Source organism: Mycobacterium sp. FW102-FHT13B02 (genome assembly GCF_058790275.1).
In genome coordinates this window covers 1-53,540 of the sequence record NZ_JBYTCM010000030.1, presented here as the reverse complement: position 1 = coordinate 53,540, position 53,540 = coordinate 1, and the positions used below count along the sequence as shown (strand labels likewise).

Sequence of the window (53,540 nt, the reverse complement as noted above, 5' to 3'; positions counted from 1 at the left end):
AACACGGCACAATAACCACGACCACGTGGCCTACTTTTCACCGTCGCTTCTGGCCTACTTTTCGACCGTCGTCAACAGATGTCGTCGGCGAGGCTGGTCAGCAGGCCAGTGTCCTGCATGAGCGTTCGGCCTTTGATGGCTTCGGGCGTCGTGGCGTCATCGATTGTGACGCTCATGGTTCCGGGGAAACTCTGGTCTGGCGAGTGATTTGCAGTTGTCGCATCTGGATTGGCGGTCGGTGATGCCAATTGTTCGGCCGATTTCTGGCTGGAGGTGGCATTGTCAGTTGCTGCATCGTGCTGGTGGCTGCAGCCGGCGAGACTCACGGCAAGGGTCAGGATGCAGACGCTTCTGAGCATGTCCGTCAACATAATGTGGATCTCGCCCGCACGCCGGGGGATCGAGCATGGGCGCGGACCTGCATTTTCGCGTCACGCTGACGACTGGCGCTGCACCCGATTTGGTTGACTGCTGACTTGTGAGGGGCTGTCGGGAATTGGGGGTATGGGCCTTGGGAAATTGGCGTTGCAGCAAACCGCCGCCGACAACTTGGTGCTGACCTGAACGATGCGCGTTCCGCGCTTGATCCTCTCGGTAGGGGCGGCGACATACCCGGTGGCACCAAGCCTTCAGACCCGTACGTGACCTCAGTCGCCCCGTCAGCCGAGCCGATGTGAGCCCGAACACCAGGTAGGGCAAGAAGTGTCTCTCAGCCCCGATAACGGCGTTTAATGACAGGGCCGCTTGGCGCGAGCGAGCCAGCAAGGGGGGTGCAATGGCCGGTCCCGACTCTGACGAGGAAGACCTCGATGGATTGCCACCGCCGCCCATCGCCCCGGGGCAGGTGCACGCCCCGTTGAACCCCGACCGAAGCCCGCCGTACCGAGCGGGAGCGGTGGCGATGGTGCTGGTCTTTGCGCTGGTGCTGGTGCTGACGTGGTCCCAGTTCCGAGGCTATTTCGACACCAAAGCCACGCTGTATGTGGTGTACAACCGGTCCGGGTTGTCGATGGATGCCGGTTCCAAGGCCACCTACAACGGGGTGCCGATCGGCCGGCTGCAGGCCGCTGAGGCCCAGCTCGGGAATGACGGCCAGCCACAAGCCAAACTTGTCCTCAGCGTTGATCCGCAGTACCTGGACCTGCTGCCCAGCAATGTGGACGTCAAGCTGCTGGCCACCACGGCCTTCGGCAACAAGTACATCTCGTTCACCTCGCCGGCGAATCCGTCGCCGCAGCGCCTCAGAAGTGGTGACGTGATCAACGCCAGCGGCGTCACCACTGAGTTCAATACGCTGTTCGAGACCATCACCGCGATCTCCGCCCAGGTGGATCCGATCAAACTCAATCAGACGTTGACCGCGGCGGCAGAGGCTCTCGACGGGCTGGGCGACAAGTTCGGGCAGTCCTTGGTCAACGGCAACGAGATCCTGGGTGACGTCAACGCTCGGATGCCCTCACTGCGGCATGACATCAAAGCCTTCGCCGACCTGTCCCAGGTGTACGCCGACGCATCCCCTGATCTGTGGGACGGCCTGGCGAACGCGGTCACCACGGCCCGTACCTTCAACGATCAGCGCAACAACCTGGACCAGGCGTTGGTGGCGGCAGTCGGGTTCGGCAACACCGGTGGCGACATCTTCGAGCGAGGTGGTCCGTACCTGACCCGGGGCGCCCAGGACCTGCTGCCGACCGCACAGCTGCTCGACAAGTACAGCCCCGAACTGGACTGCACGATAAGGGAATACGCCACCGCCGACCCCAAGGCCGCGCGCGGCCTCGGGGGTAACGGCTACTCGCTGGCGACGCACACCGTATTGGTCGGCGCCGCCAATCCCTACGTGTATCCGGACAACCTCCCCAGGATCAATGCCTCCGGTGGCCCGAACGGGCGACCCGGCTGCTGGACGGTGACCAGCGATATCTGGCCCGTTCCGTACACCGTGATCGATTCCGGTGCCTCCATCGCGCCGTACAACCACTTCGGCCTGGGGTCGCCATTTGCATCCGAATACGTCTGGGGCCGTCAAGACGGGGAGAACACCATCAACCCATGACTGGCGAAGGGCGCAAATGCCCTGGCGGCCAGGCAGCATCAACCGCAGATTCAATGAATCCTTTGCGAACAACCAGCGCCAGTCCACAGGTTGCAGCAGGGATTGCAGCCGTTGAAGCTGGTGTCTAGGGACAGAAAGGGATTCATGACGGCGCCACGAACACGGACGGGATCCGACAATACGCGGCGTCGTGTCAATGCCGGCGCTGCAGGTTATTTGTGGGGCGCGGTGTTTCGAGTGCTGCGGGTTTTTGCGCGAAAGCGGCGTCGACCCCCGACAGTGCGCACGGGACACAATCTGGTGGCTTGTCTGGGCGCCAGCGCGACCGAGGCCGGAGGCAGCTACGACTGGATCGCCAACCTGGCCCAACGCCCCCGCAACAGCCATCTGAGCTTCTATCGGTTCGCCGAGGGCGGTGATCTCGCCTATAACGGCCTGCAGCGCGTCCCCGAAATTGTCGGCTGCCGACCCGACTACGTGGTGATCCTGCTGGGGAACAATGACGTGCTGGCTTTACTGTCCACGAAGGTGGCTCGGTTCGACCGGCTGGCCAAACAGCTTCCACGGTCGCCCTCGCCGCAGTGGTACCGCGACGTCATGGATGAAATTGTGGATCGCCTCAAAGCTGGCACCGAGGCGCGGATCGGATTGTGTTCGCTGATCCCGATGGGCGAAGACCCCGAGTCGGCCAACGCTTTTCAGTCCGACCTCAACCGATACGTGAAGGACTACAGTGGCGTCCTCAGCAATATTGCACACGCGCATGGGGTCAGCTACCTGCCCGTCTGCGAGCGCATCACCGAGCTCATCTGCGCCAGCCCAGGGCGCGCTTTGAGCAGTTTCACCTTCTTGCCGTTCTACCGGGACGCGCTGCGTCAGTTCGTCTTACGTAAAACCAACGACGAGATCGGTCATCTGAACGGTTGGCGATTCCACCGTGATGGCATCCACCTCAATAGCCGCAGCGGACGGCTGGTCGCCGATCTCGTACAGGGGTTTCTCGACACCGCGCCGCGGCCCGCACCGGGCGCGCCGCCATTCCTCCCGAGGGGTAAGCAGATTTGAGTGGGCGGAAACAAATCGTCACCGCACACGTTGAGGTGCACGGTGGGCTGAGAAATTTCGAATACCGCTTGTACGCCACAATTTCCGTCCTGGGGCCAGTTCCTTGGGCGGATTCGAAATGTGATGGCAGTTCGCGTCAACTGGTGAGCAACGCATCTAGATCCGGTGCGCTGGCACCGACAGCGGCGCGCAACGCCTCCGCGAGCGAGTTGAGTTCTTCTGGCGCGGCGCGGGTATGAGCGGCGAACCACAGCTCGCCGCGCGGGCCGTTCAAGGTCTTGCGCCAGTACCACAGCGCGAAGCGTTCTGGCATGAAGAGATACAGCGCACGCAGGTTGCGGGGAACCTCGGCATTACCCGCGGTCAGCAGAGCGCGGAAGGACTGCCGGGTAGCACGCACCATCTTCGTGAGAAGCGCGCGGTCAGCAGCCAGCCGGCTCGGTCGGACGTCGACAAGGCGCAAGGCCAGCTGAATCGGTACAACGAACGCAGCATGAGCGGTCAGCCACCCCTCGGGATCGGTGCTGATAGTTGTCGCGAACCCCGCAGAGTCGAACATCTGGGCAATGTTGCGTATCCGGGCTGATCGTCGACCATCCGAGTCGGCCACCATCGTCTTTTGCGCGCGGATCGGCACAAACCGCACCGCCGCATCGTTGAGCACCCCAGCGGCAGCCGGAAATCCGAACATCGTCGATTTTCCCGCCGCCGTGAGGGTCTGGGTCAGGCCGGCGGCGTTGCCGAAGAACATCACGGCCGCCTCCATACCGGCCAATTGCCGAGCGGCGCTGACCATCTGATCGCGGCGCACCGCGACAATCACAAGGTCGCACGCCACACCATCAGGTGTCGCGACGGCGTCCACCTTCTGGGTGGTACACCTACCGGTTGCGGCGTCCTGCAGGACCAGACCGCCGGAATGCAACTCTGCGAGTCGGCGTCCCCGCGCGCATACCGTCACCGTGTGACCTGCTGCGAGCAGGCTTGCGGCATAGACACTGCCGATGACACCTGCCCCGACCACCAAAACCCGCATCCCGGCACCTTCTAGGTCGAACACTGCGCCACAGCTGTCAAGACGCTGCTGCCACTCATCAGATCATCCCCGCTTGCGGGCCGGATCCGGTCGTAATGGGCGAGCACTCGGCGGTTCATCGCTGCGCGTGCGCTGATTTGTCCGGGGCCAGAGTCACCGGTGCTTGGGCGCGGTCCGTGCGTGACACCAGGCGAGCCGTCAGCGGGACTATTCATGAGATATCGAGGGCATCAGCGCGCAATAAACTCGCTCGCCTCAACCGGGGGTGACGACGGACACGCCAGTCGGGTGCATGTGAGCCCGAACACCATGCGGGCGAACAAGTTTCGGCAAGCCCCCGATACAGCGTTTAATGACGGGGCGCGTGGCGCCAGCGAATCAGCAAGGAGGTGCGATGGCGAATCCCAATTCGACGGAAGACGTCGATGGGTTGCCACCACCGCCGATTGCCGAGGGGCAGGTCCACGCCCCGTTGAATCCCGACCGGAGTCCGCCGTACCGGGCGGCAGCGGTGGGGTTGGTGCTGTTCGTGGTGCTGGTGCTGGTGCTGACGTGGTTCCAGTTCCGAGGCTATTTCGACACCAAGGCTCAGCTGTATGTGATGTACGACCGGTCCGGATTGTCGATGGATGCCGGTTCCAAGGTCACCTATAACGGCGTGCCGATCGGCCGGTTGAAGGCCGCTGAGGCCCAGACCGGCGATGATGGTCGCACGCAAGCCAAGCTGGTCCTCAACGTCGACCCGCAGTACCTGGGCCTGCTGCCCAAGAACGTCGACGTGAAGCTGTTGGCCACCACGGCCTTTGGCAACAAGTACATCTCGTTCACCTCACCGGCGAACCCGTCGCCCCGGCGCCTCAAAAGTGGTGACGTGATCAACGCCAGCGGCGTCACCACCGAGTTCAACACGTTGTTCGAGACCATCACGGCGATCTCCGAGCAGGTCGACCCCATCAAGCTGAACCAGACGCTGACGGCGGCCGCGCAGGCCCTCGACGGTCTGGGGGAGAAGTTCGGTCAGTCGTTGGTCAACGGCAACACCATTCTTGCGGACCTGAATCAGCGGATGCCGACCTTCCGGCACGACACGAAGGCGCTGGCCGACCTGACCGAGGTCTACGCGAAGGCGTCGCCGGATCTGTGGGACGGGCTCAAGAATGCCGTGACCACCGAGCGCACCCTGAATGATCAGCGCGGCAACATCGATCAGGCGCTGATGTCGGCGGTCGGGTTCGGTAACACCGGTGGTGACATTCTGGAGCGCGGCGGCCCGTACCTGGTCCGCGGTGCGCAGGACCTGCTGCCGACCTCGGCACTGCTGGACAAGTACGCCCCCGAGCTTGACTGTTTGTTCCGCGGGTTCGCCGCGGGTGCGCCGGCCGCGGCCAAGGGCCTGGGCGGCAACGGCTACTCGCTGGCGATGAACATGGAATTGGTCGGCGCGGCCAACCAGTACGTCTACCCGGACAACCTCCCGCGGATCAACGCCTCCGGTGGTCCGATGGGCCGCCCGGGTTGCTGGACGGTCACCAAGGACGCCTGGCCGATGCCGTACATGGTGATGGACACTGGCGCGTCGATCGCGCCGTACAACCACTTCGGTCTCGGTTCGCCGTTCGCGTCCGAATACGTCTGGGGTCGTCAAGACGGGGAGAACACGATCAACCCATGACCCACGTGTCGTCCGACTGACCATGAGAGCGACGCGTAACCGATGACTCCGGCGGCCGCGACCTAGTCGGTGCGGCGCGACAGAGGCGCACGATCCAGCTGATCCACCACTGCTCGAACCACGTTCGCGCGGACGTTTGACGAAGTGGCTGGAGGTTATCCCTCGCTTATGCATCAGTCGACGACCATGCGCGGAGTTCGCAAAGGCGACCACTCGTGGATAAAGCCGGAGCTAGTCCGAGCGAGGCGGGCATACGCGGGGCTGATCCTCGTAGTGTCTGCGCTCGTGGTGCTGTTCCTGGAGCACGATCGGCACCACGGCATCTGGCAGACCAATGGGCGGTTGTCCTGGTCGCTGACCATCCTCGCCGCCGTCGCGTTGCTGGCGCGTGGCATCTTTCTGGGCCGGCCGGTGACTGTTCCGCACGCGCTAGCGGCCTCCGCCGTCCTGGCGGCCGGGCTGGTCGTACATGCGTTGTCATATGGAGTCCTCGGTGACGTGCTTGTGGCCTCGGCCGGGTGGGTGTTGATGTGGCCTCTGGGCGCAGGCCCCCGACCCGATGCGCTGCCACGGGTGTCGTCTCTGGTCGAAGTGACGCAGGGCGACGCCCTAGCACCATTCACGATGCATTCCCTTAAGCACAAGTTCTTCAACGCCGACGGATCGGCGATGCTGGCGTACCGCGTACGCATGGGGTTCGCGGTGGTCAGCGGCGATCCGATCGGTGACCCAAGTGTGTTCGGGCGGTTGATCGCGGACTTCATCGCGATGTGCGATGAGCATGGTTGGCGAATCCTGGTGCTCGGCTGTAGCGAACGGCGGGTGGCGGCCTGGACCGAGATCGCAGGCGTCCGTCCTCGGTTGCGTGCGATTCCCATCGGCCGTGACGTGGTGATCGACGTGGCGGGCTTTGATATGACCGGTCGCCGGTTCCGCAATCTCCGGCAGGCCGTGCGGCGTACACACAATGCCGCCGTGCGCACCGAGGTAGTTGCCGAGAGCGATCTCGACGACGCCACATTGGCTGAACTGCTCGAAGTCATGGAGTCCTCGCACGCAGGTGTGCGCACCGAGCGCGGGTTCTCGATGATCCTCGACGGAACCCTGGAAGGACGTCAGCCCGGCATCTTCCTGGCGATCGGTCGCGACCGCTCGGGACGGGTGCAGGCGTTCCACCGTTATGCCGTCGCCGGCGGCTATAGCGACGTGTCGCTGGACGTGCCGTGGCGGCGACGAGGCGCTGTGAATGGCATCGACGAGCGACTCACCGTCGACATGATCGACTGGGCCAGAAAGCGTGGAGCCGAGCGCGTCTCGCTCGCGTTCGCCGCTTTTCCGGAGATCTTCGACGACCGCAACCGTGGCGTTGTGCAGCGGTTCCTCGCTGCCCTCATCCACGCGGGCGACGCGCTGATTCGCCTCGAGTCGCTCTATCGCTATCTGCGCAAGTATCACGCACTGGGCGAGCAGCGGTATGTGCTCCTCGCGTTGAGACACCTGGCGCCCGCGCTGGCGATCCTCCTCACCCTCGAGTTTTGGCCCCACCGCCGGCGGCTGCCACAGTGCCAGCACTCAGCAGAACCCGCATCTGACGACTCGCCGGATGGCCGCCAGTCATGAGGCCGCTGAATCGTCTCTGCCAGGGCGCAGAAACCGTCGGTATCCTCGCTAGCAATGTCGAGGACCATCTCCGCTCTGCTCAGCGTGCGCGTCACTGCCGTCTACGCGACTGCGCTGTTCGTCATCGCGACCGTGTTGCTCGCACTTGGTCGGCGTGCCCAGGACATGGTGGTAAGTCAGCTCAGCACCAATCTCCATAACTTGGCACAGGGTCGGCTCGGGACGCTGTTTGCGAGCGCCTTCGTCACCGCCGAGGGTGAGACCTACCTGATCCTTCCCGGACTGGTGTGTCTACTCGCTCTGGCCGAACTGATGTGGCGCAGTCGCCGGCTCGTGCAGGCGTTTGTGCTTGGACATCTGGGTGCCACTTTGGTTGTCGCCGCGGGGCTGGCCGTCGCAGTTGAATGCCAATGGCTGCCGGTCTCCACCACCGAGGCCAGCGACGTGGGCCTGAGCTACGGAGCCGTCTCCGTCCTCGGCATGCTCACCGCGGCGATGCCGACGCGTTGGCGACCGGCCTGGGTCGGTGGCTGGTCCACCATTGCCGTGGTTGTCGTCGTGGTCTCGCACGGCGACTTCACCGCGGTGGGCCATGCGGTCTCGCTGTTGCTCGGCATGCTGCTGTCGCTGCGTCTGCAAGCCGATGTCCGCTGGACTCCGCACCGGAGGGCGATGCTGGCCGTTGGCGTCGCCTTTGGTCTGCTCATGCTCGTCGGCGTCTTTTTTCCCGCTACACCGATCGCCCTGCCGGCCGCCGCTGCCGTCGCGTTGGCGGGGTGGTCGGCCGGCCGGTGGTGGGACGTCGCACGCCCAACCCGATCGGATGGTGGGCGCGGCTGACTGCTCGCGGGGTCAGCCAGATAGCCCGACGGCGGCGGCAACAACGCTCCGGACGCAGGAGTCGCTCAGTCGATGACGTTCGGCGCCTGATGTTCGGGTAGGACGGCGATGTCTTCGTTCTCGGACACCAGGCAGGCGCGGCAGAAGTCGATGCCGAACGGCGTGAGGTGGATCGAGCGGCGGACGACCTTGTGCGCACGCACTGAGTGCATCGCGGCCAGCACGTCCGGTTGCGCCTCGACTACCTGGTATTCGAGCGGGTCGCGAAGTTGCTCCTGCGAGAACCAGATCAGTCCCAACCGGAACAGATTGTTGAGGTAGGCGGGGACCTGATCCAGGTACCGCACCCCAGCCCGCGGGCCGATCATGTTGAGGCCCGGAGCCACCAGCCTCGAGGACACCACGCCGATGGGGCCACCCGTACGGATGTCGACAGCCGGCTGGGGTCCGCCGCGCAGGAGCAACAGCAGGATGCGGGCCTCATCGGGCGCCATCTCCTCGAGGATGCGGGCGTAGGCCGGGTGACCGCGCTCGGTGTTCCACACGTCGCGCGAGCGGTTCAGCAGCGCCTGCCCCTGGGCGCGCAACGACTGCTCCATCTTGCGCTGACGCTCTTCCTCCGCCTCCTGCCGATACGAGACTTCGTGCGTCGTCACAGTTTCGGTGAGCGAGGCACTGACCTCGACGACGGCCTGTGAGACCGAGACACCGTTGGAGACGGCCTTGGCCACCTCTCCGAAAACTGTGCCGGCCTGGGCGACGCCGGATATCAGCTCGCGTGCGGCGTCGGCCGCTGACGCCGGGTCAGCGGCAATCTCGAGTGCGCGGCGACCTGTTTTGAGCCCGGCAACCAGAGTCCACTCCGCCGTACGTACCCAGGCTGTGGCGGCCAGGCGAACCAGACCGGGCAGTGCTTCGCCGATGTCGGCGCCCGTGGGCAGCAGCGACGACGACGGTTCCGGTGGGGGAGAAAACGTGGCGCTGAACGGTCCCCACTGGGCTTGGCGCCGTCCGGAATGCCGATTTCGGTCGTCACTCATGCGACACCAAGTCCCAAGAAGATCCCGTAGTGCAGGAAGCCACCTGCGGCGCCCATGATCGCGCCGTGAGCGTAGAGCATCCACTCATCTTCCCTGATGGCTGAACGCAGCATCTCGACGAAGTCCGATGGCGGAAGTTCTTTGGTGCGTTGCGCGATCAATGCGCGGATCTTTCCTGACTGGGCCCGCGAGAACTCTTCGTCCCTGAACGGAGTCAGCGTCCGGTCGACTGCTTCGGCGGCAAAGCCGGCCTTGATCGAGTCGTAGGCCTGGGCTCCGAGTGCTACTCGCGCGGCGCGCCTGATCGGCCCGGCGGCCCGGTCGATGGCCGGGCCCAGGGCGGTGGCCATCATCTGGCGGGTGCGGTCGCCGCTCGGGCCGTCGATCAGGAAGTCGCCGATGCGTTCCAGCGTGATGACGTCGTCGGCGATGATTCCGGCGTACACCTCGGCGGCCTGCTCTTGCCGCTGCAGGAACAAGCCCTGGAACTTGATGCCGAAATAGCGGGTCGGTTCGGTCGGTTCGAAGATGAGCCACATGCCGAGTGCGTTGGTTATCCAGCCGACGATCACGCCGAGCGCCGGCAGCGTCCACCACGTATGGAACCAGTGGTCGATGAACGCGACCGGGACGCCCAGCAAGAAGCCGAAGATGAAGCCGAAGTTCACCATCAGGTTGAGTTCGCGCTGGCCGATGTCCTTGAAGACGCGGATGACGAGGTCGGGGTTCTTCCGGAAGTGCTCGATCACCATGATCTTGGGGTCGAGTAGCTGGTCGATGTGGATGCCGATCTCGGTGGTGATCGACTGCACGACCTCCGGTAACTGCGACTGGACCCGCGCGACGATCGCGCGTTTGCCGACGGCGGGGACGTTGCGCCAGAACTGTGGGTCGTTGGTGGCCATCACTTCGTCGACGAGCTGGGGAATCTCGCCCCGGAAAAGCCTGACGATGTGCTCGGCGATCTTTTCGGGCTCGAGCTGCTGATAGAACTCCGCGGGCGTACCGAGCTTGGCAATGGCCTTGTCGGACGCGATCGAGCCCATCTTGGCGGCGCGCGCCGGCACGATGCCCTGCCAGCCCACTCCGCCCTGCAGTACGCCGGGGATCTCCTGCAGTTTGTGCGGCGCCAGCCGTGCCAGCTCTGCCATCCCCGGGATTTTGTACCCGTGAAAGTTGACCGGGTAGAACAGCATGATCAGGCCGGTCCAGTTGATGAGCCAGCCGATTACTGCGGTGAACAACGGGATGCTCAGGAATGCGAACCACTCCATTGGGGTGCGGATCTGGCTCAACGTCCAGTCACGATTGACCAGCCAACTCCAGAATTCGCTGAGCGTCGTCCTCACCGCCTTTCGTCGAGCAACGGTGATTCGCCGGCGAAGATGGCCGGTCACCTGTGCGAGTGCACATTAGCGGTTGAAGCGATGCCAGACCGCGACTTGAGCCGTGCTGCACGAGGCGGGGGACTCTGATCAGAACACCAGGCATTGCGCAGAGTCCGTCATGAGGCAGTCAGGACGGTTTCGTTCGGCGCTACCGACGTAGGTTCGGGCGCAGGTGCGCCGATCACGGTGCCGACGGCCGTCCCGTCTGCGGTGGTGATGGTGAGGGTGGTGCCGGGCACCAGGTTGTCGCCGGCGCTGGTGTTCCCGGCGAACCAATCGCCCAGCCACTGCGCGGACAATTGCCTGAGCGCCAGTGAATTCTGGGTTAGTGGGAAACCGGCGACCAGGCGTACGAGGAATTCACTGACCGCGCTGCCACCGCCCATCGAATCGGTGTGCACGCCACCGGACAGCACGACACCGCCGAAATGGTCAGGCCGAGCCTGGGACAACGCCATGTCGACATTGCTGATGAAGTTCCACAGATTGGGTGGTGACCCGATTTCCCGGACCGGGATGTAGCGGCCGCTTTGTTGCTGGTAGGCGTTGAGTTTGTCCAGCGCACCCGACAGTTGGTCGCCGGTGGTGACGGCGTCCAACAACAACACACCGGCCAGGTCGCCTGCCGCGCCGTAGCTCACCAAGTAGCCCGCGGCGCCGGATACGAGTGCGCCGCCGGCGGAATGGCCCGCCAGCGCAAACTGCTCCGGCAGCAGAGCAGCTCCGGTGGGTAGGCCGTACTGCCTGTCATAGCCGGCTGCCATTGCACTGGCGGTCAGCGCCGTGCGGTCGCCAACGAACAATCTGGCGATCGCCTGCTGCATACCTACGCCGTTGACCCACAGCCCGCCGTCGGCGAACGGGTTGGATGTCAGCGTCGGAACTACGACGACGCTGTGGGTGTCCTCGGCCAGCGTTGCCGCGGTGTCGCTGTACATCGGGCCGATCGCGAAGAAACCGTGCTGCAGCAGGATCATCCGCTCGGGTGGGTCACCGGCTGGGAAGTACCAATCCGCTGGTACGACGACGCCTGCCGCGATCTCCAGTGTGGAACTGCGCACCGTGACCGAGCTCCCGGCGGGCACAGTAGGGGGACCTGTGAGCAGTCGTTCCAGTTGGGTGAACGCGCCGAAAATGAGCCCGGTGACGACACCGAGCAACGTCGGTGCGGGGGCCGGGGCGCTCGCCGCTACTGCGTGGGCCTGCGCGGTTGTCATGGAGCTGGAGGTCACCGGGACCGCGGCGAGTGTCGACTCCGGCCGCGCCACCGGCACGACAACTTTGGCGGTGCGCGGCAGCTGAGCGTGCGCAGTATCGGATTTCGCGATATTCGCGGACGTGGAGGCCGGCGCGTTCTCGGCGGGGGGCTCAACGGACCGCATCTCGGCGGGCGTTATTTCAACAGGAGATGGCGGCTTGGATGTGTCCGGCAACTTGGCGGCGCGCGAGACCGTCAGCCTGCTGGACCGGGATGCCTCGGCCGGTGATGGGGTCGCTTCAGAAGCGGCGGGAGCTGTTGATCGTTCATCCCGGTCCGTCGGGCCTGCGTGCTTCGATCGTGACTTCGTGGCAGCGGGGACAGACGAGTTGTGAGAGTGCAGTTCGCGCCTGTCGTCCGCGCGGGCGGGGACATCCCGCTCGGGCTGCGCGCGAGTACTGAGCGTGGAGGGTCGCGTACTGATCGCTGAGTGTTCGGACTCGTGTGGACCGGTCGTGCCCGACGGCTCCGAGTCAGCGAACGCCGGCCCCGGCGCGAAGACAATAAGGGCGATACCCGCGGTCAGCACCGTCCCAGGCAATCTCAGAAGTCGCATCATCGCCTACCGGTGGTGAGTGTGGCTGAACGCAGGACACGAACGGTAGTGCCGTCTTTCACGCTGTCTAACACACTCGGCACCTTCCCGAACCACGAATGAACTCAAGAGTGGATTCGGAGCCACGACCCGAGTGGATGGGTCACCCCACGGACGTGGGTGCTAGAGGCGTGCGCGCATCCAGTCAACGAGGACCGCACTGTCGTCGTCGGACAGTTCGGTGCCGAAGGTGTCGGCCAACAAGGCGGGCACATCGCCGATCTCGACCACACGTGTGGAGCACGATCCGTCGGGATGCGTTGTGGTCCAGGTGGTGCCGTCAAGGACATGCTGGACGTCGGCGACGAATCGCTGGACGAACGGACGGGTGGTGAACGGCGATCTCGGCGAGGTCGACACGTAATGGTTGCCTACTGCGAAGTCGACGGGGTACTGCGGATCGAGCGTGAAGACGTGCCTGTCGAGCCATGTGATTTCGCCACCCACGCTCGACCGTTGCCACAACGTCCACACATCCGGGTGCAGTACCTCGGTGTCGGCGCCGAGCGGTGCACGGGACAGTCGCAACTGCCACCCGTCTTGGTCGACCTCGTTACCGGCGGTGAGCTCGATCGGTTCGAGTGGACCGCGGCCGAATCCGACATCGCACAGCCAGCGCTGATCGTCGTCGAATTCGACGACGATCAATGAGTGGGTCCGCGGCCGCATGGAGTCCGCGCCCAGGGTGACGCGCCCGGCGAGCGCGGTGAACCGGAACCCCAGTCGCTCCAGTGCCGCCGCGAACACCGTCACGTGCTCGTAGCAGTAGCCACCGCGCCTGTGCCGAATCAGCTTGTTCTGCAAGGTATCCAGATCGAGGACGATCGGCCGGCCGAGCATGATCTCGAGATTCTCGAAGGGAATCGACGTGGTGTGGGCGCGGTGCAGGGATGCCAGAGTCTGGGCCGTCGCGACACGCTCGCCATCGAACCCGATGCGCGTCAGGTAGGCGTCAAGATCGAGTTCATCGCCATGCCAAGTGGTCACAGCCCCACGATAGCCAGAGACCTACTGAGCTCAGCCAGAGTGCGCATCCAAGCCAAGGCGGTTGTCGTTCGTTAACAAGGCGTTGAGCGATACCTGTTCGATCCGCTCGTCGACCTCACACTGATCTGCGAATGCCAATGGCCAGTTATCACACGCCTTTCGGTGATGGCGGGTAATAACTGGCCATTGCGCGGGGTCAAGCCGGAGCGTCGAGCAGCTCAGCGAGGTGGCGATCGATCTGGGCCATATAAGTGGGCGCAAGACCGAACAGCCCGAGGTGCCCGCCGATGTCTTCGATCACCCGCAGTTCGCTGCCGGCGATCAGCTCCTGCTCGGGCTTGCAGTCTCGTACCGGGAACAGCTGATCCTCGTCGATCGGCATGACGAACGTCTTGGCGGTGATCCGCCCGAGCGCGGCAGCCAGATCGCCACCGGTGTGGCGCGCCACGTCGCCGCGCTGCCATGCCCATGACTGCGTCAGCAGGTTGTTGGGATCCATTGCGGTGAAGTAGGGCTCCAGGAATCCGGCGAGAAACGCTTCCCTGGAATCGAATTCGAGTGCGCGCCAGATCTCCTGCTTCCAGAATTCGGTGGAGAACCCCACCACCGACCAGATGTGGGCCTGACGGGTCAACCCGTTCACGACGTCGGTATGGGAGGTGTACTCGCCGCCCGACCAGGCCGGATCGGATTGAAGCGCCTCCCGCATGATCTCGGCCAACAAGAAGTCACCCGGTGTGTTCTGCGCGGTCCCGGCGATCGCGGCGGCGCGCAGCACTTTTTTGGGAAAGCGCACCGCCCATTCATAGGTCTGCTGCGCGCCCATCGAACCGCCGACGACCAGCGCCAGCCGGTCGATCCCGAAGTGCTGCCGTAACAACCGTTCCTGGGCGACGACGTTGTCGCCGATGCGGACTGGTGGAAACTTCGACATGGCGATATCGGCGTTCACGCCGGAGGCGTTGTGCGGCGACGTGGACAACCCCGACCCGATCTGGTTCACGCAGATGATGAAGTATTTCTCGGGATTGAGGGCGTGGTCGGGCCCGATGTAGGTGTCGCGCCAGATTTGGTGGGTGCCGGAGTACCAGGTGGTGATCAGGATGACGTTGTCCTTGGCGCCGTTCAAGGTTCCGAACGTCGCCACGGCCAGCTGACAGTCGGGGATGGCGCCGCCGTCTTCGAGTTCGAGTTCGCCGATGCTGATCAGTTCGTAGTCGCCGTGAAATTCGTGGCTGTAGAACGGGTTCTCGATCATGCGAGAGCCTGCACTTTCTTGCTCTCGAACTGGAAGCCGCGGAAGCCGTCCTCGGCGATCTCGTCGCAGATCGCGCGGTACGGACCCACGAAGTCCAGGCTGGGCATGAAGATCCGGGGTTTGCCGGGGACGTTGGCGCCGGTGTACCACGTGGCTGCCTGCGGGAACAGGGTCTGCTCGGCAAGTTCCTGATTGTGCTGAACCCATGCGTTTTCGGCTTCGACCGTGGGCTCGATGGTTGCGGCCTCGATCTCGTCCATATGGCTGATGATGCGTGAGATGTACTCGACATGCTGTTCGATCGACACCGGCATGTTCGACAACACCGACGGGCTCTGCGGCCCGGTGATGGTGAACAGATTTGGGTAGTCCGCGCTCATCAACCCCAGATATGTACGCGGGCCCGCGGCCCACTTGTCGCGGAGCAGGTCACCGGACCGGCCGCGGATATCGATGCGGTTCAGCGCACCCGTCATCGCGTCGAAGCCGGTCGCGAAGACGATGGCATCGAACTCGTACTCGGTGCCGTCAGCGAGCGCCAAACCCTTCGGGGTCAGGCGTGCGATTGCATTTGACTTCACATCGACCAGGTGGACATGCGGCAGGTTGAAAGTTTCGTAGTAGCCGCTGTCGAGGGGATTGCGTTTGCAGCCATAGGCATATCCCTTGGGGACGAGCAGTTCGGCCGTCTCGGGATCGTTGACCCGCTCGCGGATCTTTCGATCGAGGAAGTCGCGGATCTTGGCGTTCGCTTCCTCGGTATAGAACTGGTCTTCGAACCCACCCAGCCAGATTCCGAAACCGCCTGCATCCCAACGGGGTTGCAGCTCTGCGTCGACTTCCTCTTGCGTGCAGTCCTCGGCATTGCGGTCCAGGAAGTCCAATTCGAAGCCGAAGTTGGAATTGCGGACCCGTTCCCAGATGCCTTCGTAGTCATCCTTACGTGCCTCGCGTACTTCAGCGGGTACCGCTTGATTCTTGGCCGGCACGATATAGCTGGCGGTGCGCTGGAACACCGTGAGGTCGGTGGCCTCCTGGGCGATCAGCGGTGTCGACTGGATCCCGCTCGCCCCGTTGCCGATGACGGCGACCCGCTTGCCGGTGAAGTCGACTTTCTCGTGCGGCCACTTGCCGGTGTCGTACGTCTCGCCCTCGAACACATCCATGCCGGGGAAGCTCGGATCGTTCCATGCCGACAAGCAGCCGGTCCCCGCGATGACGAACCGCGCGGTAACCGATTCACCACCGGCGGTCGTCACCGTCCAGGTCTCGGTGTTCTCGTCGTACGTCGCAGTGGTGATGCGGGTGTCGAACTGGATGTCGCGCAGTAGGTCGAACCGGTCCGCTACGTGTTCGAGATAGCTCAGAATCTCGTGTTGCTCCGGATAGCGCTCACTCCATTCCCATTCCATCCACAGGTCTTTGTCGAAGGAGTAGCAGTAGATGTAACTCTCCGAGTCGCAGCGCGCGCCGGGGTATCGGTTCCAGTACCAGGTTCCGCCGACGCCGGCACCGGCCTCGAACACCCGGGCCGACAGGCCCATCTGGTCGCGCAGTCGGTGCAGCATGTACATGCCGGAGAACCCGGCGCCGATGACGACGGCGTCGTAGTCGGTTGCAGCGTTCATGTTTGGTTCCTCTCTCGGTGTTCACCGGACCGTGGCTGAGCCGGTCCGTACCCCTGGGCGGCCACGATGGCAGCGCGGTGGCAGATGGAGCTTGAACATCCGAGCCGAGGGCTGGAACAGATGTGCGCGATCAGCCGGCAATGGAATGCGTGTGCTCAGGAGTTGGACGATCCTGCTCGATCTGAATGTGAGCTGGGACACGCAGCGCATACTCGACGTAGCGTCCGGTGCCAGTTTGTTTCGAGAGAGGAGTCCGATGCCTGCAGGTCTGATCGTTCCGGATCAGCTCCCGACGTGGGTGCCCGGACAGTTGACCGTGCACAATCCCGACGGTTGGCAGGGGCTGTCGGTGCGCGGTTACCGATACCGCAGCTCGGACGTCGAAGTGCCGCCGATACGCGATTTCATGGTGGTGGCTTACCACCGGGGCACCACCGGGATGCGGCGCCGTGTCGATGGGGAATGGATCAACGAGACCTTGCGGCCGGGCGATGTGTCGCTTTTGACCCGTGCGGCGGCCTCCCATTGGCTGTGGTCCAGCGATATCGAAGTCGTGCACGTCTACCTCACGCGCGACGAACTGGCCACCACCTGCCGGCAGATGTACGACCAAGACATCGACGACGTGCAACTGCGCGACGAGGTTCGCGCCGATGACCCAGCCGTGTTCCGCACCGTTATCGCCATCGCCACCGAAGCCGCCCGCGGTGGCACCGGCAGTCGGCTCCTGGTCGAGTCACTGTCGACTCAGCTTTGCGTGCATATCCTGCGCAGCCATGCCGATGTGGTGTTTCGTCATACCGGCGGCGCCGACGGTCTGAGCTTCGCGCAGCAGCGCACAGTGTACGACTATGTCGAAGCTCATCTCGGCGAACCCATCACCCTCGATGGTCTCGCCGCAGCGGTGTCGCTGAGCCGGTTCCATTTTGCCCGCCGATTCCGTCAGTCCACCGGAACCAGCCCGCACGACTTCGTCCTGCGCCAGCGCGTCGAACGTGCCAAGATGCTGGTCACTCGAACGAGCGCACCGCTGCTGGACATCGCCACCCGCTGTGGATTCTCCGATCAGAGCCACATGACGCGCGTGTTCAACAGGTACGTCGGCATGACTCCGGGTCAGTACCGTAACCACCGATAGCCCGATCGGTGAGATCGGCTGAACCTTGCCGAAGCCGAAATCGACTCCGGCAGCAGCGAAATCGGCCCAATCGGCCACCGCCTCCCGCCGGCATCGGAGTCAAGCGCGGCACGCGTGTTCCCTGCTGGCCCAAAGGATTCGGGAAACGACGAGGCGTGGCGGGCGAGAGTCGCGGGGACTGCCGCATAGCGTTCAGTCGTGACAGACCATGCCGGGGTGCCCACGTGCGAAGGCCACGTGGACACCCCGGCAGTGGGTGAGAACGCCTGGGCTCGTTCGGGCGCGGGCCAAAAGACCAGGCACGTGTGCGGTGCTTGGAGCGTGACCCGGGGACGTTCGTGCGGTGTCAGTTGTTGTGCACGATGATGCCGCGGATGTTCTTGCCATCGCGGAGGTCTTGGTAGCCCTGGTTGACTTCCTCCAGGGTGTAGCGGCGGGTGATGAGTTCGTCGAGTTTGAGTTGCCCCGCATCGTAGAGACGCAGCAGTCGGACGATGTCGTATTGCGGATTGGCCGAGCCGAAAAGACTTCCCTTGATCGTCTTTTCGTACAGCGTCATCTCGAGACCCGAGATGTGCACTGTGAGTTTGGCGGGGTCTGCCATCCCGGTGATCACCACGACGCCGCCCTTGCCGACCGCGGCGAAGGCGGCGCTGACCACATCCTCGTCGACGGTGCCGACGGTGATCAGTGCCTGATCGGCACCCTGGCCCCACGTGAGTTCGGTGATCTTGGCCGCAGCCTCCTCGGCTGAGCTGAATGCATGCGTCGCACCGAGTTTGGCCGCCATGTCGCGTTTGAACGCGACAGGGTCCACGACGACCACGTACTTTGCCCCGGCGTGCACCGCACCCTGCACCGCGTTGATGCCGATCCCGCCGATGCCGTAGATGACCACAGTATCGCCGGCGCGCACGCCGCCCGAGTAGTTTGCGGTGCCCCAACCTGTGGGCACCCCGCAGCCGACGAGCACCGCGGTCTCGAGCGGCAGCCATTCGTCGATCTTGACCACTGAGTGCTGCGAGATGGTGGCCCGCTCGGCGAACGTGCCCAGCATGCACATCGCGCCGAAATCTGTTCCGCCGGAATGAAAGCGGAAGGTGCCGTCGGGAAGGCACCCGTCCAAGATGGTGGCGCCCATGTCACACAGATTCTGTCGACCGGTCGCGCAGTACCGGCATGTCCCACAGTTGGGGATGAAACTGCACACCACGTGGTCACCCGGCTTGACCTTGGTGACGCCCGGCCCCACCTCTTCGACGATTCCAGAGCCTTCGTGGCCGCCCACAATCGGATACCGCGGCGGCAGATCTCCGTCGGTCAGATGCAGATCCGAATGACACAGTCCCGCCGCCGTGTACTTGATCAGCACCTCGCCGGGGCCGGGGCCGTCCAGCTCCAATTCCATGATCTCGAACGGCTTGCCCGCTTCCAGTAGCACCGCTGCCCTGGTCTTCATGATCTGCCCTCCATGCTGGTTGGTTCGATAGGTATGGACGATGGTTGCCGCCGCCGGGGCACCATGGCTTGGACTCGTGGGCGAACCTCTTGGACGATCGTGCGGTGCTGCTCCCAGGCCCGCATGAGCCACCCGGCCGAGCACGCCTGTTCAAACTGCTGAGCCGAATGTTCAAGATTCCCCGGCTAATTCACTGTGAGAGTCGCCACACGACTCGGTGGGCCAGGTCCGCCAGGGTCGGTCGGTCTGCGCAATGCACCGGCATGGACCCCGTGCAGCGGGGATGAGGAAAGGTCGATTCGACGTGAGTTATGTGCAGCGGTCAGGCGCGCCGCGCTCGGTCCTGATGAAGTTGGCGGCACTGTCTGCCGCTGTCGCGTTGGCGGCCATTGGGGGTGTGGCGTGGTCGCCGGTCACGCGTGCTGACGATCGGCTGTACGAGCAGTTCTACACGCCGCCGGAGCCGCTGCCGGCGGGTAAGCCAGGGGATCTGATCCGGACCGAGGATTCTCCGCTGAGGCTGGAGCCCTCAGGTCAGTTGGGCGCCTACGTCGGCACGGGTACCCGAATCATGTACCGCAGCACCGACGCCCAGGGCAGTCCGGTGGCGGTGACGGGAACTTACATCGAACCCACGGTGCCCTGGCCGGGTAAGGGACCGCGCCCCCTGTTGGCGTATGCGACGGGTCCCTATGGGGTGGGGGAGCAGTGTGCGCCATCGCGATTGTTGAATCAGGGGATTCATTTCTCGCAGGGCTTCGACCTCATGTTCAACATGGAGGAGGGTTTCTGGGCAACCTTGCTTGCGCGCGGCTTTGCGTTGGTCATCACCGACGGAGTCGGCATGGGTGTGCACGGTCCGCAGTCGCCGCAGTGGCTGAACCGGGTTGCGGCCGGCACGGCGCTGCTCGACGCCGCTCGTGCTGCCAAAAAGCTCCCTGGCACGTCGCTGGATCCGCTTGGACCAGTCGCATTTTGGGGATATGCGTCGGGTGGCCAGGCGTCGTTGTCGGCGGCAGAGCAGGCAGCCACGTACGCGCCGGAACTGAAGATCGCCGGGACACTCGCCGACGCACCCGTCACTGACATCGCCGAAACGATCTCCGGGATCGACGGGAACTTCTTCGCCGTGCTGGCGGGTTATCTGTTGCGCGGAATCATCGCCGCGTACCCACAAACCGAGCAATCGATTCGAGACGTGTTGACGCCGCGCGGTTTACAGATGCTCGACTGGTCCGGGCGCACCTGCCTATTGCAGGGCGGGGTCGACTATGCCTTCCGGCATCTTGACTTCTGGTTCAACACCGACTTGAACACGCTGGTTTCCAACGATCCGTTCAAAAGTCTGCTGGCGGCGCAGCGGGTGGGCAACGTCAAACCCACCGGGCCAATCTATATCGCACACAACAGGTTTGATCCGCTGGTTCCCTACCACGTGGCCCATCAAACTGCGGCTGACTGGTGCGCAAAAGGCGCCGACGTGCAGTTCTGGACCAACGAACAACCGCCGCTGTTCAACAAACTCGACATCAACAACCTACTGCCGCTCTACGTCGACGGCGAGCGCAACATGACCTGGCTGGCAGACCGGTTCAATGACGTCCCCACTACACCCAACTGCGCGGAAGTGCAGGGGGAATCTGTGCGGGCATGAGCGCATTCAAGGACTCAGGCGGGTCGTGCGGGTAGTCAGACATCTATCTGAGGTGGTGCCGATGACCTCTGGCGTCGACACCTCGGCACCGTGCTGCGCGGGTTCCGGCCCGCAGCGGAAGCCGGTCATCGGGCCGGTTTGTCCCGGTAAATCGCCAGGCTAGGGCGCGGTCCCGGCGGTGGCGTCGTACTGATCGCGGTGCGCGAGCACCTCGTCCATGTGGTCCTGGGCCCAGGAGCGGATTCCGCGGGTCATCTCGTAGAGCGATAGTCCGAGGGGAGTCAGTTCGTAGGCAACGGTGACGGGCACGGTGGCGATGACATCTCGGGTGACCAGGCCGTCACGTTCGAGAGAGCGCAACGTTTGGGTGAGCATCTTCTGGCTCACCCCGGCCAGCAGGCGCGACAGCTCCGAATAGCGCAGCGCACGTGGACTATTCGGCGCACTGTTCGGGGCTGTGGCGTCTCCGCCCAGGGCGCAGAGAATCAGCACCACCCATTTGTTGGAGATCCGCTCGAGTAATTGTCGGCTGGGGCACACCGCCAGGAATGCGTTGTACGCCGTCTTGGCTTCCGCGCGCTCGACGGCCTTACTTCTTGCCATGGTCACCTCTTACCGTAAGGGGGGTTACGCACTTTGAAGTGCCTACTCCCGATTGGGAAGCATTCTTCCAATAATCACGTAATCAGATGAGGAGATACCACCCTTCACCAAGGAGAGACACCATGAACGACGTATCCCCGACGCCGCTTCCCGGTGGCACGTGGAATTTGGGTGATTGCGCCGTAACCCGCTTCGGTTACGGCGCAATGCAACTCGCCGGGCCAGGGGTTATGGGACCACCGGCAGACCGTGACGGCGCACTGGCAGTCCTGCGTGCGGCCGTAGACGCGGGGATCACGCATTTCGACACCAGCGACGCATACGGTCCCCGTGTCACCAATGAGTTGATCCGCCAAGCACTGCATCCGTATCCGTCTTCGCTGTTCATCGCCACCAAGGTGGGGGCGGTGCGGGACGCTCACGGCGGCTGGCCCCCGGCGCGCCGACCCCAGGACCTACGCCGGCAGGTCCAGGAAAACCTGGATGCACTAGGCGTCGACGTCCTCGATCTGGTGAACATGCGCATGGGCGATGCCACCGGCATTCAGCCGGATTCGATCGTCGAACCGTTCGAGGCGCTTGCGGAGTTACAACGGGAGGGATTGATTCGCCATCTTGGTGTCAGCAACGTCACCGATGAGCAGCTTGCGGACGCGCGGTCGATCGCGCCGGTGGTGTGTGTGCAGAACATGTACAACGTGGCCCATCGCCATGACGACGCCCTGGTTGACCGCCTCGCTGGCGACGGCATCGCCTACGTGCCATTCTTTCCGCTCGGCGGCTTCAGCCCACTCCAGTCACGGGCGCTGACGACTGTGGCCACCCGACGGGGGTCGACGCCGCTGTCGGTCGCCTTGGCCTGGCTACTGCAGCGGTCGCCGAACATCTTGCTCATTGCTGGTACGTCGTCGGTTGCTCATCTGCGCGAAAACATTGCCGGTGCAACATTGTTACTCACTGAAGAGGACCTGCGGGAGTTGAACGGCATCGGCGGTGAGATCGTGGCCGCGAGAGGGTAACTCGTCGTGTCCCCATGCCATGGGATGTGTCAGCCGTCGATCCCGAACAGCGATTCGCCCCATCCCGACTGTTGGGGTGATCGAAAGTCGTTTGACCGGCGTTCGGATCGGCGGCCTGACGCTACTCGCCGTCGGAGTAGTCGGCCGTGATCCAGCGGTCAGGACGCACGGTGAACAGCACGGTGGCCATATCGCGCATCCCTTCGACGAACGCTCGTCCATCCTCTTCGCCGAGATAGCGAATGGCGATGGCTTCGCGCACCTCCAGTGGTGCCGGGCTGGTCGCCTCCACGACGGTCCCCTCGACGATCACGTACTGGTAGGGCGGGTCTTCGCGCTGGACAACCAGTGTCACTGCACCGGCTCGCTCGATCAGCCGGGCCTTGCGTGAGGCCGCGCCCGTGTTGATCCGGATGAGCCCGTCGGGGGTGTAGTCGTACCAAATCGGCACACTCGCCGGTGGCCTGCCCTGATCGGCCGAGACGGATAAGACTCCAACGTGCTTGTCCGCGAGGAAATTCTGCCGCTGCTCTACCGTGAAGGGCTTCATGCTGTCAGCCAACACGACAAGTCGTGGGCGTATTCCGTGGCTTTCCCGCCTAGCTCACGGACGCTGAATGCTCTGGCGCCGACGTTGCGCGCAGCGTGCGCTCATCACCGTGTTGAGGCGGCGAAACCAGCTCCACGCGAGGCTGTTTCAGCTTTCGGAGCCGAGGCCGCCCTCGACTGGGAGGGAGCTTGGGTCGTGCCCGCGGCCGCCTCGCGACGCAGGCGACGCTCATCTCGGGCGATGCGCCGGTTGAGAATCCGTCGGTCGCGATTGGTGACCGTGTGATTGAGCCGGGTCAGCAGGTCCAACTGGAGCCAGCTCAGCCCGTCCAGATCCCCATCGGCGTCATGACTGGCCAGGACGATGGAGCCACGCAGCAACGGCACGGTTCGGGCGGTGAAAGTCGTTGTTGCCAGCAGGAGTTCGGTTGCGGTTCGGTTGACCCGGCGCTGGCATCGGCGTGACATGGGCGCGAACCAGAAGTCGAACTGGCGGTCAGCGCTGGTCAGGCATTGAAGTCGCTGATTCTGAATCAGTTGAGTGATGTCGGCCGGTGTGTAGGCACGGGTTTCATAGACGGTGCCGCTGGTGCTGAAGTGCAAGACAGTGTTCATAGCGATAACCCATTCGGCTCTTTCTTCGTATGGACTTGCTGTCGACAGTCGCACCCGTACTGGGGTGCTGTTATCAACGGTACCCATGTGACAATTGAGACAAACATTGATAACGCTCTGTCTGCGAAAGATATGCCCAACCGTCGCCTGGCCCGAACACTTCCGGGACTACTTCAGAGCCCGGTACGGCCCGACTATCTCCGTCTACCGCAACATCGCCGCCCACCCCGACCGCACCGCCAACCCTCGAAGACGAGCTCGTCGTCCCGGCCCGAAAATCGACCGCGGCAACGGTCCTGCCGTGCTGGATTGCGAGTACCTGTGCGTCACCACGTGAAAGCGGTGACGCACAGGCCTCAGACTGACGTCAGCTCGGATTCACTTTGGACCGGCTTCGGCCAGGGCTGCGGAATCGGGCGCTGACGCACGCGCTGCGGCCACCAGAACCAGCGTCCGAGCAGGCTGGCGATCGATGGCGTCATCAGCGACCGCACCACCAGCGTGTCGAACAGCAGACCCAGACCGATGGTCGTACCGACCTGACCGATGATGATCAGCTTGCTCACCGACATCGACATCATGGTGAAGGCAAACACCAGGCCCGCCGAGGTGACCACGGAACCGGTGCCCACCATGGCGCGGATGATGCACGTGTTCAGCCCCGCGTGGATTTCCTCCTTGATGCGGGAGACCAGCAGCAGGTTGTAGTCCGCGCCCACGGCCAGCAGCACGATGACCGACATCGGTAACACCATCCAGTGCAACGGAATCCCCACGATGTGCTGCCAGAGCAGTACCGAGAGACCGAAGGCCGATGCCAGGCTGAGGACCACGGTGCCGACGATCACCGCCGATGCGACGACCGCGCGGGTGAGGACCAACATGATGATGAAGATCAGGATCAGCGCCGCGGCCGCGACGATCATCAGGTCGTAGTCGGCGCCGATCTGCATGTCGTTGTACATGGCTGCGCTGCCACCGAGGTAGATCGACGAGCCCTCGAGGGGCGTGCCCTTGATCGCGTCGGCCGCCGCGACCTTGAGCGGTTCGATGCGCGAGGTGCCCTCCTGTGTGAGCGGGTTACCTTGGTGAATGATGGTGAACCGCACCGCATGTCCGTCGGGCGACATGAACAGCTTGAGACCCCGCTGGAAATCTGCGGTCTCAAAGGCTTCCGGCGGCAGGTAGAACGAATCATCGTTCTTGGCCGCGTCGAACGCCTCGCTCATCGCGGTGCCGGTCTTCTGCATCGCGATGGTCTGATCCTGCTGCGCCTTCTGCATCTGGTACTGGTTCAGCAGCACCTGCTTCTGATGCTTCATCGACGCGATCTGCTTGGGCATGGTCGCGACCATCTTGGGCATCAGGTCGGCCATGCGCTGCATGTCGGGAACAATGGCCTGGAAGTCATCGGACATCAAGCTGATGCCGTCGATGCTCTCGAAGACCGACCGCATGGACCAGCACACCGGGATGTCGAAGCAGTGCGGTTCCCAGTAGAAGTAGTTGCGCATGGGCCGGAAGAAATCATCGAAGTCCGACAGGTGATCTCGGGTGTCACCCATGTCCTCCGAGGTGGTCTTCATCTTGTCGGCCATCCGCTGCGACACCGCTGCCAGATCTTTCTGGACGCTCATCATCTCGGTCATGGCGTCGATGCTGTTCTGCAGATCGTCGGCCTGAGAGAGCAGATTGTTCAGATTGGTCTGCGTGTAGTCGTTGTTCATGAGCTGCGTGGAGCCGCTCTGTCCGACGGTGTACGGGATCGTCGAGTGCTTGATCGGGTCACCGTCGGGTCGGGTGATGGTCTGCACCTGGGCAATTCCGTGCACGTTCTTCAGCGCCTTGGCGATCTTGTCGATCACCAGGAAGTCGGCCGGGTTCCGCAGATCGCGATCGGACTCGACCATCATCAGGTCCGGGTTCATCTTGGCCTGCGAAAAGTGCCGGAACGCAGCGTCATAGCCGACGTTGGCGGGGATGTCCTTGGGCAGGTAGATCCGGTCGTCGTAGATGGTGTGATAGCCCGGCAGTGCGATCAGGCCGACCAGTGCCGCCACCACGGCGCCGACCAGGATGGCGCCGGGCCAGCGCACCGTCGCGGTGCCGACCCGATGCCAGCCGGCGGTTCTCGTGTTCTTTCGGGGCTCGAGGACGCGTCGGAAGCGGGTTGCGACCGCGATGACTGCGGGCCCCAGGGTCAGCGCCATCGCGACTACCATCACCATGCCGATGGCCAGCGGGAAGCCCATGGTCTGGAAGTACGGCAACCGGGTGAAGTGCAGGCACAAGGTGGCGCCGGCAATGGTCAGGCCCGAGGCCAGCACCACGTGCGCGGTGCCGTGAAACATGGTGTAGTAGGCCGATTCTCGGTCTTCTCCGGCCCGCCGCGCTTCCTGATAACGCCCGATCAGGAAGATGACGTAATCCGTCGCGGCGGCGATCGCCAGCGTCACCAGCAGATTGGTCGCGAAGGTGGTCAGTCCAAAAACGTTGTGGTAGCCCAGGAATGCCACCAGACCGCGCGCCCCGGAGAGCTCGAGCACCACCATCACCAGCACGAGCAAGGTCGCGATGACGGATCGGTAGACCAAGAGCAGCATGACCGCGATGACGCCGAAGGTGACCAGTTCGATCATCTCCATGCTCTTGTCACCGACGACGTTCTGATCGGTGCTGGTCGCCGCGGGACCGGTCACATAGGCTTTCACCCCGGGCGGAGCAGGGCTTTCGGTGGCGATGTGGCGCACCGCGGCCACCGACTCGTTGGCCAGCGTCTCACCTTGGTCACCGGCGATGTAGACCTGAACATAGGCGGCCTTGCCGTCGCGGCTCTGCGCACCCTTTGCGGTCAGGGTGTCGCCCCAGAAGTCCTGGACGTGCTGCACGTGGGTGGTATCAGCTCGCAGGTCACGGACCATCTTGTCGTAGAACGCGTGCGCGTCGGCTCCCAGCGGATTGTCGCCCTCGAGCACGATCATCACCGAACTGCTGGTGCTGTATTCGTCGAACACCTTGCCGACGCGTTTGGTGGCGATCATCGAAGGTGCGTCGTTCGGGCTCATGGACACCGCGCGCAGCTTGCCGACTTCCTCGAGCTGCGGGACGACGGTGTTCAGCGCGGCGATGACCCCGATCCACGCCAGGATGATCAGCACCGCGAACCGGCGGAGGAACCGCGGTATCCCCTTGTGCCCCTTGTTCTCTACCACCGGAATGGCGTCGGTCTGGGCCTCGTCGGCCGGCGCGCTCATGCGGCCTTCACAAAGCAGAAGGTTTCGGCGTTCATACCGGTGGCGGTCCTCTCTTCTTTGACCACGTCATCGACACTGACCCGGCAGCTGATGCTGTTGCCGTCGCTCTGGGCCAGAATGTTGGGCTGCACCGAGGGCAGGGTGGTCGACAGCGTCAACGTCCACGGCAATGACACCCCCGCGGCGCGCTGTGGCTTGCCTTCGAGGTCCATGTAGTTGACGACTGCGGTGTTACCCGTGCCGAAAATCTCGTATTTGACGAATTTGGGGTTGAAGTCCTCCGCGTTGTCCGAGCTCTTCTCGGTGATCACCACGGGATTCGAGCCAAAGACCTGGCGGACGTTCGACACGATCACCACACCGGCGGCGACCGCGACGATCACCAGTAGCGGTAGCCATGCCCGCCGAAACACTCTTGTCATCGCTGCCTTCTTCAGAAGTTGCCGACCGCGCGGTCGTCGGGCATGCGGAGACACACACCACCGTTGGTGGGCCCCCGGGTACATCTAGATAGGTAACCTAACGGAAAAAGTGGATAGAGTCCATCCATTTATATGTCGTCTTCGTTACAACCCGAGGCATGCCCACGGCATTCCTGCCGAGTCGGCGCAAAAGCGAACGGCGCCGGAAAATCCCTGGTCAGCAGAGAAACGCAGGCACACATCACTCAGCTGTTGGAGGCGAAGTCCCAGACCTGCATATTGCCGGCGGGGTAGTTCATGCACACGTCCGTGGCCTTGGCGACCACACCCTTGTTGTTGAAGAACACCTTGGCCCAGTTGCCCCAGTGGGTTGCCACCTGCTCGTAGTAGACGTTGGTGGCGGTGTCTTCGGAGTACTGCCGCCGGGCGGCCGGATCCAGGGCGAAGAACCAATGGATGCGGTCCTGCGCCATCTGCTGGATGTCGGCGGGACGGTTGTTCCGGTCGATCATGTAGCGCTGGTAGTACACCGGGCTGGTATCACGTACGGCCTGCAGGTACTGCTCGGCATCGCAGGTAGTGGTGATGATCCGGTGCGGGATCGGGTAGTCGTCTGTCGCATCGGCGGCGGCAGTACTTGCCGGCGCCAGGGCTGCCGCCGCAAGGCCGAAAGCCACGGCCAGCGTTCGAAGCGTCATGCGCGGCCTCCTGTCGGCGACTGATGGGCGGCGTCTTCCAGTACCGACCGCTTGTCGGGGCAGTAGAAATCTATTGCGGCGCCGAGGAACTGCCAGTTCTGCTGGGTGGCGTTCTGTCGCGCCAGGTTGGTCGCGACGAACTTTGCCGACTGATACGCGTCGTGGTCGACGTTGTTGCTCAACCGCTGGCAGGTGATCTTGCCCAGCCAGGCGTTGTAGTCCTTCGGGCCATAGATCCCGTAGGCGTGCAACTGATTCGCGAAGTCGGTGTCGGGATCGGCGTGCGCGGGCCCCGAATTGAACACTGCCGCAACGATTCCGATACCGGCGGCGGCCACCGCAAGTACGGCCCGGTGATGTCGCGTCATGCAGCGCGCCCTTCTGTCGCGGATCGCCGCAATCGTCGGCCGATCGCAGTTGTCCGCTATGAAACTATTGAGGTAAGTGGATGGCGTCAATCCACTTACCTCAATAGTGTCTCGGATTACACTGCGTGGGTGATGACCCGCCCGACCACAGATCGACCGTTGCGCAAGGATGCTGTGCGCAATCGTCAGCGAGTGATCGACGCGGCCCGCGATCTGTTCGCGACACGAGGCCTGAGCGCGACGCTCAATGAGGTGGCGCACCACGGTGGGATCGGCGTAGGCACCGTGTATCGCAGGTTCCCCACGAAAGACGAGTTGTTCGAGGCCATCTTCGAGGACGCGATCGACGAGATCGCCGCGGTGGCCGACACGGCATCGGAGTTCGACGATTCCTGGCAGGGATTCGCCTGGTTCGTGGAGCAGATGTGCCAGCAGACGGCCACCGATCGAGGCCTCCGAGAAATCCTGTACAGCCAGAACGGTTGCGGCAATCGGGTGGACGCGGCACGTACCCGCCTGGTCCCGAAGATCGCGAAACTTGTTGAGCGCGCCCAAAAAGATGGCTATCTGCGACCCGGCATCTCCGACAGTGACATGCCGATCCTGGGTCTCTTGGCAGGCACCGTCAGCGAATTCGCCGGGCATGTCGACGCCGACCTCTGGCGCCGGTACGTGGCGATCTTCCTCGACGGGCTGCGCAATCGCGAGGGGCAGGACGCCCTGCCGGTCGAGGCCCTCGATGAGGACCAGGCCGCGATCGCCATGACCACGTCGTCGCCGACGTCCTGAGTCCACACGTAGTGGCGGCGTGCGGCGGCAATGCGACGATTGAGCCATGACCGCGACGCTCGTCACGACCAATCTGGCCGGCGGATTTGCCCACCGCACGCTCTTCGAACGGCTCGACGTGACGGTGGCGCCCGGTGATGTGATCGGCGTGGTCGGGTCCAACGGTGCCGGTAAGAGCACGCTGCTGCGAATCCTGGCGGGAGAACTCGCACCGCTCGAGGGATCGGTCAGCCTCGCGCCGGCCGACGCATTCGTCGGGTGGTTGCCACAGGAGCACGAGCGGGTGCCGGGGGAGACCGTCGCCGCGTACGTCGCGCGCCGCACGGGCTGCGCCGCCGCGACGCAGGCGATGGACGCCGCGGCGGAGGCCCTGGCAGATCCGAATGCGGACGCCGACTGCTACGCCGCTGCGTTGGATCATTGGCTCGCGACAGGTGCGGCGGACCTCGACGAACGGCTGCCGGCAGTGCTGGCCGACCTGGGGCTCGACTCCGATGCGGTGCGGCCGGAATCGACTTTGATGACGGCGTTGTCGGGTGGCCAGGCAGCGCGAGTGGGGCTGGCGGCGCTGATGCTGTCCCGTTTCGACATCGTCCTGCTCGATGAGCCGACCAACGATCTGGACCTGGACGGGCTGGCTCGGCTGGAAGAGATCGTCGGTAACCTCAGGGGTGGTGTCGTGCTGGTCAGCCACGATCGAGAGTTCCTGGCTCGCACGGTAACCCGCGTGCTCGAACTCGATCTGGCGCAGAACAGGACCACCGTCTACGGCGGCGGCTACGAGAGTTATCTGGACGAGCGTGAGGTCGCGCGTCGACACCGGCGCGAACAGTACGACGAGTTCGCCGAGAAGAAGGCCGATCTGGTGGCGCGCGCACGTACACAACGGGAGTGGTCGAGCCAGGGTGTGCGCAACGCGATGCGCAAGGCCCCCGACAACGACAAGAATCGGCGTAGCGCACAAACCGAGTCCAGCGAGAAACAGGCGCAGAAGGTCCGGCAGATGGAGAGCCGGATCGCTCGCCTCGAGGAAGTCGAGGAGCCGCGCAAGGAATGGACGCTCCAGTTCACCATCGGGTCCGCGCCACGGTCGAGTTCGGTCGTCGCGACGCTGGATAACGCCGTTGTGCGGCAAGGGGATTTCGTTCTCGGGCCGGTGTCGCTGCAGGTTGACGCCGGCGAGCGCATCGGTATCACCGGACCAAATGGGGCCGGCAAGTCGACCCTGTTGCGGCTGCTGCTCGGCCGGCAGCAGCCCGATGAGGGCCGGGCGAGTCTGGGCACCAATGTCGCCATCGGTGAAATCGACCAGGCGCGTGCTGATTTCACCGGTACCGCCCGACTCGTCGATCGCTTCGAACAACACGTGCCGTCGTGGACCACCGCGGATGTGCGCACGCTGCTCGCGAAGTTTGGGCTACGGGCCGACCATGTGGAACGTACGGTCGAGGAGCTGTCGCCCGGTGAGCGCACCCGCGCGGGCCTCGCGCTGCTGCAGGCCCGCGGCACGAACGTATTGGTTCTCGATGAGCCGACCAACCATCTGGACCTCGCGGCCATCGAGCAGCTCGAAGAAGCGCTCAAGACCTACGATGGAGCACTCTTGCTGGTGACCCATGACCGCCGGATGCTGCAGAACGTTCGGTTGGATCGCGCGTGGCTGGTCGAGGGCGGGCGCGTGACAGAGCTGTAGCCGGCGTACTTGCATGGCCGCGGCCGTGAGGCACCGGCCTCGACTGCGAGGGCTGGCGACCGGTCTAATGGGACTATGACAGAACGCGACCGTGACGAGTCCGGGCGGCCTCGCAACGATCGACCCCGCGACGCGCTTGGCCGCCCCCTTCCGGCGGGCAGCGAGGGCATTCCCCGGGTCCCAGACGACCTCGAGCTGTCGCCGGCCGAATCCCTCGCCTATGCCCACGAACTGCTGGACCAGGGCCTCGCGTTCAACGCGCACGAGGTTCTCGAGGCGGCGTGGAAGAATGGACCCGACGACGAGAGGCCGCTGTGGCAAGGGCTGGCCCAGCTCGCAGTCGGCATCACTCACGTCCAGCGTGGGAACCGCAACGGTGCGATCGCTCTGCTGCAGCGCGGGTCCAGTCGCCTGGGTGAGGTGGACCATCCAGCGCCTTACTTCGTAGACATCGACGGCCTTGGCCGCTGGGCCGGGGCGCTGGTATCCGACCTTGCCGCGCGCGGCGAGATCTCACCGACCCGACTCTGCCCGCCGCTGACGACACGCTAGTTGGTGTAACAGCACTACCGGGGAACGTATGAGGCCGTCATTGGCCGGTGCACTGGGGGAGGTTTGTCCCGTTGCCCGCCACGACGCTTCCCCATGCGCCGGCGAGCACCGGTCCGTGCTCGCTGTCGCGGCGGTGGCGGACGTGAATGGACTCACCACGTGTGCACGAGTCGACCCGGTAGATCGCCCGACGGACGTCAGCGAGCGCTTTACCAGTCTCGGTGGGGTCGAGTAGAATCAGCGTTTCCGGGGGCGAGGCCAAAAATTGCGGACCACGCCGCAGAAACCATACCGATGCGGTAAGACCGCCGATCGTGCCCGGGCAGTGATCCGGGCAGTCATGCCCAAGCCAGTGCAGCGCGGATGCGAGCGTAAACACTGGTGTAGGAAGATGAATGGGGTCGAGTGCCGTCAGTATGTTCATGGTGATTCCCCGGGATAACGGTGGTCACCGGAGCGTCCGGCGCGAGCAAGTGCTCAACGAAGGCAGCAGCGGACGGCTGGCCTCAGCCCGGACTGGCTGATTTCTCAACGTTGTTGACGCTACACTCGCAGCCCTCGATTCGCAGTGAAAGGTGCCGACGGCAGAGCCATCCCCCCCCCGGGTCACACCACGCCCTCGCCGGGCAGGTCCTTCTTGTGGGCATCGTGCGGCAACGGCGTCGTCGTCGCGCCAGGGTTGCAGATGCGCATCGCGAAGCTGCGTCGACGAGGGCGCGTACGGGCGTAGCGTGACTTCGCTTGTGCCGTGGGCGGATCGGCACCGAGAATCGGAGGCACGACATGGCGGACGTCGACGAAGGCGGTTCCTTCGAGCACGATGGTGCCGAGGAGAGGCACCATGACCCGATCGCTCAGCTCGATTCCGGCGAGGCGGGCCCCGTGGCTGAGGCCGAAGTTCTCGCAGCCGAAATGAGTTCCGAGGAGCAACCCTTGGGCTCACGCGGAAGGCGGTTCGATCGCCGGTCCCCGTTCTGGATCGGGTTGACCGCGTCGGCGGGGGTCGCGGTGACCTACGGAGCCGTTCGGGTTTTCGAGTCGGTGTCGCCGATTTTGGTGCTGATCGGCGTCGCGTTCTTTCTCGCGCTCGGGTTGGAACCCGCGACGTTGTGGCTGGTCAATCGGAAGCTACCGCGCTGGTTCGCTACGACCCTGGTGTTCCTGCTCTTCGTGCTGGCGATGGTGTTCTTCGTGGCAGCGGCGATTCCACCTTTGATGGAGCAAGCGGGCGAGCTCGTCCACCAAGCGCCGCAATATCTTCAGCGGCTGCAAGATCATTCGTCGGTTATCGGTCAGCTCAACGATCGCTTCCATTTACAACAACGGATCACCGATGCGGTGAGTGGTTCGGGAGGATCAATCGTCAACGACGTTTTCAGGGCTGGAAGCGCGGTCGTCGGTGTGGTGGCCGACTCCCTGATTGTCATCGTCTTAACGGTGTATTTCTTGATCGACCTGCCCCGTATCCGCACCACCCTGTACCGACTGGTACCCAATACTCGCCGCCCGCGTGCGATCTTGATCGGCGACGAAGTGTTCGCCAAGGTCGGCGCGTATGTGCTTGGCAACGTCGCGATCTCGGTCATCGCGGGGTCCGCCACATTCATCTGGCTGTCAGCGTTCGACGTCCCATATCCCTTGCTGCTGGGAATCTTCGTGGCACTTCTGGATCTTGTGCCGGTCGTCGGCTCGACGATCGCCGGCGTTGCCGTCGCCGCGGTGGCGCTGACCGTCTCGCTGCAGGTCTGTGTCGCCACGATCGTGTTCTTCGTCGTGTTTCGGCTCGCCGAGGACTATCTCCTGGTGCCCAGAATAATCGGCCGGGCGGTGAAGGTACCCGCCCTGACCACCGTCGTCGCCGTCCTCATCGGCGGCACGCTGCTGGGTATCGTGGGGGCACTCGTGGCCATTCCGATCGCCGCGGCTATGCAGCTACTCACCCAGGAAGTGCTCTACCCCCGCCTCGACGAGGTCTGATCCCCATCGCCTCGATACGGAGCCAAGCATCAATGGCCGTCCTTTTCCGGACAGTTCGGGACCAGCCCCACCCGCGCGTAGCCGTGTTGGAGACGAACACGGCGTGACGACGTAGCGGGGCCATTGATCATGACCTGCGGATTCTGCTCGGTCGGCGCCCGAGCTTGAAACGATCAATTTTGCTGCCGCGCAACGCTATTAGGTACTAGTGAGCTTACTGAGTGGGGAATTCGTGGTCGTCGGTGTCGGCGGTGAGGAGAGCCAGGATGTGGTGGGCGGCGCTCAGCCGGTCGGTGCGCGCGTGGTCTGCCTGGGTATCGAGTTCCCGGCTGGCTTGTTGGGGTGTATGGCCGCGGCCGATGAGGATGCCGATGGCTTGATTGATGGTCGAGGCGGCACGCAGCTGTCCTGCGGTGATCGACTTGGTCGTGATGGCGAGGTGCTGATCGAGGATGAAGTCCGCTAGCGGGCGTGCGCTGAGCCAAGCCAGGTCCGCGGCGAGGTCGACAAAGGTTCCTGGCGTGCCCGCGTACAGAATGATCGCCACCGACGAGGGGCTCCGGCTGTCACCGAGACCGGGCAGCCGCAGCTGGAGCGAGGTGCGGACATCGGCCGGGTCGACACCGTCGAGGAGGACGGTGGACGTGAACAGTGGATCGTTGCCGCTCACGACGACGCTCAGGCCGAGGTAGCTGGGCACGCCCGCTATGGTGTCGGCCGCCAACTGATGCAGCGTTGCCGCGATGTCGGTGTCGGTTTCATCCAGCGCTGCGGTGAGCAGACGCAGATCGGCGGCCAGGGCCGCGGTGATGTTCACGAGGGTGGTGCTCCGCCGGGCGCTCCCGAGCGCTGATCGAGCCTGCCAAAGGCCGGACAGGGGCGAATTGCCCTGCACGGTGCGGACTTCGGGACGCTGGCCAGGACCCGTCCCGGGGATGTTGTCCGCGGTTCCTACCGTACCCGCCGTGGCGAGTCCATGGTGTCTTCGGTTCAGGTCAGGTTGTGTCGGGCGCGGGCCCGGCGCACCGTTTCGTCAACGAGATGTTGGGCGACGTCAGCCAACTTGCGGTGTTCGCGTTGGCTGATCGCCCGCAGCTGAGCGAACGCGTCCTCGGCGCTGCGCCCGGTGCGTCCGCGCAGTATGCCGATCGCTTGATCGATCACCGGTCGCGTCGACAGCGCGGTCTGCAATTGGGTAGCCAGCGTCATCGCCTGAGCGAGGATCTGAGCGTTGCGCACCGCCACCGCAGCGGGTTTGGCGAACAACTCGCCGAGTTCGGCGGCATGCTGATCGAACACATCTTTGTCATGGGCGTACACATTGATCGCCCCTACCACCTGGCCGGGCAGCAGCAGCGGCAATGAGAGTGCACTGTGTACGCCCAATCGGCCCACCCGGGGACCGAACCGTGGCCACATCTTCTCTCCGCCCAAGGACCCGGATCGCACCGTGCGTCGCTGCAATGCCGCGGTGATGCACGGCCCTTCATTGAGGGTTACGTATTGGATGTTGTCGATTTCGGCGACAAACGGTGCACTGGCCGCCAATGCCTCGACCATGTTGTCGGGCCGGTCGACGTGCAACAACGTCACCCCGGCACCCTCGGCTCCCGGGATCGCGCGCACCGCGAACCTGGCCACCTCGGCCAATAGCCCGTGCAGTCCCAAACTGTCGGAAACCAGGCCGGCTAAGGCGCCGATCCCGGCTTGGAGGTCTCCGGCATCGGAGATGACTTGCTCGGCGGTCAACGGTCTTTGCGGCGTGCGGTCGACGTTCTCGGTGAATTCGGTCATCGTCGCTACCGCGCCTACAATCCCGCCAACCGTTCGTCGATCCGAGAGTATGGCGATCTTATCCCGCAGCGCAGCCGCGCCTGGGGTCTAGCATCATCCTACCGGGCGAACGCTGCGCAAGGCTCGCAACGTCGGTGCCCATTTCCACCGGGTGGATCGGGAAACCACCTCTGGCCCGGCGCAAGACGGACAAACGGGTGTAACGTCAAAGGTGGCTGAGCATTCAGCTGGGTACGGGATGAGTTCGGCTGTCCGCTGCAGAACTCCAGGAGCATTTGCCCCCAAATAGCCCGACACATTCGTGATCGTCCCGATGGCGGGATCACCATGACCACATCACCGGCTACGGCAGCCCTCTGGCTTGCCGCACCGAGCCAACCGCTCTGCGGCCCCGGCGATTACCGGGCTGCCATTGTCCCGGCTACCCGGCGGGTATCGGTGCGCCCACACTCCCGGACGGCGGCACTCTGTGAGTCCGCTAGCCGGCTGACGGCCGCGGTAGCGCGCCGGCCGGCACTTACCCCACCAATCTGCATCCTCGACACCGAAAGTTGTTGTACGCCATGATCATCCTCGGACTTGCCCTCCTTCTGGCCGGCTTCCTGTTCAACATTTCTCTGCTTTGGACCGCCGGGATCATCGTCGTGGCCATCGGCCTGGTGCTGATGGTCGCCGGACAGACAGGGCACGCTGTCGGCGGCCGGCGCCACTACTACTGAGCGGCCAGCGCGCAACCCCGGCACCTGCGCACGGGCCGGAACCACGAAGACACCGGTCGCCGCCACCATCAGCATCCATACCGATATCGACGAATAACCCAAACGTCCAAAACAATTGAAGGAGCCGACAATGGCTACCAACACCATCATCGAGATCGTCTTCGCCGCGGTCGTGGTCATCGCAGTACTCATCACGTTGGGGATGGTGTTGCGCCACAAACGCACCGAACACCTCCGCGTGCAGGCCGGCGAGATCCGCGACGACGCCGTCGAACAAGCCCATCAGGTGGGCCGACGCGAAGCTCTCGCCGACGAGACAGCGGCCAGAGCCCGCGCCGCGGCCGCCGAAGCCGACGCCCAGTCCGCGCACGCGCGGGGACTGGCACATCAGGCCGAGGAGCGTCGCACCGCCGCAGCGACCGCCCGGGGTGAGGTGAACGAACAGTTCCAGCGCGCCGACACCCTCGATCCCGACACCAATCGGGAGGATTCCGCAGCCGCCCACCGCGTGCCGCCGACCCGCCGATCAGGCTGACGATCGCGGGCCGGGCCTGGGCGCCTGGCTCGACCCCCAGCAGTCTGCCGAAGCATTCACGAAAGTTTGTTTCCCGCCGAGGGATTGAACCCGGTACCGACTCAACTCTAAGGAGCCGAATGTGGCTACCGATGCGATCGTCGCGGTCAGTTTCTTCGCGGGGGCGGCACTTGTGATCATCGTCGCTGTCGGGCTGGTGTTGGTGAACAAGAGCTTCCGATTGCTGATCAAGGGCCGGGAGCGCCGGCAGCTCGTAGCCAGCAGATTGCGCGGCGACGCCAAGGACCAGCTACTTCAAGCCAGGCGGCACCAAGCGCTGGGTGACGAGACCGCCGCGAAGGCCAGGGCCACCCGGGCTGAAGCTGATGTCAAGGCGGCGCAGGCCACCGGTCTGGAACAGCAAGCCTCCGACCACTGCATCGACGCGGCGACGTCCTGTGAGGAGCTAAGCAAGAAATGTGACCTCGCGGGAACTCTCGAACCGGACACGAAGACAACGCGAACAGTGACGTTCCCACAGCGAAACCGCTGACCCCCTGATCGTTCTTCTGGCCCATATTCCTTTTCAATGATCGGATATCACTGTTTCCCACGGCAATTCGTCACTTTCGGATTCCGGCACAGATATGGGCTGCTGCGGCCGGCGCCCTGTTACCGCAGCGCCCTCATGGGCCAGGAAAGTCCTGAGTTCGGCGATGGTCGACATCAACGGCGCCGGGAATACGACAGTGGTGTTTTTGTCGACGCCGAGTTCGACCAAGGTCTGCAAGTTCCGCAATTGCAGAGCCAACGGATGAGCCATCATGGTGTCCGACGCGGCGCCGAGTGCCGCGGCGGCCAACGATTCTCCCTCGGCCGCGATGATTTTTGCGCGCTTCTCGCGCTCCGCCTCAGCCTGTCGCGCCATCGCTCGCTTCATGCTGTCGGGCAGCTGAATGTCTTTGAGTTCGACGAGTGTGACCTGCACACCCCAGTCTATGGTGGTGACATCCAGGATGGCCCGGATGTCGAGATTGATTTTGTCCGTCTCGGACAACGTTTCGTCCAGGGTGTGCTGACCGACCACCTTTCGCAGCGTGGTCTGCGCAATCTGATCGATAGCCGCATACACGTTCTCGATCGCCACGATCGACTTCACCGCGTCCACAATCTTGAAGTAGGCCACGGCTGAAACGTCGACACTGACATTGTCGCTCGTGATGATTCCCTGTGACTGGATCGGCATCGTGACTACTCGCGATGAAATCCGTTGCAGCACATCGACGAACGGGATAATCATCCGCAGGCCGGGCGCCCGCTCACCGATCACGCGGCCCAACCTGAACAGCACGCCGTTCTCGTACTGCTTGACGACGCGCACCGCCATCGCCAACACCAGCACTGACAGCACCACCAGAACAAGAACCGCGACTCCCAGCGTCGTCATGGCCGCGTTCCTGTTGGCGAGGGGGTCGGTCGAACACAAAGTTGCTGTGGAACATACATAGTGATCCCGATGCATAGACGATCACCGGACGATGGGGGCGTCGGAGCCAGTGCTCCTGTAGTTCGGCGGCGGACAGCCGAACTCATTCCGAATCGGCTGAGAACCTCAGCACCGTCAAGGCTACACCTTCTCGATCGGCCGATGCCGGTGCTCCTGAGGCTCCCCGTGCACCCGTTCAGGCGATCGACACCAGCTCGTGGACCGAGTCGATGGGCGGGTCGGCGTCGCGTCCGGGTGCGATACGCACCAACGATTGACGCGGAGCCAATCCTGTGGCGTCGCCAGGTGCTTCACCACGTCAAGGGTGCAGGCTCCACTGCCCGACATCTGAGGCCAGCGCATCGCTGACGTCGACTTCGAGCCCGCCGACCACCGGGCCGGGGTTCGACGCGGTGCTGACGATCCGCTGGTACATCACGGCGGCTGGATAGATCTTGCCGCCGGACCAGGACCGGGTCTGCCAGGCCCACACGTGCCCCGGCGTGGTCGAGCGCCCGATGACGCCGTCGGCTGCGGCCCACTGGCAGGTGTTGATGCCGCCGTAGACGCCGGTGCGTTGCGCGCCCAGCACCGAGTTGATGCCCCGAAACCACGGCAGCGCAACGTTGTTCCACGTTTCACGATTGATGTCGTCGTCGACGGAGAAGAAGATCGGCGCGCTCTGGCCGCCACCCGCGGCGCTGTGCAACTGCCAGGCGGTCTTGGCGTCGTCGACGCCGCCCGCGTATCCGCGTGTGAAGTCCGACGGCACGGTCCCACCGGGCTTGCCGTATTGGTAGTTGCTGACGATCGCGAGTCCCGCCGCGGCCAGTGACTTGGCGTAGGGCAGGGTGATGGGCTTGGCTCCCATGGTCGAGCCGGGGCGCGACATCGAGACGTAGTTGACGACGCCCGCGTGGCCGGCGGCCCGGATGTCTTGTGCCGGAATCTGCTTCATGGCGAAGTCGATCAGCGTGGGGGCGGCGGCCGACGCCGTCGGGATGCCGGCACCTGCGGCTACCGCACCGAGCCCGGCCAGCGCCGATGCGGCGCCGACGTAGCGCAGCGCGTCGCGCCGCGACAGCGGGCGCCGAAGGCCGGTGGGCGCCGGGAAGTCCTGCATTGCGAGATGTTAACAATGCGACAGATGTGAAAGCTGTGGCCATTGCGAGCTGAATTCAGATCGTAACCGGACCGTATCCATCCTCGGCGTTGGGCTGAAGGCGACGGGACCAACTTCATCTCCCGGGCGTTGAGCCGCTTGCCCAGATATTCCGGTCTTCGGCCGATCATCAGACCACCGAGGAACACGGCGAGCAGCGCGATGACAACCAAACCGTACCGTCCGCTGCCGGTACCGCCAGGGCTGATCTCGCCCGGCATCATATTGGCCATCAGTACCCCACCGCCGACACTGGTGAAACTGTCGTACGACGAGTTCGCCGCGCCGTCTGCGGTAGCGGTGGCCACTTGGCCGAACTGCGCGCTTCCGGGTATCCCGAACCGAATCTCCTTGCCTTCCAATGCCGCACCGACCGCGCTCGTGACGGTGCCGTGCGGCATCGTTTCCGACATCCCGACGGCGGCCGTGCCCAAGCCGAACAGGACGACGACCACGGCCAGCAACGCCAAGCCTTGACGCCGGTCGCCGATCATGACGCCATAGGTGCGGACCAGCGATACCGGGATGACGGCCATGGTCACGATCTCGATGACGTTGGTCAGCGGTGTCGGGTTCTCGAACGGGTGCGCACTGTTGGCGTTGAAGGCACCACCGCCGTCGCCGGACATCAGTTTGATGGACTCCCACGACGCGACCGGCGCTGTCGGCAAGGTCTGTGATCCGCCGGCCAGGGTGCCGATCGATTGCGCGACGCCGAAAGTCTCCAGCACGCCGAGCGCGGTGAGCAGGACCGAGATGAGAACCGCCATGGGGATGAGGATTCGGATGATGCCGCGGACCAAGTCCACCCAGAAGTTGCCGAGTTCGAAGGTCTGACGGCACACGATGCCACGAATCAACGCGATGGCCACAGCCATGCCGACCGCGGAGCTGGCGAAGGCCTGCACACCCAGGCCAACGGTGAGGCCGAAGTGACCGAGAGTCGACTCGCCCGCGTAGTTCTGCCAACTGGTGTTGGTGACGAAGCTGACGGCCGTATTCAGCGCGAGCAGCGGGGTCATTCCCTGTGCACCCCAGGGTGCGGGCAGCTGGGTCTGCAGCATCAGTAGACCGAACAGCACGGCCTCGCTGACCACCGAAAACGCGAGCACCGAAGCCGCATACCAGACCCAATGCTGCTCGCGATCCGGCTCTACGCCGGCTATTCGATAGATAAGTCGCTCAGCGCGCCAGTGCTTTTCGCTGGAGTAGACGGATGCCATGTAGTTGCCCAACGGCACGTGCAGCACTGCCAGGATCGCAACGATGGTGGCGAGTTGCAGCCACGCCATCATGCCCCAATGCATCGTTACTGCCCCTCCTGCGTCAGCCTGCGGCGTGCCATCCGCCGCGGGGGCCGACGTTAGACCCGAATGAGAGGAATGCGACCTGGTCTTGACGCGATCTGAACACCCGCTGTGGCGTTTGTTACGCCGACGGTTCGGGGGTTGAGGCTGCCTGATCGCCGCCGGCGTGCGTCGTGCGACCGGAGCTGGACACGTTCTGTAAAGAAAGTCTTAACGGGCATGCTCCTGTCCGCAGACCGCTGGCGTGATCAGGGCCGATTGTCGGTAAGCGCTCACGAAGCCATCTGGTGGCAGGTCTACGACCGACTCGGCGCGACCCGAGCCACCAACGAACATCACTGTCCCTGAACAGTTTTGGCTGCATCTGGTAGACGGCGGTTCGAGTTCATGTCGAGAGGACTTGCAACGGTCATGGTTGTACACAACCAGCGGGTGGCGACGAGTTCGCGCGTGACTTTGTGGATTGCGTTGTCTTGCCCGGGGTATCGGCGGCTATGGGCCCGACGAAACTTGACGGCCCAAGAACGGGCGAATGTGTTCGTTTCCTACTCGCCACCCGCGCTGATCACCGCTTCGCTGGGCGGGCACATCGGTTGAGGTGCGGTAGCCGGCCCACGGCGTGCCCGGCATGACTACTCCCGCCAGAATGGAGCCATGGACGCCCAAGCGCAGGCTGAGAAAGCTCGCCAGTTCGCGAACTTGCATCACACCGACGAACCGCTGCTGTTGCCGAACGCGTGGGACTTCGCGTCAGCAGCGGCGTTCGTCCGCGCGGGTTTCTCTGCCGTCGGCACCACAAGCCTCGGCGTCGCCGCATCCCACGGGCTCCCTGACGCTACGGGTGCCACCGGGCCGCAAACTCTTGCCTTGGCAAAGTCCTTGGCTCGTCTGCCAATTCCGGTGACCGTCGACATCGAGGCCGGCTTCGGCATGGACGCGGCAGAATTGGCCGCTGAGCTGACCGCCATCGGGATTGCGGGCGTCAACATCGAGGACGGCTGCGGCGACCACCTCGCGGCGCTCGACGAGCAGTGCGCGCTGATCTCAGCGTTCAAGGGCGCTGCGCCGAACGTGTTCGTCAACGCTCGAGTAGATACGTACTGGTTCCATCTCGCGACGGGCGACACAATGCAACGAGCGCTGGCCTACGTGGACGCCGGCACGGACGGCGTCTTCGTGCCCGGTCTTCGCGACGAGCACCTGATCGAGCAGCTCGTCACCACCCTCGGACAAACCCCGCTCAACCTTCTGGCCGAACTGCCATTTCAGCGGCTCCGCGAACTGGGCGTCCGACGGGTCAGCACCGGGTCAATGCCGTTCCGCGTCGCCATCACAGCGGCCGCTTCAGCCGTGACGGCGTACGCCACCGGTGCCCCGACTCCCGCCGCAATGTCCTATGACGAAGCCCAGGCCCTCATCGATCACATGAACATCTGACGGTGACAACAGGATTCGCAGTGAACTGCTACGCGGCTGCCGTCGACACTTCCGGCGTGGCCTTCGGTGCCCGAGTCAGCCCGAGGCGCGGCAAGCGCATCGTCGCGAATCGGTTGGGCAGGGAGAGCCGGAACACCTTTTTCCACGCTGACCCAACCTGTTTCGGCAGCGAGCCACTGACATAAGTCAGGTCGTAGCGCTTGAACAGTGCCTCGACCTGCGGTGCGATCTCCTGATAGCGATTGCTGGGCAGATCGGGAAACAGATGGTGCTCGATCTGGAAGGACAGGTTGCCGGTCATGAAGTGCATCCAGCGCCCGCCGGAGATGTTGGCCGAGCCGAGCATCTGCCGCAGGTACCACTGACCGCGGGTCTCGCCGTCGATCGACGTCTTCTCGTACGTCTGGACACCTTCAGGGAAGTGGCCGCACATGATGACCGAGTGGGTCCACAGATTGCGGATGAGGTTGGCGGTCAGATTCGCGCTGAGCGTGGTGAGTGCCGAGGGGCCGGACAGAAGTGGGTGCAGGACATAATCTTTCAGTGCCTGGCGCCCAGTCTTGGCGAGCACTTCCTTGCCCTGACGGCGGAACTCCTCCTTGTCCGTCTTGCCTTTGAGGTAGCGGCCGATCTGCAGGTCGTAGGCAGCGATGCCGTATTGGAAGAAGCAGGCGTTGACGAAGTTGGTCAGGGGCTGCATCAGGTAGAAGGGCGTCCACCGCTGGTCTTCGTCGACGCGCATGATGCCGTAGCCGAGGTCCTGGTCCTTGCCGAGCACGTTGGTGTACGTATGGTGCAGCTCGTTGTGGGAGTGCTTCCACATCTCGGCGGGCGACGCGTGGTCCCATTCCCAGGTCGTCGAGTGGATCTTCGGGTCGCGCATCCAGTCCCACTGGCCGTGCATCACGTTGTGGCCGATTTCCATGTTGTCGATGATTTTCGCCACAGCGAGTCCGGCGGTGCCGGCGATCCATGCCGGTGGGAACAGCGAGAACAGCAGCACGGCGCGGCTGGTCAGTTCGAGCTTGCGCTGGCCGGCGATGACTTTGCGGATGTAGGCGGCGTCTTGTTCGCCGCGGCTGGCGATGACGTTGGCGCGGATCGCGTCGAGTTCGATACCGATGTTCTCGATGTCGGCCTCGGTGAGGTGCGCGACGGGGTTGTTGAGTTTGCGTTGCAGGGCGGTCATGGCGTAACTCCTTGTGCGAAGAGCGGATTGGTCAGATGACTCATATGTCTAGGGCACAGGCGCCCGCGGCTGCGGTGATGCAGGTTTGGATCACGACGCCGTCGCCTTCGACGGCGGTGGTGACGGCGCCCGTGCGCACGTCGCGCACGGCCCCTCGGCGGAGGGGGACGACGCAGCCGAAGCACACGCCCATCCGGCAGCCCGAGGGCATCAGGACGCCGGCGGCCTCTCCGGTGTCGAGCAGCGTCTGATCGCCGATTGCCTCGGTGGTGGTGCCGCTCTTGGTGAACGTCACGGTGCCGCCGTCGCCGGTGGTGAGGACCTCGGCGCGGAAGCGCTCGGTGTGCAACCGGTCGGCCATGCCGTTCTCGGTCCAGTGCTGGTGCAGGGCATCGAGTAGTCCAGCAGGTCCGCACGCCCACGTATGGCGGTCGGCGAGGTCGCCGACCAGTTCCCGCAGCCGCGTCATGTCGAGCCGTCCGTCGGTGGCGGTGTGGATCTCGATGAGCCGGATCCGGCCGCGCGCGGCCAGTTGGCGCAGCTCGCCGGCGAAGATCATGTCGTCGGCAGTGGGCGCGCTGTGCACGACCACGGCATCGGTGTCCGCGTCGTCGGCAAGGCTGCGCAGGATGCCCATGATCGGCGTGATGCCGCTGCCGGCGGAGAGGAACAGCAGCCTGTCGGGTACCGAGGCCGGAAGGACGAAGTCGCCGGCGGCCTGGTCGAGCTGCACCAGCGTGCCGACGGTTGCGCGATTCACCAGATAGTTGCTGACCGCCCCATCTGCGATGGCTTTCACGGTGATCGCGATGTGCCCGTCCGGGCGATCGGTATGCGAGGTCAGCGAATAGGTGCGCCATTGGCGTACCCCGTCGACGTCGATGCCGATGCGGACGTACTGGCCGGGGATGTGTGATTGCCAGCCGTTGCCGGGCTTGATCGTCACGGTGACGCAGTCGCGTGTCTCGGGAAGTACCGCGGTGATCCGGCCCCGCAGTGGGGCTCCGGAACGCAGTGGTGCGACGAGGTCGAGGTAGTCGCCGGGCAGCAGTGGGGTGGTGATCCGCTCGGCCAGCTCGAGCACACGCCGGCGCAATCCCGCAGCGGTCGGGCGAACTGATGTCGTGGTCATGCTCTTAGCTTCCCTGAATGGGGCATACAAAGTCCTATGCTGCGGGGGTGAGATGTCCGCAGTATCTTGTGCGTAAAGAACAGTTATGACGGATCCCGCTGCTCGGTTCAGTGGTCTGGACCTCGACGAGGAGATAGTCCGGGCCCTGGAACACGTGTTGCCACAAATGGCTGAGCGGACCGTCGCGGCAGTCACGGCCGAGGTGCCGAGCTACACCGACGCGTTCAGCGGTCCCATGGGGCAGACCATCGAGAATGCCGTGCAGGTGGCGCTGGGCGCCTTCCTGCGTTTGACCACCCGGTCCCACGGCACCGACGCGGGGCCCAGACTGTCTCCGGCGCTTGACGGTGCCTACGACCTGGGTCGGGGAGAGGCCCGCACCGGCCGTTCGATCGACGCACTGCTTTCGGCCTACCGGGTCGGGGCGCGGGTGGCGTGGCGAGAGCTCTCGGACACCGCGGTCGCGGCGGGACTCTCTGCGGCGACCACGGCGAAGTTCGCCGAAATGGTGTTCGCATTCATCGACGAACTGTCGGCGGCCAGCGTGTCAGGCCACGCCGATGAGCTCGCTGCCGCCGGCCGTATCCGGCAACGCCACCTCGACCGGCTCGCCGCGGAATTGCTGGCGGGCGCCCCGTTGAACCAGTTGCTCGCCAGTGCCGAGCAGGCCGACTGGAAGCCGCCGAAGACTCTGAGCGCCGTGTTGCTGCCCGAGGTTGATACCCGCAAGCTGTCGGTCCTGTTCGCCCAGGAAACCCTCCACACAAGTGTTGACGTGTCTGAGGTGGATGCCGGTGAATCGCTGGCCGTAGTCCTCGTACCCGATGCCGACGGCCGCCAGCGTCAGCGGCTGCTCGATGCGATGGCCGGCAGCGTGGCAGTCGTCGGGCCCTCCCGTCAATGGTGGACGGTGAAGTCCTCTTACCTGCGCGCGTTGCGCGCACGTGCGTTGGTGATAGATGGCCCCGGCGTCGTCGACACCGAAGAGCACCTCGTCGACCTGGTGCTCAGTGCCGACCGCGACGCCATGGACGATTTACGTCGACGCGTGTTGGCGCCGCTTGCCGGCCTGCGTTCCAGCACGGCCGAACGGCTCGCGGAAACGCTGCGGGCCTGGGTCCTGCACCTCGGCCGCCGCGACGCCGTCGCCGAGTCGCTGTTCGTCCACCCGCAGACAGTGCGCTACCGGATGACCCAGCTGCGCGACTTCTACGGTGACCGCCTGGACGATCCAGAGGCGGTATTGGAAATTACTGTTGCACTTGGCGTTACCCGCTCGTCGGCACCCGTAGTCACCACTACGCCGGCACCTGCCGGCTGATCAGCTGGCAGCGTTGGGAAGCAACGGCGGGCAGTCCCCGTGGGCATCGGTGGCCAACTCGAAGTGCCAGAGTTCGTTGGCGTAGATCTGACACAAGCCGAATCGCCTACCGTTGGCGACCAGCCACGTGTCGGCGCTCTTGCCGCCGATATCGACGGCCTGGCCGCTGACATGCTTGGACTGCTGTGGCGTCTGAACGTATTGGCGCGCAGCGCTGTAACTGCCGTAGGTGCGGATCGCGTCATCGAGCAGTTGCTGCTGGAACTCCGGAGAGCGCCATCCGGAGGTGATCGTCATGGGGATCCCCTCGGCGGCTGCTGCGGTCGCCGCGTGCTGAATCGCGGTCAACAGGGCCGGATCGAGCCGGCCGACCGTGGGGTCAGATACGTCGAAGGGGCTCGCCGCATCGGCGGACGCGGTTGATATCGGTCCGAGAAACGTGAGCGCACCTGACACGGCGATGGCTGTACCGACGAGTCGCATGGCGCCGACTCTAGTCGGCGTACGGGGGCGCGCCGGCTCCCAGGCCGATCCGATTCTCCCGCAATGACATCGGCGGAGTAGTCGCCGCGGCGAGCGCTGCCGCATCGATCGTCTGACACCGGTACGGCAGCGTCTTCAGCCGCGCCGTCATCGTGGTCAGCGGGTCCTCGAGCACCTCGGCGGTCCCTGACAGGAACGCCCATTCGTGCTCATCGCTGCCGAAATAGACTACGGTGCTGAAGGTTTCGCCGAAGCGCTCCCACGATCGGATCAGCGTCTCGTTGCGCCAGAGTGTGGGGCAGCCCGCCTGGCCGACGACGACGGCGCCGATGTCGCCGCACAGCTTCATGAAGTCCGCGCCGTAGAGACGGTTGTGCTGGGCGGGCTCGGTCCGTTCGTCGGGCAGGTCGATGACGACGACGTCGTAACGGGGGCCGGTATGGGTCGCGACGAACTCGTAGCCGTCGGTGTAATGCACCGTGATCGGGCCGACTCCGGCTTCCGCCCTTGCCAATTCGTCGGGCGTGTACCCGTAGGGCAGGTGCTCGGCGCAGAGCCGGACGGCCGCGCGGTCGATGTCGACGTGGTCGACATGAGTGGCGCCGGCGGCGACGGCCATCTGGCTCGCCACACCTTCGCCGGACCCGATGATCAGCACCCGATCGACCATCTCGGCCAGCAGCATCGCCGGAACCATCAGCGCCTCGTGGTAGACGAGCTGACTGAATTCGGTGCTCTGCCGGTCCGAGTCGCTGAACAGCGAGATGCCTTGCTCCGTCCGGCCGATCACCAGATGCTGAAACTCGGTGTGGACATCGCAGAGTACGTCGGTCAGCTGCCAGGTGCGGGTGATCCCCGGCGCCATCGGCTCGACGATCTGCTTGCCCGCTCCGCGAAACACGGTGTGGACGTGGGCATCTGCCGCACCGACCGCCTCCCGCAGTAGGCGGACCGCCTCCTCGGCGTCGGCGGACTCACCGCAGGTGAAGACGTCGACGAACATCGCGCCGCGCTCGGGATAGCTGTGGATCGACGCGTGCGACTCCGCGAGCAACGCCAGCACGGTCACGCCGTGTGGCTCGAAGCGCTTGTCCACCATGTCGCACACGGTGGCTCCGGCGCGCTCGACCGAGCTGCGGAGCAGGTGCCGCAACCGCACCCGATCGTTGGCCAACTCGGGATCGACACCGGTGAATTCGGCCAGCACGTGACAGCCTGCGAAGCTACTGCCTGGTTGTGACTGCATCATCGACCTCCACGAATCGCGTTGCCAGCGGGTCAAATCCATTGAACGACGACGAGTAGCTCGACGTATAGGCACCGGCCGAATCGATCTCGACCAGGTCGCCGGGGCTCAGCGTCACCGGCAGCGGATACCGCCGGTACAGCACGTCGTCGCCGTCGCACGTCGGACCGGCGACGACAGCGTCATCAACGGGGTCGCCGTCGCGAACCGTGCGCAGCCGGTATCGGATGTATTCGTTCTCGGTTTCCGCCAGCCCGCCGTAGCGGCCGATGTCCAGGTACACCCAGCGACAGCCGTCGGTGCCGGTCCGCACCGAGACCACCTCGCAGCACAGCGTGCCCGCCGAGCCCACGATCGCTCGGCCCGGCTCGATGACGATGCGGGGGAGCGTCGGAAAATCACGCTTGAGTGCGTCGGTGATCGCGTCGCCGACAACCCCGACGTCAGGCACGCACGCATCGTACGAGACCGGGATGCCGCCGCCCAGGTTGAGTGCCGTCAGGTCGGGCACGGCCTCGAAAATCTCACGTGTGCAACGGATACCGATCTCCCACGCCTTGGGGTCGAGCTGCTGCGAGCCGACGTGGAACGCTACGCCGTCCGCGTGCAACTCAAGCCCCCGGGCCTGCGTCAACAACTCGATCGCATCCTCGGGCGCGCACCCGAACTTGTCCCCGAACGGCGTCACCGACGACGGGAACGTCGGCGCGATGCGGCACTCGACACTCGACCCCGGCGCATTCTCGGCGATGGACTCCAGCCCGGCCGCCGTGTCGAAGGTGAACCGGCGGACACCCCGGGCAAACGCATACGCGATCTCGGCGGGCTTCTTGAGCGGGTTCCCGAACGTCATCAGGGCGCCGTCGATGCCGGCCGCCGCACACAGGTCGATTTCGCCCACGGACGCGACGTCAAAACTGCAATCAAGGCCGGCCAGCAGCCGCAGGATGGGTTCGGCCGGGTTGGCCTTCACGGCGTACCGAATCTCGGCCGAGGGCAGCGCGCCGCGCAACTCAGCAACGTTCCTGCGCACCGTCGCGAGGTCGATCGTCAGGTAGGGCCTACAGGGCACAGGCGGCAGAGTACTGAACGAATCCGTCGGCCGCGCGCTGATCGGCGAGCCAGAGAATCAGCCGACCAGGTTGATGACCAGATTGATCGTGCACGCGATGATCACCGTGCCGTAGATGTAGCTGAAGAGGCAGTGCCGGAGAACCTCGGCGCGCATCTGTGAGCTGGTGACGTTGGTATCGGACACCTGGTAGGTCATTCCGAGGTTGAACGAGAAGTAGAAGAAGTCGCTGTACTGCGGATCGACATCGGGGCTGTTGAAATCGATCCCGCCCGGGTTGTCGTCGTAGTAGATGCGGGCGTAGCGAGCCGTGTACATGGTGTGGAGCAGCGCCCACGTCGCGAGGATCGCGGCCAGCGACATGCCTGCGTATGACGCTTTGTCCGCGTTGTTTGCGGACAACAGGAGGATTCCGATGGATGTCAGGCTGGCGATCAAGATGAGGACCAGGACCAGATCGCCGATCTCGTCGTCGACGTCGGCTTCACCTGCATGCTCCCTCGTCCGCTCAGGGTCCATCCGCCACAACACCGCGAGCGCCCATAGGACGTCGCTCGTGGCGGTGACGATGACGACCGCCAACAGCCCGACCGGCCAACGCTGCGTAAGCCACCCGGTTACGGCTCCGACAACGAGCCCGGCCGTCAAGCTGATCCAGAATCGGTTGGCGCCGGAAAGAGTCCTCACCCGGTGCATTCTCCTTTCGTGACGGCAGTTCCGGTCCCGAGTTGTCACAAGAAGGGACATTGTCAACAAGAGCGGACAACGTCAGCCGATGCTGGCAGCTTTAGATCGCCAGTGCTGCAGGGACAGCCGACACGCCGACGTGCGCGCAGAACTCCGTCAGTTCCCGTAGAGCCCCAAGGCCCGTGCGACTTCGGTGGCGATGTCGCCGCTCAGCCGCGCGATCGGTGGCCCGCCGCGCTGGTGGATCACGTTCGCCAGCACCGCCACGTAGGTGTCCGATCCAGGGTCGATCCAGAGGCTGACCCCGGTGAAGCCGGTATGACCGAAGCTGCCGACGGGGAAGACCATGCCGCGCGGCCGGGAGTGTTCGGTGTCGATATCCCAGCCGAAGCTGCGCAGCGACTGTCCGGCGATGGCCGGATAGTTCGGCGCCAGTAGCGGATCCGTTGTGTTGGGGTGCCTTTCGATGGCGTCCCGCGCCGCAACATTCGCCGCGGGCACCTGGCCGGCGGTGTGTCCAGGTTGCTGCGGGGTCGCCATCAACGCCGCGGTGGTCTGGGCCAGCGGGAACGGACTCGGACGCCCGGCGAGGCGATCGAGCAGGGCCTGCGCGTACCGGCCGATGTCATCGACCGTCGAGAACACCCCCGCGCTGCCTCCGGTGCCGCCCATGCGCCTGGCCGTCGGGTCATGCACCGTGCCGCGAATCAAGTGGTCGAAGTCGGGGTTGATACCCGGGGTGTCGTCGTCGTGCGCGGTCGGCGCAACGCGCGTCAACAGACTGGTGCTCCAGGTTCCCGGCGGGCATGGCCCTGACGGCATGCCTTCGAAAACGATTGCCGTACCGCGAATTTGGTGGGGACCGCAGGCCTTGGTGGCAGGGAGGTACCGGGTATCGGAAAGCCCCAGCGGTGCAAAGACGTTGTCCTGCACATAGTTGTCCAACGACTGACCGGTGATCTTCTCGACCAGCGCACCCAGAATGATGAAGTTGAGGTCGGAGTAGTGAAACCCGTCCCCGGGTGGAAACTCCAACGGCGCCGTGAGCGCACGACGAATACCCTCCGCTTTGTCGGCGCTCGTCAGTCCCCAGGGCCCTTGATGACTCAGATCGCCACCGGTGCCGGAGGTGTGCGTCAACATCATGCGTACCGTCACCTGGGCGCGCCGCGGGTCGTGGGTGGCATTGAATTCCGGAAAGTACGTCTGGATGGGTTCGTCGAACTGCACCAGACCTTTCTCGTACAGCTGCAGGAAAGCCACGGTCGTCGCGAGGCTCTTCGACAGCGACGCGAGGTCGAAAATGGTGTCGTCGGTCATCGGCTCGGCCGGCGCGGGCAAACCGTCCAGCCCCGGTTCGTCGCCGAGCCTGCGGGCACCGTATGCCTGCCGGAAGACGACGTTGCCGCCATGCCCGATCTGAATCACCGCACCGGGCAACCGATGTGCCGCAAGCGCGTCATTCACCAGACGGGAGACGGCGGCGAAGGGACCCGCGGGAACGACACTCGGCACCGGAGTGGCGGCCGCAGACGTTGTGGCGGGAGCCTGAGCGGACGGCGGCCTGGCGGTCGGCGAAGTGCCAACCGCAGGCGGCGCGGGGCGCCCACACGCCGCGAGGACGAGCACGACCGCCGATACCCGTGCGACGCGCGACCCCGACACCCTCACCGGTTCGAGGCTAGCGGGCGACCCTGCCTGAGTAGGAACCCGACGATGAGCAGTCCACAGAACCACAAGGGCAGCGCGATCGCACCGGAGTGCGACGACGGGTCCTGCGTCATCAAGACGTAGATCAACGCGAAGTAGCCCAGGCACAGGTAGTTCGTGATCGGTGACAGGGGTGTCTTGAAGACGCCCGCACCTTCGCGGGCCCGGAACCGAAGGTGGCTCAGCGCGATGATGCTCCAGGTGATCAGCTCCGCGCCGACGACGACGGGAATGAGGATCGCGAGCGCCTTGCCGGGTAGCGCAACATTGAGGAGCACCGCCACGGCAACGAATCCGGAGTTGATCAGGAGGGCACGCACCGGTACGCCGCGCGCGTTGGTGTGGGCGAGAAACCGTGGCGCCTGGCCGCTGGCGGCGAGGTCGTACAGGACGCGCGCGTTGCTGTAGGTCATGACGTTCGCCACGGACAGTGCCGCGGTCAGCACGACGATGTTGAGCAGTGTTGCGGCGCCGCCGATTCCGAGGCCGACGAGCATCAGTACGAAGGGACTACCGTCCGTCCCGACCTTGTCCCAGGGCCAGATGATCAGCATGACGCCGATGGCACCCACGTAGAAGATCAGGATGCGCAGGAGCACCTGATTGATGGCGCGGGGGATGTTGCGCGCAGGTTCCTCGACCTCGCCGGCGGCGGTGCCCAGCGACTCGATGCCGCCGAAAGAGAACGTGATCGCGACCAGCGAGATCATGAAGGCGCCGAGTCCCTTGGGTGCGAAACCGCCGTGTGCCCAAAGGTTTTGCAGGCCGTGCACGTCGTGGTCACCGGCACCGAAGATGATCGCGATGCCGAGCACGATCATGGCGATCACGGCAGTCACCTTGATCAAGGTGAAGTAGAACTCGAATTCGCCGAACGCCTTGACGTTGATCGTGTTCGCGCCGGTGATCAGCACCAGACACACCGCGGTGGTGATCCAGTGCGGCATGCCGGGGAACCAGAACGCCATGAACTCGGAGGCCGCCGTCAGCTCCACCATGCAGACGACGACGCAGACGTACCACCAGTTCCAGCCGGCGATGAATCCCGCCGGCTTGCCCAGGTATTCGCGCGCGTACGCGGACCAGGACCCCGCGACCGGATGCGCCACGGCCATCTCGCCGAGCATCCGCATCACCCCGTAGAGGACGATGCCGGCGATCGCATACCCGACGAGGACGATCGGCCCGGCCGTCTGCACCGAGGTACCGGAGATCAGAAACAGGCCGGTTCCGATCGCCGAGCCGAGCGAGATCATCTGCAGATGCCGGTTCTTCAGCTCGCGGTGCATCGGGGCGTCAGTCGAGGAGGCGGTCTCGGCCCGGCGCCCCTCGGTGGGACGGGTGCTTGGAGCCATCGGTTTGCCTTCCATTCGGTGGTGATCGCCTGGTGCTGGGGACCGGGTCACGGTTGCGCCGGTGCGGCGCGTACGTCGCTCGCCGGATGAGTGCGTCGAGGCTATCGCGTGCTGGTCGGGGGACCGATCCGAATCACCGCACCGGAGCAGGTGCCACACTGGTCCGGTGACGACCCCGGACCCGATCGAACCCGACACCAAGGACTGGACCTGGGTGCTGTCTCGCGCTTGCCCGGAATGCGGCTTCGACGCGTCGGCCGTCCAGCCCACCGACGTCGCGGACCGGATTCGCGACGATGCCGCTGACTGGGTGCACCGCTTGGCAGGGTCCGACGTCCGCACCCGACCAGAACCTGGCGTGTGGTCGATGCTCGAGTACGGGTGCCATATCCGTGACGTGCACCGAATCTTCGATCACCGCGTCCGATTGATGCTGACCAAGGACGATCCGCAGTTCCCGAACTGGGACCAGGACGAAACCGCGATCGCCGACGACTATGCGTCGCAAGACCCCGCCGTGGTCGCCACGGAGCTGTTCGACGCTGCGAGCATCGTCGCCGCCACATATGCCAATATGCCGGTGGGCGCGTGGAGCCGACGCGGATTACGCAGTAATGGAAGCGAATTCACCATCGCGAGCATTTCGGTCTACCACCTGCACGACATCGTCCATCACGCGAACGACGTCACCTCACGAGGGTGATGACGAGGTTGATCGCGCACGCGATGAGCACTGTGCCGTAGGCGTAGCTGACGACGCAGTGCCCCGACTACCCTTCCGCAGCTGTCTTGATCGCTTGAAGCGTTTGGCGCATCCCGTCGCGCATCGATTGGGTGAAGGCGTCTTGCCCGCCCAAGTAGGCGTCGATGACCTTGACGGTCCCGTCCGGGCTGCCGTCGGGGCTTTCGCGCCGCTGGGTGAGCTTGGTTCCGCTCGGCGTGGGCTCGAGGCGCAGTGACCAGATGGCCCAGTTCTCCTGGATCCGGAACGCGATCTCGCGGCCGTTGTCCAACCGCACCACGGTTCCGTGCGTCGTCCATTGAAAGGTGCCGTTGCTGTTGAGGTTGGTGAACTCGACACCATCGACGACCTGCTCGGCGCCGTTGCGGAGTCGGGTCGATTCGACCTGTGGGCTCCACTCGGCCATGCGGCGGACGTCGCTGACCAGTGACCAGACCGCGGTCGGCGGTGCGGCGATGTCGATGCTGTCCTCGAGCACCGGTTGTGGATTCGCAGTCATGTGGCGCCCCAATCTCAGAGATAAGCGTCCGAACGGTCGTCTATCTGGACCATAGCGTTTGATGCGCTTATGCGTCCAGTCGGACGTATAAAATGTCGAGGTGGCAACCGATAATCAGGCCGATGGCCGACGCGTCCGTGGCGACGCGACGCGCCGGAAGGTCGCTCACGAGGCGGCAATGATCGCGACGACGCATGGGCTCGACTCGATCACGGTGGGGGCGTTGGCCGCGGCCACCGGGGTGAGCAAGAGCGGCATCCTCACGGTGTTCGGAAATCGCGAGGCGATTCAGGTCGCTGCGGTGGCCGAGGCGCGGAACATCTACCGCGAAACGTTGCTCGCGAATGTGTTTGACGCTGCCGCGGGCGCACCGCGAGGCTAAGTCCCCTGGGGTGGTGGGAATTCGGGGACGGGGCTGAGGTGGGCGGAGATGTTCAGGCCGTGTCGGTGCC

General features: G+C 64.4%; 51 protein-coding genes. 20 read left to right on the top strand and 31 right to left on the bottom strand.

Annotated features, from left to right (window positions below; genetic code table 11):
• Positions 1 to 71: 71 nt before the first annotated feature.
• A complete protein-coding gene (locus AC3WTE_RS30170) occupies positions 72 to 359 on the bottom strand; it encodes a hypothetical protein (RefSeq protein ID WP_492443124.1) in 288 nt (95 codons plus the stop codon).
• 416 nt (positions 360 to 775) lie between these two features.
• On the opposite strand from AC3WTE_RS30170, the gene AC3WTE_RS30165 reads away from it, so the two are divergent.
• Positions 776 to 2,056: an MCE family protein gene (locus tag AC3WTE_RS30165; RefSeq protein ID WP_492443123.1), complete on the top strand. Its 1,281-nt coding sequence runs from the start codon at positions 776 to 778 to the stop codon at positions 2,054 to 2,056.
• Between the two features lie 144 nt (positions 2,057 to 2,200).
• On the top strand, positions 2,201 to 3,121 hold the full coding sequence (locus tag AC3WTE_RS30160; protein WP_492443122.1) for an SGNH/GDSL hydrolase family protein: 921 nt from the start codon (positions 2,201 to 2,203) through the stop codon (positions 3,119 to 3,121).
• Between the two features lie 136 nt (positions 3,122 to 3,257).
• On the opposite strand, the gene AC3WTE_RS30155 is transcribed toward AC3WTE_RS30160, so the two are convergent.
• Positions 3,258 to 4,157, bottom strand: coding sequence for a ketopantoate reductase family protein (locus AC3WTE_RS30155; RefSeq protein WP_492443121.1), 900 nt, complete (start codon positions 4,155 to 4,157; stop codon positions 3,258 to 3,260).
• 394 nt (positions 4,158 to 4,551) lie between these two features.
• Between AC3WTE_RS30155 and AC3WTE_RS30150 the strand changes: the two genes are divergently transcribed.
• From AC3WTE_RS30150 to AC3WTE_RS30140, 3 genes are all read left to right on the top strand, one after another.
• On the top strand, positions 4,552 to 5,829 hold the full coding sequence (locus AC3WTE_RS30150; RefSeq protein WP_492443120.1) for an MCE family protein: 1,278 nt from the start codon (positions 4,552 to 4,554) through the stop codon (positions 5,827 to 5,829).
• Positions 5,830 to 6,102: 273 nt separating this feature from the next.
• Entirely contained in the window at positions 6,103 to 7,449 is a 1,347-nt protein-coding gene (locus tag AC3WTE_RS30145; RefSeq protein ID WP_492443119.1) for a bifunctional lysylphosphatidylglycerol flippase/synthetase MprF, read from the top strand.
• 54 nt (positions 7,450 to 7,503) lie between these two features.
• Positions 7,504 to 8,289: a rhomboid-like protein gene (locus tag AC3WTE_RS30140; RefSeq protein ID WP_492443118.1), complete on the top strand. Its 786-nt coding sequence runs from the start codon at positions 7,504 to 7,506 to the stop codon at positions 8,287 to 8,289.
• 65 nt (positions 8,290 to 8,354) lie between these two features.
• On the opposite strand, the gene AC3WTE_RS30135 is transcribed toward AC3WTE_RS30140, so the two are convergent.
• From AC3WTE_RS30135 to AC3WTE_RS30110, 6 genes are all read right to left on the bottom strand, one after another.
• Positions 8,355 to 9,329, bottom strand: a complete 975-nt coding sequence (locus AC3WTE_RS30135; RefSeq protein WP_492443117.1) for an Abi-alpha family protein — start codon at positions 9,327 to 9,329, stop codon at positions 8,355 to 8,357.
• Positions 9,326 to 10,726: a hypothetical protein gene (locus AC3WTE_RS30130; protein WP_492443116.1), complete on the bottom strand. Its 1,401-nt coding sequence runs from the start codon at positions 10,724 to 10,726 to the stop codon at positions 9,326 to 9,328. Before AC3WTE_RS30130 ends, AC3WTE_RS30135 begins: the two co-directional genes overlap by 4 nt.
• 107 nt (positions 10,727 to 10,833) lie before the next feature.
• On the bottom strand, positions 10,834 to 12,099 hold the full coding sequence (locus AC3WTE_RS30125) for a hypothetical protein (RefSeq protein ID WP_492443115.1): 1,266 nt from the start codon (positions 12,097 to 12,099) through the stop codon (positions 10,834 to 10,836).
• Positions 12,100 to 12,693: 594 nt separating this feature from the next.
• On the bottom strand, positions 12,694 to 13,557 hold the full coding sequence (locus AC3WTE_RS30120; RefSeq protein WP_492443114.1) for an arylamine N-acetyltransferase family protein: 864 nt from the start codon (positions 13,555 to 13,557) through the stop codon (positions 12,694 to 12,696).
• A gap of 196 nt (positions 13,558 to 13,753) precedes the next feature.
• Positions 13,754 to 14,815, bottom strand: coding sequence for an alpha/beta fold hydrolase (locus tag AC3WTE_RS30115; RefSeq protein WP_492443113.1), 1,062 nt, complete (start codon positions 14,813 to 14,815; stop codon positions 13,754 to 13,756).
• Positions 14,812 to 16,443, bottom strand: coding sequence for a flavin-containing monooxygenase (locus AC3WTE_RS30110; protein WP_492443112.1), 1,632 nt, complete (start codon positions 16,441 to 16,443; stop codon positions 14,812 to 14,814). The genes AC3WTE_RS30115 and AC3WTE_RS30110 overlap by 4 nt, the downstream gene beginning before the upstream one ends.
• A gap of 256 nt (positions 16,444 to 16,699) precedes the next feature.
• Here AC3WTE_RS30110 and AC3WTE_RS30105 point away from each other — a divergent pair, with 256 nt between their 5' ends.
• On the top strand, positions 16,700 to 17,581 hold the full coding sequence (locus AC3WTE_RS30105; protein ID WP_492443111.1) for a helix-turn-helix domain-containing protein: 882 nt from the start codon (positions 16,700 to 16,702) through the stop codon (positions 17,579 to 17,581).
• Between the two features lie 346 nt (positions 17,582 to 17,927).
• On the opposite strand, the gene AC3WTE_RS30100 is transcribed toward AC3WTE_RS30105, so the two are convergent.
• Positions 17,928 to 19,040 (bottom strand): NDMA-dependent alcohol dehydrogenase, encoded by a 1,113-nt coding sequence (locus tag AC3WTE_RS30100; protein WP_492443110.1) that lies wholly within the window; start codon positions 19,038 to 19,040, stop codon positions 17,928 to 17,930.
• Positions 19,041 to 19,386: 346 nt separating this feature from the next.
• On the opposite strand from AC3WTE_RS30100, the gene AC3WTE_RS30095 reads away from it, so the two are divergent.
• Positions 19,387 to 20,694, top strand: a complete 1,308-nt coding sequence (locus tag AC3WTE_RS30095; protein WP_492443127.1) for a lipase family protein — start codon at positions 19,387 to 19,389, stop codon at positions 20,692 to 20,694.
• A gap of 159 nt (positions 20,695 to 20,853) precedes the next feature.
• Here the strand turns inward: AC3WTE_RS30095 and AC3WTE_RS30090 are convergent, their stop codons facing one another.
• Positions 20,854 to 21,297, bottom strand: coding sequence for a winged helix-turn-helix transcriptional regulator (locus AC3WTE_RS30090; RefSeq protein WP_492443109.1), 444 nt, complete (start codon positions 21,295 to 21,297; stop codon positions 20,854 to 20,856).
• A gap of 122 nt (positions 21,298 to 21,419) precedes the next feature.
• Between AC3WTE_RS30090 and AC3WTE_RS30085 the strand changes: the two genes are divergently transcribed.
• Positions 21,420 to 22,316, top strand: coding sequence for an oxidoreductase (locus AC3WTE_RS30085; RefSeq protein ID WP_492443108.1), 897 nt, complete (start codon positions 21,420 to 21,422; stop codon positions 22,314 to 22,316).
• A 121-nt stretch (positions 22,317 to 22,437) separates the two neighbouring features.
• Here the strand turns inward: AC3WTE_RS30085 and AC3WTE_RS30080 are convergent, their stop codons facing one another.
• The 6 genes from AC3WTE_RS30080 to AC3WTE_RS30055 all read right to left on the bottom strand — a co-directional run bounded on the left by AC3WTE_RS30080 (position 22,438) and on the right by AC3WTE_RS30055 (position 28,222).
• The gene (locus tag AC3WTE_RS30080; RefSeq protein WP_492443107.1) at positions 22,438 to 22,866 is read right to left on the bottom strand and encodes a pyridoxamine 5'-phosphate oxidase family protein; all 429 of its coding nucleotides are present in this window, start codon (positions 22,864 to 22,866) and stop codon (positions 22,438 to 22,440) included.
• Positions 22,867 to 22,970: 104 nt separating this feature from the next.
• Positions 22,971 to 23,480 carry a hypothetical protein gene (locus tag AC3WTE_RS30075; RefSeq protein ID WP_492443106.1) on the bottom strand — a complete coding sequence of 170 codons (510 nt, stop codon included), beginning with the start codon at positions 23,478 to 23,480 and terminating at the stop codon, positions 22,971 to 22,973.
• A 356-nt stretch (positions 23,481 to 23,836) separates the two neighbouring features.
• On the bottom strand, positions 23,837 to 26,734 hold the full coding sequence (locus AC3WTE_RS30070; RefSeq protein WP_492443105.1) for an MMPL/RND family transporter: 2,898 nt from the start codon (positions 26,732 to 26,734) through the stop codon (positions 23,837 to 23,839).
• Positions 26,731 to 27,156, bottom strand: a complete 426-nt coding sequence (locus AC3WTE_RS30065; protein ID WP_492443104.1) for an MmpS family transport accessory protein — start codon at positions 27,154 to 27,156, stop codon at positions 26,731 to 26,733. The genes AC3WTE_RS30070 and AC3WTE_RS30065 overlap by 4 nt, the downstream gene beginning before the upstream one ends.
• A 245-nt stretch (positions 27,157 to 27,401) precedes the next feature.
• The gene (locus AC3WTE_RS30060) at positions 27,402 to 27,854 is read right to left on the bottom strand and encodes a DUF5078 domain-containing protein (protein ID WP_492443103.1); all 453 of its coding nucleotides are present in this window, start codon (positions 27,852 to 27,854) and stop codon (positions 27,402 to 27,404) included.
• Positions 27,851 to 28,222: a DUF732 domain-containing protein gene (locus AC3WTE_RS30055; protein WP_492443102.1), complete on the bottom strand. Its 372-nt coding sequence runs from the start codon at positions 28,220 to 28,222 to the stop codon at positions 27,851 to 27,853. Before AC3WTE_RS30055 ends, AC3WTE_RS30060 begins: the two co-directional genes overlap by 4 nt.
• A 132-nt stretch (positions 28,223 to 28,354) precedes the next feature.
• Between AC3WTE_RS30055 and AC3WTE_RS30050 the strand changes: the two genes are divergently transcribed.
• From AC3WTE_RS30050 to AC3WTE_RS30040, 3 genes are all read left to right on the top strand, one after another.
• Positions 28,355 to 29,011: a TetR/AcrR family transcriptional regulator gene (locus AC3WTE_RS30050; protein ID WP_492443126.1), complete on the top strand. Its 657-nt coding sequence runs from the start codon at positions 28,355 to 28,357 to the stop codon at positions 29,009 to 29,011.
• A gap of 46 nt (positions 29,012 to 29,057) precedes the next feature.
• The gene (gene abc-f / locus AC3WTE_RS30045; protein WP_492443101.1) at positions 29,058 to 30,704 is read left to right on the top strand and encodes a ribosomal protection-like ABC-F family protein; all 1,647 of its coding nucleotides are present in this window, start codon (positions 29,058 to 29,060) and stop codon (positions 30,702 to 30,704) included.
• A 75-nt stretch (positions 30,705 to 30,779) separates the two neighbouring features.
• Complete coding sequence (locus tag AC3WTE_RS30040; RefSeq protein WP_492443100.1) at positions 30,780 to 31,256, top strand: DUF309 domain-containing protein; 477 nt, start codon at positions 30,780 to 30,782, stop codon at positions 31,254 to 31,256.
• A 606-nt stretch (positions 31,257 to 31,862) separates the two neighbouring features.
• Here AC3WTE_RS30040 and AC3WTE_RS30035 read toward each other — a convergent pair.
• Complete coding sequence (locus AC3WTE_RS30035; protein WP_492443128.1) at positions 31,863 to 32,186, bottom strand: hypothetical protein; 324 nt, start codon at positions 32,184 to 32,186, stop codon at positions 31,863 to 31,865.
• On the opposite strand from AC3WTE_RS30035, the gene AC3WTE_RS30030 reads away from it, so the two are divergent.
• Entirely contained in the window at positions 32,139 to 33,233 is a 1,095-nt protein-coding gene (locus AC3WTE_RS30030; RefSeq protein WP_492443099.1) for an AI-2E family transporter, read from the top strand. The genes AC3WTE_RS30035 and AC3WTE_RS30030 overlap by 48 nt on opposite strands.
• A gap of 214 nt (positions 33,234 to 33,447) precedes the next feature.
• Here the strand turns inward: AC3WTE_RS30030 and AC3WTE_RS30025 are convergent, their stop codons facing one another.
• Together AC3WTE_RS30025 and AC3WTE_RS30020 are read right to left on the bottom strand one after the other, a co-directional pair.
• Positions 33,448 to 34,050: a hypothetical protein gene (locus AC3WTE_RS30025; RefSeq protein WP_492443098.1), complete on the bottom strand. Its 603-nt coding sequence runs from the start codon at positions 34,048 to 34,050 to the stop codon at positions 33,448 to 33,450.
• Positions 34,051 to 34,223: 173 nt separating this feature from the next.
• On the bottom strand, positions 34,224 to 35,027 hold the full coding sequence (locus tag AC3WTE_RS30020) for a GAF and ANTAR domain-containing protein (RefSeq protein WP_492443097.1): 804 nt from the start codon (positions 35,025 to 35,027) through the stop codon (positions 34,224 to 34,226).
• Between the two features lie 563 nt (positions 35,028 to 35,590).
• On the opposite strand from AC3WTE_RS30020, the gene AC3WTE_RS30015 reads away from it, so the two are divergent.
• The 3 genes from AC3WTE_RS30015 to AC3WTE_RS30005 all read left to right on the top strand — a co-directional run bounded on the left by AC3WTE_RS30015 (position 35,591) and on the right by AC3WTE_RS30005 (position 36,813).
• Positions 35,591 to 35,746, top strand: coding sequence for a DUF6131 family protein (locus tag AC3WTE_RS30015; RefSeq protein WP_492443096.1), 156 nt, complete (start codon positions 35,591 to 35,593; stop codon positions 35,744 to 35,746).
• Positions 35,747 to 35,876: 130 nt separating this feature from the next.
• Positions 35,877 to 36,281 carry a hypothetical protein gene (locus AC3WTE_RS30010; protein ID WP_492443095.1) on the top strand — a complete coding sequence of 135 codons (405 nt, stop codon included), beginning with the start codon at positions 35,877 to 35,879 and terminating at the stop codon, positions 36,279 to 36,281.
• 121 nt (positions 36,282 to 36,402) lie between these two features.
• Positions 36,403 to 36,813: a hypothetical protein gene (locus tag AC3WTE_RS30005; RefSeq protein ID WP_492443094.1), complete on the top strand. Its 411-nt coding sequence runs from the start codon at positions 36,403 to 36,405 to the stop codon at positions 36,811 to 36,813.
• 33 nt (positions 36,814 to 36,846) lie between these two features.
• Here the strand turns inward: AC3WTE_RS30005 and AC3WTE_RS30000 are convergent, their stop codons facing one another.
• From AC3WTE_RS30000 to kdpA, 3 genes are all read right to left on the bottom strand, one after another.
• The gene (locus AC3WTE_RS30000; RefSeq protein WP_492443093.1) at positions 36,847 to 37,707 is read right to left on the bottom strand and encodes a slipin family protein; all 861 of its coding nucleotides are present in this window, start codon (positions 37,705 to 37,707) and stop codon (positions 36,847 to 36,849) included.
• A 358-nt stretch (positions 37,708 to 38,065) separates the two neighbouring features.
• Positions 38,066 to 38,869 (bottom strand): DUF1906 domain-containing protein, encoded by an 804-nt coding sequence (locus AC3WTE_RS29995; protein WP_492443092.1) that lies wholly within the window; start codon positions 38,867 to 38,869, stop codon positions 38,066 to 38,068.
• A complete protein-coding gene (gene kdpA / locus AC3WTE_RS29990; protein WP_492443091.1) occupies positions 38,764 to 40,215 on the bottom strand; it encodes a potassium-transporting ATPase subunit KdpA in 1,452 nt (483 codons plus the stop codon). Before kdpA ends, AC3WTE_RS29995 begins: the two co-directional genes overlap by 106 nt.
• Positions 40,216 to 40,326: 111 nt before the next feature.
• Here kdpA and AC3WTE_RS29985 point away from each other — a divergent pair, with 111 nt between their 5' ends.
• Together AC3WTE_RS29985 and AC3WTE_RS29980 are read left to right on the top strand one after the other, a co-directional pair.
• Positions 40,327 to 40,563 carry a DUF6611 family protein gene (locus AC3WTE_RS29985; protein WP_492443090.1) on the top strand — a complete coding sequence of 79 codons (237 nt, stop codon included), beginning with the start codon at positions 40,327 to 40,329 and terminating at the stop codon, positions 40,561 to 40,563.
• A 306-nt stretch (positions 40,564 to 40,869) separates the two neighbouring features.
• A complete protein-coding gene (locus AC3WTE_RS29980; RefSeq protein ID WP_492443089.1) occupies positions 40,870 to 41,652 on the top strand; it encodes an isocitrate lyase/PEP mutase family protein in 783 nt (260 codons plus the stop codon).
• A gap of 28 nt (positions 41,653 to 41,680) precedes the next feature.
• On the opposite strand, the gene AC3WTE_RS29975 is transcribed toward AC3WTE_RS29980, so the two are convergent.
• The gene (locus tag AC3WTE_RS29975; protein WP_492443088.1) at positions 41,681 to 42,841 is read right to left on the bottom strand and encodes a fatty acid desaturase family protein; all 1,161 of its coding nucleotides are present in this window, start codon (positions 42,839 to 42,841) and stop codon (positions 41,681 to 41,683) included.
• Between the two features lie 40 nt (positions 42,842 to 42,881).
• On the bottom strand, positions 42,882 to 43,973 hold the full coding sequence (locus tag AC3WTE_RS29970) for a ferredoxin reductase (RefSeq protein ID WP_492443087.1): 1,092 nt from the start codon (positions 43,971 to 43,973) through the stop codon (positions 42,882 to 42,884).
• An 85-nt stretch (positions 43,974 to 44,058) separates the two neighbouring features.
• On the opposite strand from AC3WTE_RS29970, the gene AC3WTE_RS29965 reads away from it, so the two are divergent.
• Positions 44,059 to 45,294, top strand: coding sequence for a PucR family transcriptional regulator (locus tag AC3WTE_RS29965; protein WP_492443086.1), 1,236 nt, complete (start codon positions 44,059 to 44,061; stop codon positions 45,292 to 45,294).
• Here AC3WTE_RS29965 and AC3WTE_RS29960 read toward each other — a convergent pair whose 3' ends face one another.
• The 6 genes from AC3WTE_RS29960 to AC3WTE_RS29935 form a co-directional block, all read right to left on the bottom strand.
• Complete coding sequence (locus tag AC3WTE_RS29960) at positions 45,295 to 45,777, bottom strand: M15 family metallopeptidase (RefSeq protein ID WP_492443085.1); 483 nt, start codon at positions 45,775 to 45,777, stop codon at positions 45,295 to 45,297.
• 10 nt (positions 45,778 to 45,787) lie between these two features.
• Positions 45,788 to 47,023, bottom strand: a complete 1,236-nt coding sequence (gene speD, locus AC3WTE_RS29955) for an adenosylmethionine decarboxylase (RefSeq protein ID WP_492443084.1) — start codon at positions 47,021 to 47,023, stop codon at positions 45,788 to 45,790.
• Entirely contained in the window at positions 47,001 to 48,095 is a 1,095-nt protein-coding gene (locus tag AC3WTE_RS29950) for a type III PLP-dependent enzyme (protein WP_492443083.1), read from the bottom strand. The genes speD and AC3WTE_RS29950 overlap by 23 nt, the downstream gene beginning before the upstream one ends.
• A 57-nt stretch (positions 48,096 to 48,152) precedes the next feature.
• On the bottom strand, positions 48,153 to 48,791 hold the full coding sequence (locus AC3WTE_RS29945; RefSeq protein WP_492443082.1) for a DUF1345 domain-containing protein: 639 nt from the start codon (positions 48,789 to 48,791) through the stop codon (positions 48,153 to 48,155).
• 147 nt (positions 48,792 to 48,938) lie between these two features.
• Positions 48,939 to 50,297 (bottom strand): serine hydrolase domain-containing protein, encoded by a 1,359-nt coding sequence (locus AC3WTE_RS29940; RefSeq protein ID WP_492443125.1) that lies wholly within the window; start codon positions 50,295 to 50,297, stop codon positions 48,939 to 48,941.
• 152 nt (positions 50,298 to 50,449) lie between these two features.
• Positions 50,450 to 51,847, bottom strand: a complete 1,398-nt coding sequence (locus AC3WTE_RS29935; RefSeq protein WP_492443081.1) for an amino acid permease — start codon at positions 51,845 to 51,847, stop codon at positions 50,450 to 50,452.
• A 166-nt stretch (positions 51,848 to 52,013) separates the two neighbouring features.
• On the opposite strand from AC3WTE_RS29935, the gene AC3WTE_RS29930 reads away from it, so the two are divergent.
• Positions 52,014 to 52,550, top strand: coding sequence for a DinB family protein (locus AC3WTE_RS29930; protein WP_492443080.1), 537 nt, complete (start codon positions 52,014 to 52,016; stop codon positions 52,548 to 52,550).
• A 67-nt stretch (positions 52,551 to 52,617) separates the two neighbouring features.
• Here the strand turns inward: AC3WTE_RS29930 and AC3WTE_RS29925 are convergent, their stop codons facing one another.
• The gene (locus AC3WTE_RS29925) at positions 52,618 to 53,088 is read right to left on the bottom strand and encodes an SRPBCC family protein (RefSeq protein WP_492443079.1); all 471 of its coding nucleotides are present in this window, start codon (positions 53,086 to 53,088) and stop codon (positions 52,618 to 52,620) included.
• A 100-nt stretch (positions 53,089 to 53,188) separates the two neighbouring features.
• Here AC3WTE_RS29925 and AC3WTE_RS29920 point away from each other — a divergent pair, with 100 nt between their 5' ends.
• The gene (locus tag AC3WTE_RS29920; RefSeq protein ID WP_492443078.1) at positions 53,189 to 53,470 is read left to right on the top strand and encodes a TetR family transcriptional regulator; all 282 of its coding nucleotides are present in this window, start codon (positions 53,189 to 53,191) and stop codon (positions 53,468 to 53,470) included.
• Positions 53,471 to 53,540: the final 70 nt, after the last annotated feature.

Coding starts and splice junctions, on each gene's coding strand:
- AC3WTE_RS30135 (WP_492443117.1), bottom strand. CDS start 9,329: ATGAGTGACGACCGAAATCGGCATTCCGGACGGCGCCAAGCCCAGTGG.
- AC3WTE_RS30115 (WP_492443113.1), bottom strand. CDS start 14,815: ATGATCGAGAACCCGTTCTACAGCCACGAATTTCACGGCGACTACGAA.
- speD (WP_492443084.1), bottom strand. CDS start 47,023: ATGCAGTCACAACCAGGCAGTAGCTTCGCAGGCTGTCACGTGCTGGCC.
- AC3WTE_RS29945 (WP_492443082.1), bottom strand. CDS start 48,791: ATGCACCGGGTGAGGACTCTTTCCGGCGCCAACCGATTCTGGATCAGC.
- AC3WTE_RS30000 (WP_492443093.1), bottom strand. CDS start 37,707: ATGACGACGCTGGGAGTCGCGGTTCTTGTTCTGGTGGTGCTGTCAGTG.
- AC3WTE_RS30060 (WP_492443103.1), bottom strand. CDS start 27,854: ATGACGCTTCGAACGCTGGCCGTGGCTTTCGGCCTTGCGGCGGCAGCC.
- abc-f (WP_492443101.1), top strand. CDS start 29,058: ATGACCGCGACGCTCGTCACGACCAATCTGGCCGGCGGATTTGCCCAC.
- AC3WTE_RS30090 (WP_492443109.1), bottom strand. CDS start 21,297: ATGGCAAGAAGTAAGGCCGTCGAGCGCGCGGAAGCCAAGACGGCGTAC.
- AC3WTE_RS29925 (WP_492443079.1), bottom strand. CDS start 53,088: ATGACTGCGAATCCACAACCGGTGCTCGAGGACAGCATCGACATCGCC.
- AC3WTE_RS30095 (WP_492443127.1), top strand. CDS start 19,387: ATGAAGTTGGCGGCACTGTCTGCCGCTGTCGCGTTGGCGGCCATTGGG.
- AC3WTE_RS30140 (WP_492443118.1), top strand. CDS start 7,504: ATGTCGAGGACCATCTCCGCTCTGCTCAGCGTGCGCGTCACTGCCGTC.
- AC3WTE_RS30150 (WP_492443120.1), top strand. CDS start 4,552: ATGGCGAATCCCAATTCGACGGAAGACGTCGATGGGTTGCCACCACCG.
- AC3WTE_RS30040 (WP_492443100.1), top strand. CDS start 30,780: ATGACAGAACGCGACCGTGACGAGTCCGGGCGGCCTCGCAACGATCGA.
- AC3WTE_RS30125 (WP_492443115.1), bottom strand. CDS start 12,099: ATGCGGTCCGTTGAGCCCCCCGCCGAGAACGCGCCGGCCTCCACGTCC.
- AC3WTE_RS30170 (WP_492443124.1), bottom strand. CDS start 359: ATGCTCAGAAGCGTCTGCATCCTGACCCTTGCCGTGAGTCTCGCCGGC.
- AC3WTE_RS30100 (WP_492443110.1), bottom strand. CDS start 19,040: ATGAAGACCAGGGCAGCGGTGCTACTGGAAGCGGGCAAGCCGTTCGAG.
- AC3WTE_RS30080 (WP_492443107.1), bottom strand. CDS start 22,866: ATGAAGCCCTTCACGGTAGAGCAGCGGCAGAATTTCCTCGCGGACAAG.
- kdpA (WP_492443091.1), bottom strand. CDS start 40,215: ATGCATTGGGGCATGATGGCGTGGCTGCAACTCGCCACCATCGTTGCG.
- AC3WTE_RS30010 (WP_492443095.1), top strand. CDS start 35,877: ATGGCTACCAACACCATCATCGAGATCGTCTTCGCCGCGGTCGTGGTC.
- AC3WTE_RS30160 (WP_492443122.1), top strand. CDS start 2,201: ATGACGGCGCCACGAACACGGACGGGATCCGACAATACGCGGCGTCGT.
- AC3WTE_RS30050 (WP_492443126.1), top strand. CDS start 28,355: ATGACCCGCCCGACCACAGATCGACCGTTGCGCAAGGATGCTGTGCGC.
- AC3WTE_RS29975 (WP_492443088.1), bottom strand. CDS start 42,841: ATGACCGCCCTGCAACGCAAACTCAACAACCCCGTCGCGCACCTCACC.
- AC3WTE_RS30105 (WP_492443111.1), top strand. CDS start 16,700: ATGCCTGCAGGTCTGATCGTTCCGGATCAGCTCCCGACGTGGGTGCCC.
- AC3WTE_RS29995 (WP_492443092.1), bottom strand. CDS start 38,869: ATGCAGGACTTCCCGGCGCCCACCGGCCTTCGGCGCCCGCTGTCGCGG.
- AC3WTE_RS30055 (WP_492443102.1), bottom strand. CDS start 28,222: ATGACGCGACATCACCGGGCCGTACTTGCGGTGGCCGCCGCCGGTATC.
- AC3WTE_RS29970 (WP_492443087.1), bottom strand. CDS start 43,973: ATGACCACGACATCAGTTCGCCCGACCGCTGCGGGATTGCGCCGGCGT.
- AC3WTE_RS30155 (WP_492443121.1), bottom strand. CDS start 4,157: ATGCGGGTTTTGGTGGTCGGGGCAGGTGTCATCGGCAGTGTCTATGCC.
- AC3WTE_RS29960 (WP_492443085.1), bottom strand. CDS start 45,777: ATGCGACTCGTCGGTACAGCCATCGCCGTGTCAGGTGCGCTCACGTTT.
- AC3WTE_RS29935 (WP_492443081.1), bottom strand. CDS start 51,847: ATGGCTCCAAGCACCCGTCCCACCGAGGGGCGCCGGGCCGAGACCGCC.
- AC3WTE_RS30165 (WP_492443123.1), top strand. CDS start 776: ATGGCCGGTCCCGACTCTGACGAGGAAGACCTCGATGGATTGCCACCG.
- AC3WTE_RS30065 (WP_492443104.1), bottom strand. CDS start 27,156: ATGACAAGAGTGTTTCGGCGGGCATGGCTACCGCTACTGGTGATCGTC.
- AC3WTE_RS30075 (WP_492443106.1), bottom strand. CDS start 23,480: ATGAACACTGTCTTGCACTTCAGCACCAGCGGCACCGTCTATGAAACC.
- AC3WTE_RS30015 (WP_492443096.1), top strand. CDS start 35,591: ATGATCATCCTCGGACTTGCCCTCCTTCTGGCCGGCTTCCTGTTCAAC.
- AC3WTE_RS29965 (WP_492443086.1), top strand. CDS start 44,059: ATGACGGATCCCGCTGCTCGGTTCAGTGGTCTGGACCTCGACGAGGAG.
- AC3WTE_RS30020 (WP_492443097.1), bottom strand. CDS start 35,027: ATGACCGAATTCACCGAGAACGTCGACCGCACGCCGCAAAGACCGTTG.
- AC3WTE_RS29980 (WP_492443089.1), top strand. CDS start 40,870: ATGGACGCCCAAGCGCAGGCTGAGAAAGCTCGCCAGTTCGCGAACTTG.
- AC3WTE_RS30085 (WP_492443108.1), top strand. CDS start 21,420: ATGAACGACGTATCCCCGACGCCGCTTCCCGGTGGCACGTGGAATTTG.
- AC3WTE_RS30070 (WP_492443105.1), bottom strand. CDS start 26,734: ATGAGCGCGCCGGCCGACGAGGCCCAGACCGACGCCATTCCGGTGGTA.
- AC3WTE_RS30110 (WP_492443112.1), bottom strand. CDS start 16,443: ATGAACGCTGCAACCGACTACGACGCCGTCGTCATCGGCGCCGGGTTC.